Below are 55,791 nucleotides of genomic sequence, written 5' to 3'. Positions count from 1 at the left end.
CATCTGGTCGTCGGCGGCGACAGCGCCGGCGGCAATCTGTCGGCCATCGTCGCCATCGATGCGCGTGAAAACGGCGGGCCGAAGCTTGCGGGCCAGTTGCTGATCTATCCCGCCACCGATTTCCGGATGGACCATCCCTCGCACAGCGAACCGGAAACCAGCTGCCTGCTGACCCACAACGTCATCCGCTGGTTCGCGGATCACTATCTGAACAGCCCCGCCGATATCGAGAACTGGCGCGCATCGCCGGCGCGCATGGACAACCTGAGGGGCCTGCCGCCGGCCTATGTGCTGACCGCCGGCGCCGATCCGCTGCGCGACGAAGGCGATGAATATGCGAAACGGCTAACCGATGCCGGCGTCGCCGTCAGCTACAAATCCTATCCCGGCCAATTCCACGGCTTCATCACTATGGGCAAGATTTTGCCCAAGGCGAACACGGCGCTGAACGAGATGGGTGGGTGGCTGAAGTCATTGTGACTTTGTAGGGTGGGCAAAGCGCAGTGTGCCCACCATCTCTGGCACAGCGCGAATTGGTGGGCACGGCGCAAACGCGCCTTTGCCCGCCCTACAAAGACGGAAGACTACCATGACCGCCCCTCTCCGTATCGGCTTCGTCCTCTTCCCCAATGTCACGCAACTGGATTTCACCGGCCCGCTGCAGGTGCTGTCGCGCGCGCCGGGCGCCGAAGTGCATCTGTTGTGGAAGCGCATCGAACCGCTCACCAGCGACACGGTGTTGACATTCCTGCCGACCACGACCTTCGCCGACAGCCCGCAACTCGACGTGATCTGCGTGCCCGGCGGTGCCGGTGCCGATGATGCGATGCTCGACGATGAGACGCTCGCCTTTCTGCGCCAGCAGGCCGAAGGCGCGCGCTACGTCACCTCGGTTTGCACGGGCGCATTGGTGCTGGGCGCAGCGGGTCTGTTGAAGGGCTATCGCGCAGCGACGCATTGGTCGGCGCGGCCGTTCCTGTCGCAGTTCGGAGCGATCCTCGACACCTCACGTGTCAGTGTCGATCGCAATCGCGTCACCGGTGGCGGCGTCACGGCCGGCATAGACTTCGCGCTGAAACTTGTCTCGATCATCTTTGATCGTCGGACGGCCGAGATGATCCAGCTCGGCATCGAATACAATCCGGCACCGCCGTTCGATGCGGGCTCGCCCGATACCGCACCGGCCGATGTCGTATCGGCATTGACCGAACGCGCTGGCGGCTGGAAACAGCGCGAGGGCAAGGCGAAGCGTGCCGCAGAGAAACTGCGTTTGTAGCACGCATGAGTGAAGCGATATGCGGGCTGTCGATTCAACTGAAGCGCCGGCCCCGGATGTCGCTTCGCTCATCCGGGCTACAGTCCCCAAAACGAAAAAGCCGCGCATGTCGCCATGCGCGGCTTTTTGAATTCGGAGTCCTCTTATCAGCCAGGCGTCCAGGCCTGGTAGTCGCCGGTCGCCTTGGGGCGGCGGCCCGAGGCCAGCGTCGAGCCCGAGGGGCGGTACGCGGACGGCGTGCCGGTCAGGTTCGGCTGATGCGGCTTCTGCCACTCGCGCGGCGTGTAGGCCTGATCGGTCGGTGCCACATCGGTGGTGTGATGGATCCAGCCGTGCCAGCCGGTCGGGATGCGGCTCGCTTCGGCATAACCATTATAGATCACCCAACGGCGCTCGAAGCCCAGCGTCGGGTCGATCTTGCCGCCCTTGGTGCGGTAATAGCGGTTACCCTGTTCGTCGGTGCCGACCAGTTCGCCGAATCGGCTGGTCCAGAGATCGGTCCCGAAGGTCGAGCCGCTCCACCAGGTAAAGAATTTCAGCAGAAACTGTTTCATATTTTGAGCCGTTCCAAGGAATTCGTCGCGCCGTTGATGCCATCCGGCCGGCCAAATGTCCAGTTACCGGCGTGACGGAATGCCGCCCGCAACTGATCGTGAAACCGGGTCGTTTCCACCGGGCATTCCCCTTATGTGGCCTCTTGTGATCTTTGCCGTTCACGCTGCGTACACGTTCGATCACACATCGTGGTGATGACGTAAATCGCGCAAGGCTGCAGGGAACACCCATCCCGCGAATGGGTTGGGAATGCATCCAGACAGGAGCAGACAATGAGCGTTTTGAAGATTTTGAGCGTCGCGGCAATCGCAGCCGTCGCTGTCCCGGCGATGCCCGTCACGCCGAGCCAAGCAGCCACCAAAGTTGTGACCGTTGGACCGGGCGGCGGTGCACGCACCGTTGGCACATTCTCCGGAGGCGGTCCCCGCTTCGGTGGCGGCTGGCATGGCGGCCCGCGATTTGGCGGCGGTGGCTGGCATCAAGGCGGTGGCTGGCGCGGCGGTGGCTGGCGTGGCGGCGGCTTCGGTCCGGGCTTCGCAGCCGGTGCGGTGATCGGCAGCGGCCTTGCCGCCAGCAGCTATTATGGCAATTCCTACGGGTATTACGGAAACGGCTACGGACCGTCCTATTATGGCAGCCGCTATGTCGAGGAGCCCGTGGTCGAGGAGGTCGAGTCGGACCGGGATGTCGATTATTGCATCCGCACTTACAAGTCGTACAATGTTCGGACTGGCACCTATCTCGGCTATGACGGCCAGCGTCACGCCTGTCCGTAACAGGTTAGCTATATGGATTGAGGGCGGCGCAATGCGCCGCCCTTTGTCGTTTGTGGTTGCGCCATTCGGTGCAGCATCTAAGACTGACTTTCAACAGTGCGTGGAAACTCTCGTGGAACTCGCGCGTCATCGTGGTGTGAGCTATTCAGTGGTCGCGTCAGACAAACCCAAGATCGCAGCATTGCACCCGAACGAGACCGAACGCCTCAAGGCGCTTCGCTCATACGGTATTCTCGACACAGCCACCGAGCCGTCCTTCGACGACATCACCAAGATCGCCAGCTATGTCTGCCAGACACCGATGTCGATCATCAGCCTGGTCGATGAAGGCCGGCAGTGGTTCAAATCCGAAATCGGCCTGGGCGTGCGCCAGACGCCGATGGAAGAATCGATCTGCGCGCATGCGATCCTCGAGCACAGTTTTCTCGAGGTTGAGGACGTCACTAAGGATGCACGTTTCAGCGCAAATCCGCTCGTGACCGGCGCGCCGCATCTGCGCTTCTATGCCGGCGCGCTGCTGCGTACCCCGGACGGACTGCCGCTCGGCACCGTCTGCGTCCTCGATGACAAGCCGCGCGTGCTCTCGCCCGAACAACGCGAGGTATTGGCCGCCCTCGCCCGCCAGGTCATGGCGCAAATGGAGTTCCGCCGCGCGCTGGTGCTCGCGGACAGGCTTCAGCGCAATATCAGCCGCCTGATGGCGGTCGCCGGCCATGATCTGAAGCAGCCCTTGCAGGTGATGGTGATGGCCATCGACCGCGTGCGCGCCAAGCTCACCGACGAAAAGGATCGCGAACGCCTGAGCTACGCGATCGACGCCGGCATGCGCATGGCGGAAGAGCTCGATCGTCTCGCCGAGACTTCGGTGTTCGGCGCCGGCTTCGGTGTGCCGAACCTGCGCGCGTTTGCCATCCAGGACGTGTTCGACTCCATCACCGCCAACTGGCGCCTGCATGCGGAGGCGAAAGGTCTGGAACTTATCGTGCTGCCCAGCGCGGCACAGGTCGTCAGCGATCCCGGCATGCTGCGCGCGATCCTCGGCAATCTCGTTGGCAACGCGATCAAATATACGGATCACGGCCGGGTGCTGGTCGGCTGCCGCAAACGGCACAATGCTGTCAGCATCGAGGTGCTGGACACCGGTGCGGGCATTCCGAACGAACAGCTCTCATCGATCTTCGAAGCGTTTCACCAGATCAATCCGGCCAGCGAAGGCCTCGGCCTTGGCCTCTCCATCGTGCGCCGGACGGCAGAAGCGCTCGGTCACGAGATCGTATTGAAATCCGACCTCGCCCGCGGCTCGCATTTCACGGTGACGGTGCCGCTGGCGGCGAATACCTAATTTCTGCAAGACGTGCCACTATCACATCTTTAGGTTGATGAAACTGTCTTTCACGTGATAGTTTGATTGGGCGTGCGGCGCTCTACCTTCGGCAACTCGCCCCCAAGGAGCAAACAGGCAACGTCAATGTCGTCAGTCCAGATGCGCCTCTCTGAAATCGAACAAATCAAACACCAGGCATCCGGTCTCAACTCTTTTGCGGTGGCGATTGCTACCGCCGGCTCACTCGGTCCGCTATTCGCGTTCATGACCGACAGATTATCCGAGCGTATCCCGTTCTGGTCCTTAATCGGCCTAGCTATCGCGTGCCTGCTCGTTGCCTATATAATCCACGAAACTGGCCGCTCACTATTGGAAGAAATCAGATGATGGCTTTCGATAAAGAACTCTATCTGCTGCTGAGCCCGCTCATTCTCGGCCTGCTTATTCTCGTCTATGGACGGATCCAACTGCGTCGGCTTCGCGCGCGAAATGCGGCTTACCAAGTTCGTCAGGTCGATCGCTGGGAAGCTGGCGAATAGCGGCAGTCACCCCTTCGTCGCCAGCGCCACGCCGGCGAGCGTGAAGCTCAGCGCTGCGATCTGCACGAGGCCCAGCGGTTCATGCAGCATGACGGCGGCGCCGACCACACCGATCACCGGCACCGCCATGGTGCCGATGGCTGCGACCGATGCCGGCAGTTGGGTGAGGGCCGCGAACCAGCACACATAAGCGAGGCAGAAACCGATCAGGCCGACATAGGCAAACGTGCCCCAGCCCACATAGGTCAGCGCCTGCAGATGCGCGGTCTCGAACACGAGGCCGATCAGCAGCACCGGCAGGCTGCCGAGCACGATCTGCCAACCGGCGGATGCCAGCAGCGTCAGCCTGAGCGGATATTTCTTCCCCAGCACCGTGCCGCCGGCAAAGCCGAAGGCGCCGGTAATCGCCATCGCCAGGCCGAGCAGCTTTTGCGGTGTGATGTGGACGCCGTCACCCAGCATCAGCGCGGCGATGCCCGAGAACGCCATCAGCATCGCGATGATGCGCCGGAGCGACAGCGTCTCGCCGAGGATTCGCCAAGCCAGCACGGCCGCCCAGATCGGCATCGTATAGGCGATGACAGCCGCCTCGCCCGCTGGCAGCCACAGCAGCGCCAGGCTCATCAGCGCCATCCAGCCGAACACATTGAGCATGGAGAGCCCGATCAAGCGCCCCCACTGCCCCTCCGGCACCCTCAGGCTCTCGCCGCGCAACAGAGCGAGCCCGAGCAGCACGGCGCCACCGATCACGCCAGCGCCGCCGCGGCCGGTCAGCGGCGGCCATTCGGTCAGCAGGAGTTTGGTCATCGGCCAATTGAAGCCCCAGCCGATCGAGGTGACGACGAGAAACAGCAGACCAAGCGATGCGATTCGCGGGCGCGAATCTGTGGAGTTCGGAATCGACATGAAATGGGCATTTCCGGCAGGAGATTCGGCGTCACCATGCGCGCATTTGCATGTTCCGACCACCGTCAGTCGTGGGAACCGCCCATCCCGTGACCGCACGCCTCAACGTCATCCAAATGCAATGCCGAAATGCAACACCTTGCCTGCCTGTGAACAGCGGGCATGGCGCGGTTTGCGGACACTTTGCAAAAAATTTTCGACTTGGGATTCCGTGAGGACTCACCGATAGTTGGCGTCATTCAGGGCGCGGCTTGTCCCCCTGGTTATCCACCCTTTCCACCATATTTAGTATTTGATTCAGGAACCGTCACTAATCCTTGACGTGAGAGATCGGTTTGGCCTAATTTTCGGATTGTCCGGTGCGAGCAGTTCTTCGTCCCCACCGGGCGCTCCCAAACGGGTCCTGGCCGGTCACTTCGTCCCTCCAAAGGAGGTTACGGGGATCGGGGATCTGCGCCCTGAAAACCAGAGCTTCGGAGCATAAGAATGGGCCGGCAAACCGGCCCAAACCACGCGTTGAGGCGTTAGGATCAGGCGAACTTCGTCGGATCCGGGATGCATGACCCCGGCAGTTCCGGGCGGCCGCAAATGGCCCCGCCATGCTCCAGAACAGAGACAAAAGGACCGGTTTCACCGGCACATCTTGCGGCGAATTCGAGGCAGCCTCGCGGCTTCCCTGAGACCGCTAACAGAAATCACCGACCCACCAGATGTGGTGTCGGACACACGACGGGGCACGACGACGATGCAGATCACACGCCGCTACACCACTGAAGGACAGTCGCCCTATGCGGGGATCGACTTCCGCCTGACCACGTCCGAGATCCGCAACCCGGATGGCTCGATCGTGTTCAAGCTCGACGGCGTCGAAGTGCCGGAGGCGTGGTCGCAGGTCGCGTCCGACGTGCTCGCCCAGAAGTATTTCCGCAAGGCCGGCGTCGCTGCGCGCCTGAAGAAGGTCGAGGAAGAGACCGTGCCGTCGTGGCTGTGGCGCTCGGTGCCGGACACCGATGCCCTCGCCGCTTTGCCCGAGAATGAGCGCTTCGTCAGCGAACTCTCGTCCAAGCAGGTGTTCGATCGCCTCGCCGGCTGCTGGACCTATTGGGCCTGGAAGGGCAGCTACTTCACGAGCGAAGCCGACGCCCACGCCTTCCATGACGAGCTGCGCTACATGCTCGCCAAGCAGATGGTCGCGCCGAATTCGCCGCAGTGGTTCAACACCGGCCTGCATTGGGCCTACGGCGTCGATGGTCCCGGCCAGGGCCACTATTACGTCGACTGGAAGACCGGCAAGCTCACCAAGTCGAAGTCGTCCTACGAACATCCGCAGCCGCATGCCTGCTTCATCCAGGGCGTCGAGGACGACCTGGTCAATGAAGGCGGCATCATGGACCTGTGGGTGCGTGAAGCTCGCCTGTTCAAATACGGCTCGGGCACCGGCTCCAACTTCTCGCGCCTGCGCGGCGAAGGCGAGAAGCTGTCGGGTGGCGGACGTTCGTCCGGCCTCATGAGCTTCCTGAAGATCGGCGATCGCGCGGCTGGCGCCATCAAGTCGGGCGGCACCACGCGCCGCGCGGCCAAGATGGTCGTGGTCGATGCCGACCATCCGGATATCGAGACCTATATCGACTGGAAGGTGAAGGAAGAGCAGAAGGTCGCTGCCCTCGTCACCGGTTCGAAGATGAACCAGAAGCACCTCAAGGCCATCATGAAGGCCGCGGTGAATTGCGAAGGTTCGGGCGACGACTGCTTCGATCCCGAGAAGAACCCGGCTCTGCGCCGCGAGATCAAGCTCGCGCGCCGCGCGCTGGTCACCGACAACATGATCAAGCGGGTGATCCAGTTCGCCAAGCAGGGCTACAAGGACATCAATTTCGACATCTACGACACCGACTGGGATTCGGAAGCCTATCTCACCGTTGCCGGCCAGAACTCCAACAACTCGGTTTCGCTGAAAGATGACTTCCTGCGCGCCGTGGAGACCGATGGCAATTGGGACCTGATCGCCCGCAAGGACGGCAAGGTTATGAAGACCATCAAGGCCCGCGACCTCTGGGAGAAGATCGGCTACGCCGCCTGGGCGTCGGCCGATCCCGGCCTGCACTTCAACACCACCATGAACGACTGGCACACCTGCAAGTCCTCGGGCGATATCCGCGCGTCCAATCCGTGCTCGGAATACATGTTCCTGGACGACACCGCGTGCAACCTCGCGTCCGCCAACCTGCTGACCTTCTATGATGTGGAAGCCAAGCGCTTCGACATCGAAGCCTATGAGCATCTGTGCCGCCTCTGGACCATGGTGCTCGAAGTCTCGGTGATGATGGCCCAGTTCCCGTCGAAGCCGATCGCGGAACTGTCCTACGAATTCCGCACGCTGGGCCTCGGCTACGCCAATATCGGTGGCCTGCTGATGACCATGGGCCTGTCCTACGACTCGAAGGAAGGTCGCGCGCTGTGCGGCGCCCTCACCGCGGTCATGACCGGCGTGGCTTATGCGACCTCGGCCGAAATGGCCGGCGAGCTCGGCCCGTTCCCGGGCTACAAGAAGAACGCCGCGCATATGCTGCGCGTCATCCGCAACCATCGCCGCGCCGCCCATGGCGACACCCACGGCTATGAGAAGCTTGCTGTCGATCCGGTGCCGCTCGACCATGCCTCCTGCCCGCAGGCTGACATCGTCACCCGCGCCAAGCTGGCCTGGGACCGCGCCCTCGAACTCGGCGAAACCCATGGCTATCGCAACGCCCAGACCACCGTGGTTGCCCCCACCGGCACCATCGGCCTGGTCATGGATTGCGACACCACCGGCATCGAGCCCGATTTCGCATTGGTGAAGTTCAAGAAGCTCGCCGGTGGCGGCTATTGGAAGATCATCAACCGCGCCGTCCCGGCAGCACTGCGCGTGCTCGGCTATCGCGAAAGCGAGATCGCCGAGATCGAGGCCTATGCCGTCGGTCACGGTTCGCTGTCCAATGCGCCGGGCATCAATGCCTCGACGCTGAAGGCCAAGGGCTTTACCGACGAAGCGCTGGCCAAGGTCGAAAAGGCCCTGCCGACCGCCTTCGACATCAAGTTCGCTTTCAACAAGTGGACCTTTGGCGAGGACTTCCTCCGCGACACGCTGAAGATCGAAGCCGAAGCCATCGCGGCCCCCGGCTTCGACCTGCTCGCCGCCCTCGGCTTCACCAAGCGCGAGATCGAAGCGGCCAACGTGCACATCTGCGGCGCGATGACCGTGGAAGGCGCGCCGCATCTGAAGGCCGAGCACTACAGCGTGTTCGATTGCGCCAATCCCTGCGGCAAGATCGGCAAGCGTTATCTCTCGGTGGAAAGCCACATCCGCATGATGGCGGCGTCGCAGCCCTTCATCTCGGGTGCGATCTCCAAGACCATCAACATGCCGAACGACGCCTCGGTGGAGGACTGCAAGTCCGCTTACCTCCTGTCGTGGAAGCTGGCGCTGAAGGCCAACGCGCTCTATCGCGATGGCTCGAAGCTGTCGCAGCCGCTCAACTCGCAGCTCATCAGTGATGAGGACGAGGATGAGGATGCCATCGAGAACCTGATGGAGAAGCCGATGGCGGCCCGCACCGCCGCGATCTCCGAGAAGGTGGTCGAGCGTCTGGTCGAGCGCATCGTCGTCATGCGCGAGCGTGAAAAGATGCCGGATCGCCGCAAGGGCTACACCCAGAAGGCCGTGGTCGGTGGCCATAAGGTCTATCTGCGCACCGGCGAATATGATGACGGCCGCCTCGGCGAGATCTTCATCGACATGCACAAGGAAGGCGCCGCACTCCGCTCCTTCATCAACAACTTCGCCATCGCCGTCTCGCTGGGTCTCCAGTATGGCGTGCCGCTGGAAGAATATGTCGACGCCTTCACCTTCACCCGCTTCGAGCCCGCGGGCCCCGTGCAGGGCAACGACTCTATCAAGTTCGCGACCTCGATCCTCGACTACGTGTTCCGCGAACTCGCCGTCTCCTACATGTCGCGTTTCGACCTCGGCCATGTCGACCTCTCCGAGACCGGCTTCGATGCGCTGGGCAAGGGCGAGGAAGAAGGCAAGGCGCCGGATGAAGCGAGCAAATATGTCTCGCGCGGCCTCACCCGTTCGCGCACCGACAATCTCGTCGTCATGCGCGGCGGCGCCACCGCCGTCGCCTCGCCGTCCGACTCAGCCCCTGCCGGCGGCAGCCGTGTCACCGCTTTTGCCGGTGGCCATGCCGAAGGCGCCGTGGCGCTGAAGACCGCGGAGCCGACGGTTGCTTTGTCACCGACCGAGAAGCTCGAGGCCCAGGCCTGGAGCAAGCCCGGCACGGCGGCAGCGGCTGCCGCTCCGACCAAGGCAGAGCGTCGCGCAGAAGCCAAGGCCAAGGGCTATGAAGGCGACATGTGCGGAGAGTGCTCGAACTTCACGCTGGTGCGGAATGGCACCTGTATGAAGTGCGATACGTGTGGCTCTACAACTGGGTGCTCGTAAACTCAAGATCAGAAGAATAGAAAGGCCGCTCGAGAGAGCGGCCTTTCACTTTCAGACACTGCGTTTACTCCCAAAAAACCGCGAATAGTTCGATGGACAAGGTCTTTCAAGTCTTCGTCAGCTCGACGTTCACCGATTTAGAGGAAGAACGGCGCCGAGTAACCGACACTCTGGCTAAAGCAGGACATTTTGTGGCTGGAATGGAGTTGTTCCCAGCAACTGACCAGCAACAACTAGACTTCATCAAGCGAGTAATTGACCGAAGTGACTACTATGTCGTCGTCGTAGCTGGCCGCTACGGATCTTTATCCGACGACGGACTAAGCTTCACCGAAAAAGAGTTTCAGTATGCGCGATCCAAGGGAATTCCGGTTCTTGCTTTCATTCACGCCTCTCCTTCAACCATTCCCGTCGGCAAAACAGACCAAGAAGCGGACAAAGCTGAAAAACTCGAAGCATTCAAATCGAAGCTGAAAGCCGGGCGAATGGTCGAGTTTTGGACCGATCCGAGCGATTTATGCACGAAAATTGTTATTGCTGTCTCTAACGCAATCAACTTGTCTCCAGGAGTTGGCTGGGTACGGGGAGATCAAGCAATTGACCCTAAAGTGCTGCAAGAATCTGAGCGGCTTCGGATTGAAAATCAGGATTTGCGCGCTCGACTAGCTACCGCGGAAAGCACCGAGATTGTCTTTGACGATTCACTTTTAGGTCCGGACGATAATATCACTTTCTTGGTAACCCGCGAAATCAGTGACAGTAACGTCAATGATCGGCCGAAGCTATCGCATCACGACGTCGAGACAACGGCAGGATTTATCTTTCTATCAATCTACGATCGGCTACTCACAGAGCCCAGTGAGTCTCAGCTTGAAGGCATCATTGGCCGAGCATTATCTTCGGAGATCGCAGAAAGTAAAAAAGGATCAGTCTTCCGCATCGAGGAAGAGGCTGTTGTTGCACTTCGCCATCAACTTGAGGCACTGGATCTTATTGAAGCGTTTGGCGAAAGCTCTACGAATAGTACCGGACCATTTTCCTTCACTTCGAACTATGTGTGCTGGCGCCCATCACTTAAAGGAAGAAGATATTTTGTAAATAAGAAGGCAAAACTTCGCTCCCATTTGAGCAACCGCAGTTCAAATGAAGAATAGCGAGACTTCTCGCATTTCGCTATGCTCATACGCCCGCAAGTGTCACAACTCAAAAACGCGCCTTTGATCCTGAAGGCTTGGCATGACCATTTCGGCAACCAGCGTCCGTTTCGATGATGTCACCATGTGGATCGAACTGACCGACGGGCGAACGCTCGGCGTGCCACTCGCCTGGTTTCCGCGCCTACTCCGCGCAACGCCAGAGCAGCGCGATCAGGTCGAGATCAGCCGCCTCGGTCTAAATTGGGAAGCACTCGACGAGGATATTTCCGTTGCCGGCCTGATTGCCGGACGAGGCGATGTCACACAACATTCCGAGAGCGCGGCGTAGCTCCGATCGTAGGATGGGTAGAGCGGAGGCGCATCGCGCCGGAGCGAAACCCATCGGCAGAGATTGCAGCAATGACGGAATGATGGGTTTCGCTGCGCTCTACCCATCCTACGGCTCCGCTCTTTGAAGGGAGCTGACTGTAAATCAGCAGCCGTCCCCTCAGTCGATCGCTACCGGACCCGCCGCGGGTTCGGATATTGCTCGTCCTGCCAGGAGCCATAAGCCATCCACGGATTGCGCACGCAATCGCCGCCGACGCCGCTGATCGAGGCCTGGCATTGGTTCAACGATGTGAACGAACAATCGGGCGAACCGCCGGTCATCTTGGTGCGCTGGCACCAGGGATAGTCAGGCGCCGCGTAAGCCGACGCCGAGCTCAGCAGGACGATCGCTGACGCAATGATGAATTTTCGCATGTCTCAAATCCTTCTCTCTACAGAAGGAGAAGGTCGAATGCGGCGAACAGTTCCCAAATCCCCTTCGCACTGGCGTCGATCAGGCCGAAACGCGCGTCACGTCAGCGTGTCTCGGCCCGTTGATCACCCGCAAAAGAAAAGCCCGCACTAGGCGGGCCCCGCAATCGCGTCGGATCGGATGGTCATCGCCGGGATCATGGCGTCCAGCCGCTCATAGATAAACGATCCCTCGTCATCGATCGCCACCTTCTCGGTGACATTGCATTCCCGGCAGATGAAGAGCCGCGCTTCCTCGCTTGGATTTCCACCGTCCGTCAGATAGCCAGCGAAGGCGCGCGCCTCGCCGCAATCCGGGCATTGTACAGGTCCTCGCATTCCATCCTCCTCAGTCCCAACGGAACGAAAATGGCCCAGATGGCCCATTGGTTCCGCGCCTGAGGCGAATTCGTGTCGGATGCGAGGCAACCTGTAATGAGCGGACTAGTGGGCCGCTTTCGGCGCGCCGGCAGCCACGGGCGCCTTGCCTGCGTCGGCCGGGGGCGCGAGCGTGGCGGCATGAACGACGAAGCCGAGGAAGAGCAGCGCAATCACGCCTGCGACGATCGCGCCAGCGTTGCTGTCGTTGCCGGCGTCTTTCAGGGCATGATCGGGGCGGAAGCCATGGTGATACCTTTGCTTTGGGACTAGGATGCGGGGCAAATCGTGCGACGTTCATACCTGTTCAGCGACGACATTTCCACCACACGCCGGATCGCCGTCAGCCCACATTTGGAAAGCGCCCCATGAAAATTCACGACCCCGCCGACAATGTCTGGACCGCGCAGCAGGACGAAGACCTCAAGCTGCAACTAGCCAATGGCCGCAGCCTCAACGAGATCGCGTTGCGCATGAAGCGAACGCCCCTCGCCGTCCGCACGCGCCTTACCAAGCTCGGCATCCGCCCCGCAGAGGGATGAGGCCCGCCATCACCCCGGCTTGAATTTGCTATAGGCCTCATTGGTCGCGATGATCAGGTGGTCTGCGCAGCCATTGCGGCGGTGCGGATCGCAGCGGGTCTCGTAATCCGCAGATGTCATCATCTCCAGAAACGCAGCCACGCTGGGATAATACACCAGCGCCAGATAGTCCCAGCGGTGGGCATCGGGCACGCCGAGCGCGACGGCTTTGGCGTCGCCGGTCCAGAGCAACGTGCCGCCGCGCGCCTTGATCATCGGCACGGTGAGCGCGCTGTAGCGCAGATAGGCGTCCCAGCCGCTGCCGTCGCCATCCAGCGCGCGCGGATGAAACCGCATCAGATTGACCATCACCACGGGGCTCTGCGGATCCAGCGCTTCAAGCCCCGTGATGTTCAGATATTCGACGCTCATCGGCTCAGCCCGGCACCTTGCGGAACGCATTCTTGAGGATGACCTCGCTGCCGCGGAAGCGCAGCAGGTCGCAGCCGGCGGTGCGGACCTCCTTGCCATCAGCGTCCGTCGTCACGAAATCCCATTCGAACGACCCCATGTCGCCAGCGACTTCCACTTTCAGGTTTTCGAACTTCCCGTTCGGAAAACGCGCGAAAAAGACGGCGGCGCCTGTGCGGATCTCGTCCTTGCCGCGAAACGTGCGGCCGAGATGATCGGGGCCGACGGAGGCGTGATAGACGCCGTCCTCGGCGAAGAAGCTGGCGATCAGGTCGGGATCGCCGCTGTTCCAGGCTGCTCCGAATTCGGTGGCGCGCTCGAGGCTCATGGTGTCCGGCATCTGGTCCTCCCGTTGGCGATGGCCTGATTGGCCTTGCGGCGATTGCCGCAAATCCTGACGTGGGCGTCAAGCTACGACGCCCGCCCCAACGCCGCCGTCACCTCATGCGGTCGCGGCTTCGCTCTGCGCCAGCAGCGTGCGGGTGGCGCGCTGGGCGTCGGCATATTCGCCGGCGAGTTGCTCCACCACCTCCGCCACGCTTTGCACGGCAGTGACGCCCGAGACGGTGTGCCCGGCGCTCCACAGGTCGACCCAGCGCTTGGGGCCACGCATGTCGCCGGCATAGCTGCTGAACATTTCGCGCGCCCGTTCGGGCGAGACCGGCGCGGCAAGCTCCTGCGGATCGAGACCGCAGGCGATGATGGAGGGCCGCAGGAAATTGGCGTCGATACCGCTGATGCCACGCGTCAGCGCCACATCGTCGATGCCGCTATTGACCAGCATCGCCTTGTAGCCGTCGGATGACGCGCACTCTTCTGCGCCGATAAAGCGCGTGCCCATCAGGCCGAGATCGCAGCCAAGAGTTTGCGCGGCCCACAGCGCCTGCCCGTCGGAGACGCCGCCCGCCAGGAACAGCGGCCCGTCATAGAACGCACGAATGGCGCGGACGAAGGCCAGCCCGTTGGCCCAGCCGGTCTGCCCGCCCGCACCTGCCGTCAGCAAGGCCAGGCCATCCACGCCCTGCTTCAGCGCCTTCTCCGCATGGCGCACCGATGCGACATCGGCGATCACGAAACAGCCGATCTCCTGCAGCGGCCGTACATATTTTTCCGGCGCGCCGGTGCTGACCAGCACGATCTCGACCTTGTGCATGGTCAGGATTTTCAGATCCTCCTGCAGCTTGTCCGGGTCCGAGCGTGCGAGGATGTTGGCGCAGTATGGCGCGTCGTAGCGGCCGGCCGCGGCGATGCCGTCCTTGATCTCGTGGAGCCAGCGATCGAGTTGATCCGGTGTGCGCGCGTTGACGGTGGGAAACGAACCGATCACGCCGCTGCTGCAGCTCGCCGCCACCAGCGCCGGCACGGAGATGCGGAGCATCGGCGCCACCATCACGGGCAGCCGCAGGCGGGCACGAAGCTGGTTGAATTTCTCTGACATCAGCACTTCCGACTTTCTTGTTGATCTTGTCATTGCGATCGACGCGCGCGGCGCAGCCGTGACCGCATCCTAATACGCGCGGCGCATGAGCGAAGCGAAATTCGCCCCACAGCGAATGTCCACGTCGCGGAATGGCACCCGCGCTGCGATGTCAATCTTGCACGCGCCCGCGAAAGCCACGAATATCCCCGCCAATCAAAAACGCCTTTCGGGGAGCTTTCACGCCCATGCAGTTCGATGACGTCATTCTCGGCCGCCGGAGCATCCGCGGTTACAAGCCTGATCCGGTGCCGCAGAAGCTGATCGAGGAAATCATCAATCTGGCGATGCGCGCGCCGTCGTCGATGAATACGCAGCCATGGAATTTCTACGTCATCACCGGCGAGCCCCTGAACAAGATCCGCGCCGGCAATACCGAGCGCATGGTCGCCGGCATTCCGCAGTCGCGCGAATTCCGCACCGGGCAGCCATTTGCAGGCGCGCATCGCGACCGTCAGGTCGGTGTTGCCAAGCAGCTGTTCGCAGCGATGGGGATCGCGCGCGACGACAAGGAGATGCGGCAGGACTGGGTGCTGCGCGGCTTCCGCCAGTTCGATGCGCCGGTTTGCATCATCGTGACTTATGACCGCGTGCTGGACGGCAGCGACGATACGCCGTTCGATTGCGGCGCCGTGGCCACCGCCCTCGTCAATGCCGCCTGGTCGCGCGGGCTCGGCGCCGTCATCAACAGCCAGGGCATCATGCAGTCGCCGGTGGTGCGCGAGCATGCGGGGATCGCCGACGACCAGATCATCATGAAGAGCATCGCGCTCGGCTGGCCCGATGACACATTCCCTGCCAATGCCGTGGTGTCCGAGCGCAAATCGGTGGCGGAAGCGACGCGGTTCGTCGGCTTCACATAATGTGGCGAAAGCGGACAGCGCGTGTTGCGAGGCAAACACGATCAACAGGGATGCCGTCCGGCATCGCTCTGCTTCTCTTGACACCCCGCTACCATCATCCTTAACGTGCAGCCGACGGTCCCCCGCAAGGGATTAAAAGGGAATGTGGTGCGAGGCGCGTTGCGACGGGCCTCAATGCCATAGCTGCCCCCGCAACTGTAAGCGGAAAGCCTCTCATCAGATGCCACTGGGAAACTCGGTCCCGGGAAGGCGATGCGGAGGCGACGACCCGCGAGCCAGGAGACCTGCCGTCAATCGTGGTCACACGCGAAGATGTCGGTCGGGGAGTACAGACATATGTTCATCGGAGACTCCCAGAGTCTCACGTGAACCTCGTTCGCTGTGACGTGCCACTGACGTCACCACCGAGGTTTCACTCATGTCGTCCGCCTTCCGTCCATCGCCCACTCACGGGCGCTTCCTGCTCAGCTCCTGCATCCTTGCGCTGTCGCTCGGTGCTGGCGCCGCGCAGGCCCAGCAAATCGCCTCGCCGAACCTTCTGCCTCCCGTCGAGATCGTCACGCCCCGGCCGAATGCCGCAACGGCGCAGCCGGCGCAGACCCGCACCCGGCGCGCCGCCCGCCGGCCTGCGCCCCCTGCGGAGACCGTCACGGCCGCACCAAACCCCTTCCCGCCCGTGGTGATCAGCCCGACCGGCATCGCGACCTCCGTCGATCGCGTCGCAAGCTCGGTCAGCGTCGTCACGCAGAAGGACATCGAGACCCAGCAATATCGCGCGGTGCCCGATGTGCTCGCCACCATTCCGGGCCTCAATGTGGTGCAGACCGGCGGCCCCGGCGGCCAGACCTCGGTGTTCATGCGCGGCACCAATTCCAACCACACCAAGGTGCTGATCGACGGCATCGATGTCGGCGATCCCTCGACGCCGAACGGCGCGTTCGACTATGCGAACCTGCTGACAGCGAATGTTCAGCAAATCGAAGTGCTGCGCGGCCCGCAAAGTGGCCTCTATGGCTCCGATGCGATCGGCGGCGTGATCTCCGTCATCACCCGCAAGGGCGAAGGCCCGGCCCGCGTCTCCGGCACATTCGAGGCCGGCTCGTTCAACACCTTCAACCAGAATATCGGTCTCAGCGGCTCGAAGGACAATGTGAACTACGCCTTCAGTGTCGCTCATCTTCATGCCGGCGATGTCCCCGTCACGCCGCAGCAGTCGCTGCCACCTGGTCAGCGGGCGATCGGCAACAATTACGACAACAAGACCATTTCCAGCAAAGTCGGCGTCGATCTGAACGAGAACCTGACCATCAATTCGGTGCTGCGCTACACCGATGCGCTGCTCTATTTCACCGGCGACGACTTCAACTTCCCGAGCGCACCCAATCCCACCCAGAGCTCGCACGCCGTGCAGCAATTCGCCACCCGCGAGGAAGCCGTGTGGACGGCGCTGGATGGTCGCATCCGCAGCTATTTCGGCGTCAACTATTCGAACAACAACCGGTTTGACCGTTCGCCCACATCGGCAACGCCGAGCAGCAGCACCGGCGACCGGCTGAAATTCGACTGGCACACGGTGGCGGAGATCACACGCGGCAACAACATCGTCGTCGGCGCGGAACAGCAGACGGACCGGCTGAGCAGCGCGGAATTTGTTGCACAGACCGGCAACAAGGCCGGCTTCGTCGAACTGCAATCGCAGCTCGCCGATCGCATCTTCGTGGTCGCCAATGTGCGCGAAGACTCTCATGACCAGTTCGGCAATCACACCACCTGGCGCGTGGCCCCCGCCGTGATCGTGCCGGTGACCGAGACCAAGCTGAAAGCGAGCTATGGCACCGGCTTCAAGGCGCCGAGCTTGAGCCAGCTGTTAGAGAAGACGCTTTTCTCGACGGGCAATCCCAATCTCAAGCCCGAAGAAAGCACCGGTTATGATGTCGGCTTCGAACAGCCCTTCTTCAACGATCAGGTCCGCTTCGGCGCGACCTATTTCCGCAATGACATCACCAACCTGATCAATTCCAACACCAGCTTCACTTCCTATGTGAATGTCGATCTCGCGACGACCGAAGGCACCGAGAGTTTTGTGACAGCGCGTATCACCGAGCGCTTCGGCATTCGCGCCGATTACACCTATACGCGAGCGGTGAACGCGCTCACTGGTGCGACATTGCTGCGGCGGCCGAAGGAGAAGTGGAGTGCCACGGCGACCTGGCTGCCGATCGACGCATTGACGTTGTCGGCGACGGTGCTGCATCTCGGCACCTGGCGGGACATCGACCGCAGCACCTTCGTCAATCTGGATGCGCCCGGCTTCACGCTGGTCAATCTGCGCGGGGACTATGCGTTGAACGATCAGGTCAAGCTGTTCGCCCGCGTCGATAACCTGTTCGACGTCCGCTACCAGAACCCGACGGGCTTCCTTGCCCCCGGTCTCGGCGTGTTCGGCGGCGTCCGCCTCGCCAGCTACGGCGTGCAATAACATGAGCGGCGCAGCGGGACATGCGGTCGTGGCGGAGGATATGCCGGCCCGCCTGCTCGCTGCGCATCTCGCCGATGGCGAGACAGGCTGGAGCATGGGGAGCTTCGGCGCGATCGGCGAATTCACGCGCGACACGGATGAGCCGGCAATTTCGGCCATCGACGACACAACCGCGAGCATCGTGACGCCACGCGGCGGGGTGCGGTTGATCGCGCACGATGATCAGAGACTGATCGCATCGGAATCGCTCACGCGGGACAGCTGGAGCCAGCGCGTCGCGCTCTGCCTGCCGCAGGACCGTTGCGCGATGAACGAGCGCCGCGTCCTCACCGAAATAGGCCCCGATGGCGATGCCTTGCGCAAGACCGATCGCGACGGCGTGCTGTTCGATCTCGGGCTCGGCTGTCTGCAGGTGGATGTCTGCGTACGCATCACGGGCGCCGATACCGTGGCAGCGCTCCGGCGTGCTGTCGGCACAGCGGTGTTTGTGCCGGACAGCGCTGCCCTTCCCATCCTGATGGCCGCCAATCCTCATCGGGTGTTTCTCACCCGACTGGGGCGGCTCGAAGTGTTCCAGTCGATTCCGCCGCCCACCGGACGCAGCCCGGACGGACCGCATACGCATATCCTCCCGAAGCTGCTCGCAGCCGGGCGCACACACGCCGCCACCGAACCACTGCCGGGCGGCTGGGTGCCCTGCGCGCATTTCTACCCCGCTCATCCGCAACGCGATCAACTCGGCCGACCGCATGCCTTCGAGCCAACCAGTCATGACGCGTTTCAAGCTCTCCTCACGCAATTCGGCGTGCCTGACCTGGTCGCTTTGAAGCACAAGGTGCTTGGCAAGATTGCAGCCAATGCGCCGGCATCGTCGGAAGCCGACCTTGGCGGCCGTCACGGTCGCGCAACCTTGCGTATTGCGCTCAGGCAGCTCCTGGCTGCCGGTGAGACAGCACCAGCGTTACAGGAATGGCTGGACGCCTTCGATCACCGCGGGACCGACGATTCCGTCGATCCCATGGAGCAACTGCACCGGGACTCAGAACAGCCCTAGCAAAGGAGAATTGACCATGACGCAGCAGCCGAGACTGACGCCGACTGCCCCGCAATATGCACCACTATTCACCTTTGGCTTGCTCACCGCGGCGTCGGCGCTTGCCAGCTTTGCCTTTGCTTGTGCAACGCCGTTTTCGGCATTCGCGGTGATCGCCGCCGCGATCCTGCCGCTGCGTTCTGCATTTCTGGTCGTCACCGGCGCCTGGCTGGTGAACCAGATCATCGGCTACAGCGCATTGCATTACCCGATCAATGCCAATTCGCTGTCGTGGGGCATCGTCCTGGGCCTCGCGTCCCTCGCAGCAACCGCCGCCGCCAAAAACGTGCTGAATGCTTCCGCGCGGTTGACGACGCCCGTCGCATTGGCCATCGCGCTTGCCGTGGCTTACACAGTCTATGAAATCACGCTCTTCGCGTTCACCCCGGCGCTCGGCGGAACCGAAGGTTTTGCGATGGACATCGTCGCCCGCATCGGTGCGCTCAGCGCGCTGTGGCTCGCGGGGATGGTCGCCGCTTGCGAGATCTTCCGGCTGCTGGCCTCCGCGGGGCAGCAGCGCACGCCCTGACGATCCCGCGGCTGCGTCAGCGCTGCGCCAGCAGGCGCTGCACGACGTCCGCGAGGATATGGATGCCGCGTTCGATCCGAACTCTATCGAGCGCGGCATAGCCCATGATCAGCGTCACACGATCGGGCCGTGCCGATGTCGCATAGAGCTCCGACACCGCGTGAATGCCGATGCCGGCATGCCGGGCCGCATCGATCAGGTCGGAGGTCATTCTGCGCGGCAGGTCGGTAAAGCGCACGACCACATGCAGGCCGGCATCGGCGCCCGCAATGACGACGCGATCGCCGAATTTGAGGCGCAACGCCGCGAGCAAGGTCTCGCGCCGCTCGCGATGCAGGCGGCGCATCTTGCGGATATGGCTTTCATAGAGCCCGCTCTCGATCACCGACGCCAGCGCCGCCTGCTCCAGCACCGCGGAATGCCGATCCGACAATTGCTTGGCCATCGCAAACGACGCCTGCAATTCATGCGGAACGACGAGATAGCCGATGCGCAATGTCGGCGACAGCGTCTTTGACACCGTGCCGAGATAGATCACATTGCCATGGGCATCGAGCGTATGCAGCGGCGGCACCGGCGCGATGTCGTAGCGGAATTCGCTGTCGTAGTCGTCCTCGACGATGTAGGCGCGCGTCCTGCCGGCCCATGCCAGCAACTGGCGCCGCCGCGCCACGGCCATCACGCTGCCGAGCGGAAACTGATGCGACGGCGTGACATAAACGAGGCGCGCCGCGACGTCCGCCAGCGCATCCACCATCAGCCCGTCATCATCGACCTTGATCGGCACCGGCGAAGCGCCCGTACTCGCAAAGATATGGCGCGCCATGGCATAGCCGGGCTCCTCGACGACGAACCGGTCCGCGGGATCGAGCAACAGCCGCGCGCACAGGTCGAGCCCCTGTTGCGAGCCGTTGACGATAACGATCTGGTCGAGGTCGCAGCGCAGTCCGCGGGCACGCCACAGATAGCCTTGCAAGGCCGTGCGCAGCCGCGTCGCACCGCGCGGATCGTCATAGCCGAGCCGGTCCGCACGCTGCGCCATCGCCGCATTGATCGCGCGGCGCCAGGCGGCCGCGGGAAAATCCGATGGCGCCAGATCGCCGTAGCGGAAATCCGCGATCAGCGGACGGGGATCGGCGACCATGACGGGCGGGACGCCGCGCAGCCGTTTGCCGTAATCGGAGAGCAGCGCCGTCCTGCGCGGCCGTGGCGCGCGCTCGGATGCGGGACGCCGCAGCGAGCCCCGCGCCACATGGGGGCGGGCGCCCTGCCTGACCTCGATGAACCCCTCGGCCAGCAACTGGTCATAAGCGACGGTGACCGTGGTCCGCGACACGCCCAGTTCGAGCGCGAGACTGCGCGACGACGGCAGCGGTCCATCGACGCCGAACACGCCGTCTGCGATCTGGTCACGCAGCGTCTCGTAGATCTGCCGCGCACCGAGACCGGGCGCTCTGATACCGGTTTTCACACCCGCCAACTGGACCACCTCGATTGCCACCAACTGGTTATTCTAATGGTCCAGCCAAAACTGTAAACCGCATCGTCCCATCCGGGGATCGACGGATCGCGTCGGCCCGTGATGGTGGAGGACAGATGCCATGACGACAATCGACCGGGCTCCGGAATGGCGGACCACGGAATGGTTCAACACCCCCTCGCCGCTTTCTCTCGCGGACCTGCGCGGCAAGATCGTGATGCTGACTGCGTTTCAGATGCTATGCCCCGGCTGCGTCGCCGAAGGCCTGCCGCAGGCGCAGCGCGTGGCCGCCACCTTTAAATCCTCCGACGTCGCCGTGATCGGCCTGCACAGCGTATTCGAGCATCACGATGCGATGGGACCGGCTGCGCTGCGCGCGTTCCTGCACGAATACAAGATCCGCTTCCCGGTCGGCGTGGATGCGCCGGATGGCCCCGGCCTGCCGCACACCATGCGCGACTATGGTTTTCAGGGCACGCCGACCACACTGCTGTTCGACCGCGAAGGCCAACTGCGCCGGCATGTGTTCGGCCATATCGCCGATCTGCAGCTCGGCGCCGAGCTGATGGCGCTGATCTGCGAGCAGCCGGTGGCTCCGGCCGGGATCAGCGCGGAGACATCGGGCGTGTGCACGATCGACGGATGCAGGTGACCGCATGGACATGACGACCGGCGCACAAGGCCTCACGGCGGACGACATCGTCCGCTTCGGGCCCGATCCGGAATCCGTCTTCCGCACCAATCTGGCGGCCGTCGAAAGCCGCATCGCCCATGCCTGCGCCCGCGCAGGACGCGAACGTGCGTCGGTGCGGCTGCTGCCGATCACCAAGACCGTCCCCGCCCATGTTCTCCGGCTCGCTTATCATGCGGGCATCCATGATTTCGGCGAGAACAAGATTCAGGAAGCCATCGGCAAGAGGGAGATCCTGCATGATCTGCCGATCGCCTGGAGCATCGTCGGGCACTTGCAGACCAACAAGGTGAAATACCTGACCCGGTTCGCGCGGGAATTCCATGCCCTCGACAGCATGCGCCTCGCCGAACTCTTGAATTCAAGGCTTGAACGCGAGGACCGTACGCTCGATGTCTATGTTCAGGTGAACACCTCCGGCGAGGAGAGCAAATTCGGCCTGCATCCCGACGCCTTGCCGTCCTTCGTCGATTGCCTCGATCAGTTTCCCCGCCTGCGGCCGCGCGGTCTAATGACACTGGCGCTGTTCAGCGACGACATGACCCGCGTGCGCCCCTGCTTCGCGCTGCTGCGCCGCCTGCGCGATCAGGTGGCCAAGCGCAATCCGGCGCTGGTGGAACTGTCGATGGGCATGACCGGCGATTTCGAAGCGGCCATTGAAGAAGGCGCCGATGTGGTCCGCGTCGGCCAGGCGATCTTCGGCAAGCGGCCGACGCCGGATGGCCATTACTGGCCTGATTTTCCCAAAGCCTGATACCGAACGAGATTCACTGATGACTGCCATCAAAGGTCAACGCACCACCGTCGCGATCCGGCATGTCGCATTCGAAACGCTCGGCACATTCGAAGCGGAGCTCGCGCACGCGGGCTACACGCTGACCTATGCCGATGTCACCCATGGCGATCTCGATCGCCTGAATGCGCTGGATCCGGACTTGCTGATCGTGCTCGGTGGCCCCATCGGCGTCTATGAGACCGATACCTATCCATTCCTGATCACCGAACGCGCGCTGATCGAGACGCGGCTGCGCGCCGGGTTGCCGATCCTCGGCATCTGTCTCGGCGCGCAACTGATCGCAGCGGCGCTCGACGCCAAAGTGGCCCCCACCGGCATGAAGGAAATCGGCTTTGCGCCGATCCTCCTCACCGAGGCCGGCAGCGACAGTCCCTTGCGCCATCTCGCCGATGTCGCGGTCCTGCACTGGCACGGCGATGCCTTCGAGCTTCCGGTCGGCGCGGCACTACTCGCGACGACAAGCGTCAGCCATCAGGCTTTCGCCATCGGTCCCAACGTGCTCGGACTGCAATTCCATCCGGAAGCGGACACGACACAAGGTCTCGAATCCTGGCTGATCGGCCATGCCTGCGAACTCGCCGCGGCCGGCATCGATCCACGCGACATTCGCGCCGATGCCCGCCGCCACGGCGAGCCCCTCGCGCAAGCCGGCCGTGCCATGTTCGCGGAGTGGTTGACAGCACTCGCCTTTCCCGCGCATCCAGCCACCTAACAAAGATCCGGGGGGCTGCAGGTTGCTATACCTTGTTTGGGCATTGCCCGCGCTGGCCGTCATCGGCGCCATCGCGAGCGGGCTGGCCGGCACACTCCCCGCCTCGCTGATCGGCCTCGCCACCGCGCTGGTCGTCGCATTGGCCACCGCGCCCCAGCTGTTCTCCATCGGTGACGCCGGCACGGCCTTGTTGCGCGGCGCGTGGATCGGCTGGATCGTCGTTCCCTATATTCTGGGCGGCCTCCTGTTCTGGCAGATGGCGATCCGCACCGGCGGCGCGGCGATGCCCGTGGAAACGCTGCTGCCCGATGCGCGGGCGCGGCGTCGCCTGCTATTCACCGCCTGCTATCTGATCGGGCCGTTCGCGGAATCCGCCACGGGTTTTGGCATCGGCATCATGGGCACGATGGTGCTGATCCGCCGCCTTGGCCTGAAGCCGATCGAGCTGCTTGCGTTCTCGCTCATCAGCCAGACCATGATCCTGTGGGGCGCCATGGGTAGCGGCGCGGTGGTCGGCGCCGCCTTTGCACGAACCGATCCGACATCGCTCGCGCTACGCGCCAGCCTGATCTATCTCACCTTCAATATCCTGTGGCTGCCGATCTATTGGCACATGGCGGAGCGGGCCGGAATCGGCGCGGACTGGCGCGAGCGCATTAGCGAAGCCGTCTGGGTGATCGGCAGCCTCGGCCTCGCCATCGTCGCCACCGCCTTTCTCGGACCGGAGCCGGCCATGCTGGCGGCGCTCGGCCCCGCGATCGTGCTGCGCTACCTGATCGACGAGCGGCCCGACCGTACGGCCCTCGCCGCCGCCGCTTGGCGCATGTTGCCCTTTACATTGCTGATCGGCTGGCTGGCCATGACGCGCCTCGTTCCGCCCCTCAACCAGATCCTGCAATCGTCCTGGAGCATCAGCCCGTTCGCGGGTGCGCCGACATGGGCGCCCCTCTTCCATGCCGGCACATGGCTCGTGATCGCAGCCGTGCTGACGGCGCTGCTACGCGGTCACCAACGCAGCTTTCCCGGCGAGATGGCCGCCGCCTGGAAGACCGGCAAGCTCGCGGTTCTCACCGTGGTCGTATTCTCGATGATGGCGGAACTGCTGTCGCGCTCGGGCATCGCCAGCGGCCTCGCCCGCGGCATGTACGACACGTTCGGCGTCTGGTCGGTCACCGTGACGCCGATGATCTCGGCGGTGTTCGGCGCCCTCGCCAATAGCGGCAATGCGGCCAATGGCCTGTTCATGCCGTCGCAGCTCAGCCTCGCCACCGAAGCCGGCCTCGACGTGGCCGCGGTCGTCGCGCTGCAGCATGCAGCCGCGCTATCGCTCAACATGGTCTCGCCGGTGCGGATGTCGATCGTTTGCAACATGGCGGGAACGCCCGGCCACGAACGCGAGGCCTATCGCGCCATGCTGCCTTTCGTGGTGGTTATCGTGCTGGTGTTGCTCACGATATCCGTCCTGATCGCCACGCGGCTGATCTGACCTTCGAGAACGGCTGCAAATATTTTCATTCCGTCATGGAACGAACGCGCCCCGGTAAGCTTGAGAGCGATCGCAGGAGGCTCCAATGCAGCGCCCCGACCATTCCAGCATCGTCGCCTTTGTCGCTTTCGCCGCCGCCGCCACCATGTGGATCGGCGTCATGGCGGCGCAGCCCAAACCTGAAGGGCTGCTGGCCTCCACCATCATCATGACCAAGGACATCGCGCTGGCACAGCAGCCAGCCCTGATCCTGGCTGACCTGTCTCGCTGACATCGCGATCCCCGTCACTTCACGACGACGGTTCCGACCATGCCGGCTTCGCGATGGCCGGGGATGAGGCAGGCATATTCGAACTCGCCGGCCTTGCTGAACTTCCAGACGATCTCGCCGGTCTTTTTCGGATCGAGCATTTTTGCGTTCGGATCGTTGTGCTGCATGGCGCCGGACTTCATTTCTTCCGCATGCGCCAGGTTTTCCTTGGTCGTCGCCAGCACGAATTCATGCTCGATGGCGCCGACATTGCGCAGCACGAATTTCACCTGCTCGCCCTTCCGCACCTCGACCTTGCTCGGCACGAACAGCATCCGCCCATCGACTTCGTTCATTGCCACATTCACCGTTCGCGACGGACGCTTGGGATCGCCGGGCTCACCGGCGCCGAAGGCTACGGTGCTGTCGTGATGTCCGTGATGGCCATGCCTGGCATCCGCGAAAGCGGGCAGCGTCGTCGAGACGGCCATGACGGCAGCGATAGCTGCGCTTAGAACTACTTTCGTCATCGGTTACTATCCGCAGGTCCAGATCGGCCCGATGGGCGTGCGCGTGTAGCAGGGTCCGAAACTGCCGCCGTTATACTGGCCGCGATAGAAGCCGGGATGACCGGGATAGCGCCATTCGTCGCTCCACCAGTTGTAATATTGCGGCGTCTTGTCGATGTACCAATGGCGGCGATCGCGCTTGGCCATGCGCAGGTCCGCACGCTTCTGCATGAAGAGCGGCACGGCATTGTTCAGCGGCTGCCGATATCCCGGCAGGAAGCCATAGCCCTGCCAGCCTTTCTTCGGCTTCTGCTTCTTGCCCGACGCCGCCATGGCATCGGCAGAGAACAAAGACATGGCGACGACGAGTGACAGGCAAATCAGGCGTGACATGCCGGAATCATAGCCTCCCTCCCGCCGGATGGCCATTCACATCCATGCGCGAGACGGCCGCCATCACCACCTCTGGGTAGCAAGCCGTCGGCATCTGGATCGTACCCTCGCATAAAGTCGGTTCCAATCAGCTCTCGATGCGTCGCGGCTTGGCGCAGGACATCGTCGTGTGATCGCTCACCGGCGTCACCACGGGCACGCCGACAACGGTGTCATCGGGCTGGTGGACGGTGCGGGTCAGGGTTGCCAGCGACGCCATCAGCGCCGGGCCCGCCACACGTGCCGCGGTGGCGACATGCGTCACGTCGAACCGCGGATGGCTGACGATCATTTCGACGACCAGCGCGAACCCGGCGATTCCAAGCGTACGCTTGCGGGATTTGATCGACATTTTGCGAAACTTGAACGCCATGAGGGCTCGCGAGGCTGGAGACGGATGCACGCGCCGGATGGCGTGTGCCGACGAGTCGTCGTCACGCACCAAGATACGCGCGACTGTGGCGAAACGGTTCGCACCGCGGACAACAATGCTCGCAACCGATCACGTTGTGCGGAGTCCGTCGTGATGCCTGCGCGATGGCGTTAACCAACCAAATTCCACGCGACGGCAACGCAATCGGGCGACCTTTCGTCTAGTTTTATTGTCCGCGACAGATGCGGTAGCCTGTTCCCGGGAATCCACTTTCGCAGCATCTGCTGCGACGTGGATTGGGCAAAAAAACAAGAAGGCGTTGCGATCCGGCGACAGGCGCTACGGCGCTCCCCGCCCGCTCCGGGATCGCGACAGGCAATGAGGAAATGCAATGACCAAGAGCTTCGTCCGCGCGCTCGGCGCAATCGCGATCACGCTGGCGGCCGGCACTAGCGCACAGGCGCAGAACTGGCCGAACAAGCCGATCCGCATGATCGTTCCCTACACTGCCGGCGGCTATACCGACCTGATGGCGCGCCTCGTTTCCGAGAAGATGGCAACCGCGCTGGGCCAGACCATCGTGATCGAGAACAAGCCGGGCGCCAATGCCGCCATCGGCACCGATGCCGTCGCCAAGGCGGCGCCCGATGGCTACACCTTCGGAACCGTGATCGCAGCACACTCGGTCAACCCGACGCTGAATCCGAAGCTGCCCTATGACGCGATGAAGGATTTTACCTATGTGTCGCTCACGTCGGTTGCGCCGCTGATCCTGATCGCGACGCCGTCGCTGCCGGCCAAGGACATGAAGGAATTCATCGCGCTCGCAAAATCGAAGCCTGGCCAGCTCAACTTCGCATCCAGTGGCATCGGCTCGGCTGCGCATCTGACCATGGAAATGCTGAAGAGCCGCGAAGGCATCAATCTGCAGCACATCCCGTATAAGGGCACGGCCGGCGCATTGCAGGACACGGTCGGCGGCCAGATCAATGTGATGTTCGACGTCATCGGTCCGCTGATGTCGCAGGTGAAGTCCGGTAATGCCCGTGCGCTCGCCGTGGCGGCGAAGGAGCGTGTGGCGGCTGCGGGTGACGTCCCGACCATGACCGAAGCCGGCGTGCCCGACTTCGTCTCCGGCACCTGGTCCGGCATCATCGCGCCTGCGGGAACGCCGAAGGAAATCGTCGATCGCGTTGCCGCCGAAGCCAAGAAGGCGCTCGCGGATCCCGAACTGAAGAAGAAGCTCGACGATCAGGGCATCGTGCCGATGGGCACCAGCCCGGACGAGTTCAAGACCTTCGTCACCGGCGAAATCGCGCGCTGGAAGAAGGTTGCGACCGACGCCAACATCAAGCTCGAGCAATAAGCACCGCGAGATCATTCCGGGGCACGCGCCCCGGAATGATCGTTACCTAATCGTCGCCCGCCACGGGGACTTCGCCATGACGAAAGCAGCCGCAGCCGTCTCTCCGTCTGCCCTGATCGATGCCCGCATTCGCGAACTCGGTGACTGGCGCGGCGCCATGCTGGCGCATGTGCGTGCGCTCATCAAACAAAGCGTTCCAGATGTCGTCGAGGAATGGAAATGGCGGGGCGTTCCCGTGTGGGAATGTGACGGCATCATCTGCACCGGCGAGACCTACAAGAGCGCGGTGAAGCTCACTTTCGCCAAGGGTGCAGCACTCGACGATCCCACCGGCCTGTTCAACGCCAGTCTCGACGGCAATGTCCGGCGTGCCATCGATCTGCATGACGGCGACAGCATCGACGAGAACGCCTTCAAGGCGCTGATCCGCGCAGCGGTCGCGCTCAACGCCAGCAAGCCGCCGAAGCGCAAGCCTAAGTAACGGCCCGTCATCGCGTCTCCGTGATCGCGACGCCTCAGTTCCTCCTTGAGCCCTCCGTCCAAATCGCGCTTCAATCGGGACGTTCAAAGGCCAACAAGAAAATCAGGACGGGAACCCCCATGAAGAAGCTGACCACGGCGCTGTCGGCGTCGGTGCTTGCACTTACCCTGTCGGTATCGGGTGCACATGCCCAGACCGTGAAGGACTTCCTCGCCCAGGTGATGGCGAAATGGACGGCGCCCTATGAGCCGTTCCAGCTAATCGACAACATCTATTATGTCGGCACCGATGGCCTCGCCATCTACGTCATCAAGACCTCCGGCGGCCTGATCCTGATGGACACCGGCGTTCCGCAGTCCACCGGCATGATCAAGGATCACATCAAGAAGCTCGGCTTCAAGGAGGGCGACATCAAGCTGATCCTGAACACGCACGCGCATTTCGACCACACCGGTGGCTTCGCCGAAATCAAAAAGGATACCAGCGCACAACTTATCGCAGGCGAGCGCGACAAGCCGTTGCTCGAGCAAGGCACCTATCCCGGCGACGAGCAGAACAGGGATATCGGCTTTCCTCCGGTGAAGGTCGATCGCACCGTGAAGGACGGCGACAAGGTCACGCTCGGCGACACCACCCTCACCGCTTACGCGACGCCGGGCCATTCCCCGGGCTGCACGAGCTGGAGCATGACGGTGAAGGACGGCGGCCAGGATCGCAACGTGCTGTTCTTCTGCAGCGGCACGGTGGCGCTGAACAAATTGGTCGGACAGCCGACTCATGCCGGCATCGTCGATGACTATCGCGCGACCTATGCCAAGGTGAAGGCGATGAAAATCGACGTGTTCCTCGGCCCGCATCCGGAAGTCTACGGCATGCAGGCCAAGCGCGCGGCGATGAAGGACGGCGCGCCAAATCCGTTCGTGAAACCCGGCGAGAACGTGACCTATGTGTCGGCGCTCGAGCAGGATTTTGACAAGCAACTCGCAAAACAAACGGCCGCCCTGCAGAAGCAGTGACGCACATTCATCATCGAACGACGTCGCGACGTCGTGCCCCGCTACCGCTCGCAGCATATGCGTCGCCGGTTCCATGTGGACGGCATGCTGTGCAGGCGGGTTCCATGTAGCACGCACCAACTGATCACCGAACAATGCCTGCATTTCGAAAGTGATTTGCAGGTTGATATGAGTTCATCGGTGCGGGCCTCGTCGCCCTGTTCGTTCTCTATGTGGTCGATCACTACAGCGCCAACGGTCGCTACACGGCGGCAATTACCTCGCTGGTCAAACGCGTGATGTAGTCGGGCTTCGGCTGCGAGCCAAATGCCGCATCACCATGCGGTTGTTTGCGGCGTCGATCGGCAGATACTCATGGGACACCGATGGAGATGTCCCATGATCCTCAGCTGCCCATGCAATGCCGTTCAGATTCGCCTCTCCGCTGACCCGATCTCGCATTTCTGGTGTCACTGCGCCGACTGCCAGACCGTGCATGGTGCAGCCTATGTGGCGGAGGCGATCTATCCCGCAGATGGCGTCGAGCTCGTTAGCGGAGACACGACGACCTTCACTCTGAAGCGGACACCCCGGGTCAATTGCGCCAAATGCAGCACGCGCGTCCTCATCGAATTGCCGGAGATCGGCATGCGCTCCGTCAGCGGCTATCTGCTCAAGGAAGCCTTCGCGCCGACCCTGCATATCCATTGCAGCAGCGCGGTTGCGCCGGTGAAGGATGGGCTGCCGCATTACGCCAATATGCCGGCTGCCTTCGGTGGCGACGACAAACTGGTCGATTGGTAGAAATTGGCCCCTTCCCAGACTTGAATGCAATTGCATCGATCCCCACCTGTGCCGGATAACCCGATCGTGCCCGGAGCCGACAATGACCGATGCCCCCTATACGCCGCCGAAAGTCTGGACCTGGGACAAGGAGAATGGCGGCGCCTTCGCCTCCACCAATCGGCCGATCGCCGGGCCGACCCACGACAAGGAGCTGCCGGTCGGCAAGCATCCCTTCCAGCTCTATTCGCTGGCGACCCCGAACGGCCAGAAGGTCACGATCATGTTCGAGGAGCTGCTCGCAGCCGGCCACACCGGCGCCGAATATGATGCCTGGCTGATCAAGATCGATGGCAACCAATTCGGTTCCGGTTTTGTCGATGTCAATCCGAATTCCAAGATTCCGGCCTTGATGGACCGCAGCGGCGACAAGCCGTTCCGCGTGTTCGAATCCGGCGCCATCCTCATGCATCTCGCCGAGAAGTTCGGCGCCTTCCTGCCGAAGGATGGTCCTGCGCGCGCCGAGACCCTGTCCTGGCTGTTCTGGCAGATGGGCAGCGCCCCGTTCCTCGGCGGCGGCTTCGGTCACTTCTATGCCTATGCCCCGTTCAAGATCGAATATGCCATCAACCGCTATGCGATGGAGACCAAGCGCCAGCTCGACGTGCTGGATCGCCAACTCGCCAACAATGAATTCATCGCGGGCAAGGACTACAGCATCGCCGACATGGCGATCTTCCCCTGGTACGGCGCCCTTGCCGAAGGCGTGATCTATGGCGATGCCGGCACCTTTCTCGACGTGCAGAGCTACAAGAACTTTCAGCGCTGGGCCAAGGCCATCGGTGCCCGCCCTGCCGTGAAGCGCGGCCGCATGGTCAACAAGGCGTCGGGCGATCCGGCGGGCCAGCTCCGCGAGCGTCACGATGCCGGTGACTTCGCCACCAAAACGCAGGACAAGATCGAGGCGCAGGGCGCCAAAGGTTGATCTGACGAGGCTTGGTCCTCACGCCGAACCAACGAAAAAGCCCCGCTCACGCGGGGCTTTTTGCATATTGCGAGCTGTCGCGCGCGGGCTCAGCCCTTCATGCACTTATCGACGGAGCTCTTCTTGGCAGCGCCGGAGAGCGCCTTGCCTTCGGCACTCTTGGCGTTGTCTTCGCAGCACTTCTTCATGTGGCTGGTCTTGGCCGCGCCGGCCAGCGGCTTGCCGTCGGCGCTCACGGCCTTGCAGGCCTGGGCGAAAGCGGGGCTGGCGGAAAACAGGCTGAGCACGACGAGGACAGACAGGCGTTTCATGGAGCGACTCCCGGTTTGTTGGAGTTGCAGCCTAGCCGAACCGGTAGTTCCCGCAATGCCGGCGATCCATCACCGGCTTACCATTCTGAGAGCATGATCCCGAAAAGTGGATACCGGTTTTCGGATAAGATCATGCTCTGACAAATAAAAAACCAGAGTTGGCTTCATCGCAGATGAATCCAACTCTAGACGGCATGACGGGGCCGCGCGATCTCGCCCCGCGTGGTGGCGATGCCCATTTCGAAACTGTCGGCGATGCGGCGGGCGCGGATGATGAACATCTCGGCCACCTCGGCCGGAAAGATCTCATGCACGGTGGGCTCGAACAGCTGCAGCCAGCGGTCGAAATGCTCGCCCTTGAGCGGCAGCATCAGATGCGGCCGCATCGGGCGGCCATTGTAGCGGCCCGTCTTCAGCATCATCGATGACCAGAAATCGGCGATCTGCGCGATATGGTGATCCCAGTCGGCCACGGCGGCATTGAAGATCGGCCCGATCAGATCGTCCTCGCGCGCGCGGCCATAGAAGGTCCGCACCAGCAGCGTGATATTCTCTTCATTGATCGCCGGATGGAAAATGCCGAAGGGATTGGTCTGGGGCTCGCTCATGCCCGCTGATGTAGGTCACGGCGCCCCCGCCGGCAACCATGGACCGCCCCGGAATTGATCTGGCGCAACCCGCGGACGGAATTGCGGCCCCCTCAATGCACCGTGGCGCTGGAGAACACATTGATGACGATCACGCCCGCGACGATCAGGCCGAGGCCGCACAGGGCCGCCGGATCGAGTTTCTGGCCCTGGAAGGCCCAGGCGATGCCCGTCACCAGCACGATGCCGACGCCCGACCAGATCGCATAGGCGACGCCGGTCGGGATGTCGCGCAATGCGATCGAGAGGAAATAGAACGACACGGCATAGCCGACGACGGTGACCAGGGATGGCCACGGCTTGCTGAAGCCGTCCGACAGTTTGAGGAAACTGGTCGCCAGCACTTCGCAAAGGATCGCGACCGTCAGATAGAGATAGGTCATCACCCGCGTCCCATCTTTCGCGGTGCGCGCTGCGCGACCGGCGCCCGCTCCAGATAGTCGCGATGGATGGCCTGCACGGTGACGCGCTCATCGAATTTCACACGCACGCTGCTCGGCGTCCCCATCCCCACGATCACGCCCTCGCGCGCGCCATAGGTTGGATGCCGCGCGAGACCAAGCGGGCTCATGCGCACGCGGTCGCCATAAGTGAGCCAGTCCGGATCGAGATCGGGTGCTTCGAAAATCATGCGACGCATGGCCAACTCCTTACAATGATGTCGATCCCGGCGCGGCCGCCGCGTGCTCATCGACCGGCGCTTCGGGCCGCTTGCGCCCCGGCATGCGTTTCAGCACGAAGACGTAGAACACCGGCACGAACAGCACCGCGAGCACGGTGGCCGAGATCATGCCGCCGAGCACACCGGTGCCGATGGCGTTCTGGCTGCCGGCGCTGGCGCCGGTGGCGATCGCCAGCGGCGTCACGCCGAGGATGAAAGCCAGCGACGTCATCAGGATCGGCCGGAAACGGATATAGGCCGCCTCGATCGCCGCCTCGCGCAGCGACTTGCCTTCGGCATGCAGCTCCTTGGCGAATTCCACGATCAGGATCGCGTTCTTTGCCGACAGGCCGATGATCGCGATCAGGCCGACCTTGAAATAAATGTCGTTCGGCATGTCGCGCAGCATCACCGCGAGCAGCGATCCGATGATGCCGAGCGGCACCACCAGCATCACCGAGAGCGGGATCGACCAGCTCTCATACAGCGCCGCCAGCAACAGGAAGACGAAGAGCACGCTGAGACCGAGCAGGAACGGCGCCTGGTTGCCGGATTCGATCTCCTGCTGCGACTGCCCGGCCCACTGGAAGCCGAAACCATCCGGCAACTGACCGACCAGCCGTTCCATCTCCTTGATCGCGTCACCCGACGAGAAGCCCGGCGCGGCATCACCGGCGATGCGAATCGACGGATAGCCGTTGAAGCCGACCACCTGCACCGGCCCCTTCGCCCATTCCGTGCGCGCGAAAGCCGACAGCGGGACCATGCCGCCGCTGGCGTTACGGACATTCAGCTTGAGCAGGTCGTCCGCCTGCATGCGGCGTTCGTCCTGGGCCTGAATGGTGACGCGCTGCATGCGGCCGGCATTCGGGAAGTCATTGATGTAGGACGAGCCGAGGCTTGCCGACACCGTCGCATTGATGTCGGCAAAGGACACGCCGAACGTATTCGCCTTTTCGCGGTCGATCACGAGATTGAGCTGCGCCGAATTCGACAGCCCCTCGATACGCATGCCCACCAGCACCGGGCTCTTGCCGGCTGCGGCCATCAATTGCTCCGCCGCAGCGGATAGCGATGCCGATCCGCGGCTGCTGCGATCCTGCAGGCGGAAGGTGAAGCCGGTGGAGTTGCCGAGACCTTCGATCGGCGGCGGCGACAACGCGAAGGCCATGGCATCGCCGATCTTGGCGAATTCGGCATTGGCGCGTTTCACGATCTCCGGCGCGGCATCCTTAGCCTTGCGCTCGCTCCAGTCCTTCAGCGTCGGGAATGCAAGGCCCGAACTCAGGCCGTTGCCGGAGAAGCTGAAGCCGAGCACGGTGAACATGCTGGCGACGCCCTCCTCCTTCAGGAACACGCTCTCGACCTGCTTCACGGATTCCAGCGTGCGCGACTGGCTCGCTTCGGGCGGCGCCTGGATGTCGGTGATCACATAACCCTGATCTTCCGTCGGCAGGAAGCCCGATGGCAGCCGCACATAGGCCCAGCCGAGACCGACCAGCAGCGCGAGATAGACGACCATCATGCGGCCGGTGCGATTGGTGACCCAGCCGACCGTTCCCCGATAGCTGCCTGCGAGGCGATCGAAGCCGCGATTGAACCAGCCGAAGAAGCCGCCCTTCTCGTGATGCCCCTTCGGGATCGGCTTCAGGAACGTCGCGCATAATGCCGGTGTGAGCGTCAGCGCGAGGAATCCCGAGAACAGGATCGACACCACCATGGTGAGGCTGAACTGCCGGTAGATGATGCCGACCGCGCCGGGGAAAAACGCCATCGGCACGAACACCGCCGTCAGCACCACCGTGATGCCGACGATGGCGCCGCTGATCTGCTTCATGGCCTTGATGGTCGCCGCGCGTGGCGACAATCCCTCCTGCGCCATCAGTCGCTCGACATTCTCCACCACGACGATGGCGTCGTCGACGAGGATGCCGATCGCCAGCACCATGGCGAACATGGTCAGCACATTGATCGAGAACCCGGTCGCGAACATCACCGCACAGGTGCCAAGCAACGCGATGGGCACCACGATGGTCGGGATCAGCGTGTAGCGGAAGTTCTGCAGGAACAGGAACATCACGATGAAGACGAGACCGATCGCCTCCGCCAGCGTGTGCAGCACCTTCTCGATCGACGCCTTGACGAAAGGCGTCGTGTCATAGGGAATTTCGTAGGTAAGCCCCTTCGGAAAGAACTTCGACAGCTCCTTCATCTTGGCGTTGACGGCTTCCGACGTCGCCAAGGCATTCCCCGTCGCCGACATCTGCACGCCGATGGCGGCCGCCGGCTTTCCGTTCAGGCGGCTGGCGAAATTGTAGTCCTCGCCGCCAATCTCGACACGCGCGACATCGCGCAGCCGCACCGACGAGCCGTCGCGATTGGCGCGCAGCACGATGGCACCGAACTCGTCGGGCGACCCGAGCTGTCCCTTGACCAGTACCGGCGCCGAAACTTCCTGCGACACCGGATTGGGCGTCGCACCGATACGACCGGCCGAGACCTGCGCATTCTGCGCGGTGATCGCGGCCGTGATGTCCGACGATGTCAGGCCGAGGCCCAGCATCTTATCGGGATCGATCCAGACGCGCATCGAGCGCTGGGTGCCGAACAGTTGCGCCTTGCCGACACCGGGCACGCGACGGACTTCGCTGAGTACGTTGCGTGTGATGTAGTCGCCGAGCGCGATACTATCCATGCTGCCATCGGTGGTCTGCATGGAGATGAACATCAGGAACGCGATCGAGCCTTCCTCGACGATGATGCCCTGCTGGGTCACCGCGCGCGGCAGCCGCGACTCCACGCGGCGGATGCGGTTCTGCACATCCACCGTCGCCTGCGCGATGGTGGTGCCCGGCTGGAAGGTGACATCGATCTGGATGGCGCCGGTCGCGTCTGCCGTCGACTCGAAATACATCAGGCCGGGAATGCCGTTGAGCTGATCCTCGATCAGCCGCGTCACGCCCTGATAGATCTCCTCGGCCGAAGCACCGGGATAGCTGGTCGTGACGGCGATGCGCGGCGGCGCGATGTTCGGATATTGCGCCACCGGCAAATTCGGAATCGCCAGCACGCCGGCGATCATGATGAAGATGGCGACCACCCAGGCAAAGATCGGCCGTGCGATGAAAAAATTCGACATAAGATCGCGCCTTACTTCGCTGCCGTCTGGCTACGCCACGGCTTCGCATCGACGGTGGCGCCGGGCGCGAGTGTCTGGAAACCTTCCACGACGACGCTGTCGCCAGCCTTCAACCCATCTCTGATGATCCAGCGACCGTTCACGAGACGCGACGGCGTCACGTTGCGCAGCTCGGCCTTACGCTCGGCATTGACGACATAAAGCTGCGCCTGCCCGCCGGGGTCGCGCTGCAGCGCGCGCTCCGGCACCGCTAGCGCATCCTTCTGCTCGCCCTGCACGATTTGCACGCGCACATACAAGCCCGGCAACAGGTCGCCGTCCGGATTGGGGAATTCGCCACGCAGCGTGACCTGCCCCGTCGTCGCATCGACCGCGGCTTCGGAAAACAGCAGGCGTCCCTGCTGCGCATATTCCGAACCGTCGTCGAACCGGAGGCGGACATCGGCGGCATCGCCCCCCTGCGCCTTGACGCTTGCTTGCGCGGCGCGCTTGAGCGTCAGCAATTCATTCGCGGATTGCGTGAAGTCGGCATAGACGGGTTCGAGCTGCTGGATGGTGGCGAGGCTCTCGCTGCCGCCGACGCTGACCAGCGCGCCTTCGGTGATCAGCGCGCGGCCGATGCGGCCGGTGATGGGCGCACGGACCTCGGTATATTGCAGATCGAGCTGCGCGGTTTCGAGGCCCGCGCGCGCCGACATCTCGTCGGCCTCGGCCTGCGCGAGTTCGGCGACCGCGCGGTCGTAGAGCTGGCCCGTGGTGACGTCGCGTTCTTTCAGCTGCGTCTGCCGATCCGCCTGCTGCTTTGCCAGCACGCGCGTCGCCTCGGCACGCTGCAAGGCCGCCTTGGCACTGGTGACGCGGACGCGGAACGGTGCGGGATCGATGCGATAGAGCACATCGCCTTCGCGGACGATGGTGCCCTGCTTGAAGACCCGCTCCACTACTATGCCGGCAACCCGCGGCCGCACCTCGGCGATCCGAGTCGGCGCGATACGGCCCGGCAGGTCGTTGACGATCCGCAGCGTTTCCGGCGCCACCGTCACCACCCCCACCGACGTTACCGGCGCGGCCTGCTCGGCGCCGGCCTGCTTGCCGTCGCCGCAGCCGCCCAGCATCAAGGTAACTGCCAGCGCACCGCCCATGCGGATGTAAAACGCTTTATCTTTAATCACTTATGCCACCATCAAAGAAAACGCCGGAGCTGGCCCGAAGGCGCTCACGGCGGGAAACTGCATCAGGTCATTGACTCGGATTCGAAACATACCATCTGGTTGGTTTGCATTTCAAGCTGATTTTTCGCAACGCAGCAAAGCACGATCCCGTGAGCGATACCGCTTGCAACCAGGAGCCCCGCCCGGCCAGATGCCCCGATGACCGAAGGCCACGAACGCAAGAAGCAACCCGAACTGGTCCGCCGCGCGCTGATCGACTGCGCGGCGCGGCTTGCAACCGAATGCGGCCTGCAGGCCGTCACGGTGCAGGCGGTGGCCGATGCAGCCGGCGTCACCAAAGGCGGCCTGTTTCATCACTTCCCCAACAAGCAGGCGCTGATCGAGGCGGTGCTGAAGGATCAGCTCGACCGTTTCGATGCCGTTATTGAAGCAACACTGGCACAGGACGGTGACAGCTATGGCTGCTTCACCCGCGCCTATGTGATCGCCAATCTTGCAATGGCCGACTACGCCCCGGCGCTCGAATCCACCTGCATCGCGCTGATCACGGACCCGGTCGCACGCATCCACTGGTCGGACTGGCTGCGCGCTCGCCTCGAGCGCCATCGCACCACGGATGCGGCGCCCGAACTGGAAATCGTCCGCTATGCCGCGGATGGCATCTGGCTCGCGGACCTGCAGCAGGTGCCGGCCGACCTGCGCATTCCCCGCGATCAGTTGCGCACGCGGTTGCTCGCCATGACGGTCAGATGATCAGCGACCGCCCCCAAAACTGCTCTTGATCTGGTGCAGCAGGGTCAGCACCCAGCAGAGTGCAAACGATCCGGCGAGACCGTAACCGGTGCGGCGATCGATCAGCGACAGGCCGGTCCACAGATAGACGCGATAGAGCCAGAGCCCGGCAAGGCCGACGCCGAGCAGGCACACCAGCAGTTTCACAAAACGCGCATTGGCGACGCCGACTGCGGCGAACAGAATGGTCAGCGGGATCAGGAAGAGCTGACAGACGGCAATCAGGCTTTCGTTCACGGACGGCTCCAGAGCAGCGATCGAGGAATCGCGACCGCGACTCATCACGCGCACCCTAATCAGCGAATTTGAAACAAATGGTTGCCTGTCGTCAGGCGGCTTCGGCCGCGGCGACACCGGCCCGGCGGATCAGCTTCAGGCTCGCATGCAGCCGCAGGCTGCGCTTGCCGGCGAGCGCCGTGGCGTCGAGTTCGGCGCCCTCGGCGTCGCAGGTGCCGGAAAAACCGATGCCGATCTCATAGCCGCCGAACACGGGCACTTCGCCCAGCGACGGCGTATGTTCCTGATTGAGAATCTCGCCCTTCCAGCGGCCGTCGGCCGAGGAATAGGCGCCGAGATAGTAGAACGAGGCATCGCCGCCGAGGATGCGGCCGTCCTGCAGCAGCATCACGCCGGTCAGCCCGCCATCGATGCCATCGAGGGTGCGCAGCTGCATGGAATACAGACCGTTGGCGATGCCGCCCTCGCCGATCTCACCGGCCGGCGGCAGCTCGCTGTCGTCGAGATTGGTCATCAACGACCGGAAGCGCGCGCCAGGCATCTGCGGTGATCCACCTTCGAACCGATAGGTGTCACCGCAGGCACGGCCGGTCACGCTGATCGTCGCCACGTCCTGGCCGAGCAGCGACTGGTAGTCGGGCTCGAAACAGTGCCGGCGGCTTTCGATCTCGGCGACCAGCTGATCACCCTCGAAGCGGTAGGTTCCGATATGCGCAAAGCCGGAATTGCCGCCGAGCATCTTGCCGTCGCCGACATACATCACGCTGCGCCCGAGCGCCTCGTTGACGTGATACTCGCACTTGTAAAATCCGGTCCGCACCGACCATTCCCCACTGCGCTTTTCGCAATATAGGCGATATCGTGCAGTGAAGGAAAGCGCAGGTTGTCAGCTTGGGACGATTCCGGCGGCTTTGATCACCGGAAGCAGGCGTGTTTCTTCCTTGTCACGGTATGTCGTGATCTCGGCGGTTGAAGTCGGGAACGGCTGCGCGCCAAGTTCGGCATATTTCGCCACCAGCGCTGGATCCTTCAGCGCCTTGAGCGCCAGCTCATTGATCCGCGCCACCATATCCGCCGGCATGCCGGCCGGGCCGCACAGGGCCACCCAGGAGGTCAGCTCGTAGCCCGGCAGGATTTCGCCGACTGCCGGAACGTCGGGGATCGCCGGGCTGCGGTTGGTGGTCGTCACCGCCAGCGCGCGCACCGCGCCATCCTTGATCTGTTGCAGCGAGCCCGGAAGATTGTCGAACAGCGTATCGACGCGCCCGGCCAGGAGATCGACCATGGCGGGATTACCGCCTTTATAGGTGATGTGCTGCAGATCGATGCCGGCTGCGCTCTTCATCATCTCGCCGGACAGATGCAGCGTCGTGCCAATGCCGGGCGAGGCGTAGCTGTATTTGCCGGGGCTCGCCTTCGCCAGCGCGATGAATTCCTTCAGATCTTTCACCGGCAGGTCCTTCTTCACCACCAGCACATTCGGCAACTGCCAGAGCCCGCTGATGAAGGTGAAATCCTTGCCCGCCTGATAGGGCAGCTTGGCATAGGTGCCGACAGCGATGGCATTGGTGGCGATCGAGCCCATGCCGAGACCGTAGCCGTCCGGCTGCGATTTCGCGACCGCATCGGCGCCCAGAACGCCGCCGGCCCCGCCGCGGTTCTCGACCACGAATTGCTGGCCGGTCATCTCGCTCATCTTCTGGCAGAAGATACGCGACAGCGTGTCAGTCGCGCCACCGGCGGCAAAGCCGACGACATAGCGCACGCTGCGGTTGGGCCACGGGGCCTGTGCCATGGCGACATGCGGAGCGGCGACGGTGGCTCCAAGCACAGCGAGTGCATGGCGGCGAGACATGGTGAGGCGATCGGTCGTCATGTTTCTCTCCCAAAATCCGCGCGCCGTGATGCCGCAAGAATTGCGGCATCCGGAATTTTTGTGCGCGTGATGTTTTACGTGAGAGACAGTCTGAGCCTCACTTGTGCGTTGTCAACGCGGCGTGCGCGCGCGGCTCGCCGTCATGCGATGCCGGAGCCAGCGGCGCGTTCTGGTCCACCGTCGCTTCGCCATGCTGGGTCAGCGGACGGTTGCCAGACATGGCGCGCAGCAGCACGTAGAACATCGGCGTGAAGAAGATGCCGAAGGCGGTCACGCCGATCATGCCGGCAAACACCGCAACACCCATCGCATGGCGCATTTCCGAGCCTGCGCCCGTCGATGTCACCAGCGGCACCACGCCCATGATGAAGGCCATCGACGTCATCAGGATCGGCCGCAGACGCAGGCGGCTGGCCTCGATGGCGGCCTCGATCGGCTTGCGTCCGGCGAATTCCAGCTCGCGGGCAAATTCCACAATCAGGATCGCGTTCTTCGCCGACAACCCTACAAGGACGATCAAACCAATCTGGGTGAAGACGTTGTTGTCGCCCTTGGTGATCCACACGCCGAACATGGCGGCGAGCAGTCCCATCGGCACGATCATGATGATCGAGAGCGGCAGCGTCAGGCTTTCGTATTGCGCCGCGAGCACCAGGAACACGAGCAGCAGCGCCACGGGAAACACGATCAGCGACGAGTTGCCGGCGATGATTTCCTGATAAGTCAGTTCGGTCCATTCGAAGTCGATGCCCTTCGGCAGCGTCTCCTTGGCCACGCGTGCGACGGCATCCTGCGCCTGCCCCGTCGAATAGCCGGGTGCAGCACCACCATTCACGTCGGCGGACAGGAAGCCGTTATAGCGCATGGCGCGTTCCGGCCCTGCACTTTCCTTGACGCGCAGCAGCGTCGACAGCGGGATCATCTCGTTGCTGTCCGAACGCACTTTCAACTGGCCGATATCATCGGCCCGCGCACGATACTTCGCGTCGGCCTGTACGCGCACCGAATAGGTGCGGCCGAATTTGTTGAAGTCGTTCACATAGAGCGAACCGAGATAGATCTGCATCGTGTCGAAGATCGAGGTCACCGGCACATTGAGCTGGCGCGCCTTGGTGCGATCCACATCCGCATAGAGCTGCGGCACGTTGATCTGGTAGCTCGAGAACAGGCCGGCCAGCTCCTTCTGCTGCATGGCCTTGCCGATAAACGCCTTGGTGGCGTCGTTCAGGGCCTCATAGCCGAGACCGGCGCGATCCTCGATCTGCAGCTTGAAGCCACCGATGGTGCCGAGGCCGGCGACCGGCGGCGGCGGGAACATGGCGATGAACGCATCCTGCATGCCCGCATATTTCTTGTTCAGCGACAGCGCGATGGCATTCCCCGACAGCGCCTTGTCCTTGCGCTCGTCGAACGACTTCAGGCCGATGAACACGATGCCGGAATTCGACGAGTTGGTGAAACCATTGATCGACAGGCCCGGGAACTGGATCGCATTCTCGACACCCGGCTCTTTCAGCGCGATGTCGCCCATCTTGCGGATCACCTCTTCGGTGCGATCCAGCGTGGCGCCATCAGGCAGCTGCGCGAAGCCGACCAGATACTGCTTGTCCTGGCCGGGCACGAAGCCGCCCGGCACGGCGTGGAACAGATAGCCGGTGACGCCCACCAGCGCGAGATAGAGGCCCATCACGACGGCACGGCGCGAGATCACGCGTTTCACGCCGCCACCATAGGCATCCGAACTTTTCGCGAAGAAGCGATTGAAGCGGGCGAAGAACCAGCCCAGCGTCTTGTCCATGAACCGCGTCAGCGCATCCTTCGGCGCGTCATGGCCCTTCAGCAGCAAGGCCGCCAGCGCCGGCGACAGCGTCAGCGAGTTGAAGGCGGAGATCACCGTCGAGATCGCCACCGTCAGCGCGAACTGCTTGTAGAACTGCCCGGTGAGACCGGTGATGAACGCCAGCGGCACGAACACGGCGACCAGCACAAGCGCAATCGCGATGATCGGCCCGGTCACCTCGCGCATGGCCTGATAGGCCGCGTCCTTGGGATTCAGCCCGCGTTCGATATTGCGCTCGACATTCTCGACCACGACGATGGCGTCGTCGACCACGATGCCGATGGCCAGCACCAGGCCGAACAGCGTCAGCGCATTCACCGAGAAGCCGAACACATGCATGATGGCGAAGGTGCCGACCACCGAAACCGGCACCGCGATCAGCGGAATGATCGAGGCGCGCCAGGTCTGCAGGAACAGGATGACCACCAGCACCACCAGCGCGATGGCTTCCAGCAACGTGTGGATCACCGCCTCGATGGAAGCGCGGACGAATTGCGTGGGGTCGTAGACGATATCATAGGCGACACCGTCCGGCATGTTCTCCTTCAGCTCCTTCATCGTCTTGCGGACATTGTCGGAGATCTGGATGGCGTTGGAGCCCGGCGACTGGAAGATCGGGATCGCAACCGCGGACTTGTTGTTCAGCAGGGAGCGCAGCGCGTAATCGGCAGCACCAAGTTCGATGCGGGCAACGTCGCGCAGCCGCACCACTTCGCCATTGTCGCCATTCTTGACGATGATTTCGCCAAACTCTTCTTCGGTCTGCAAACGTCCCTGCGCATTGACGGAGAGCTGGAGGTCGAGGCCGGGCTCATTGGGCGAACCGCCCACCTGCCCGGCTGCCGCCTGCACGTTCTGCGCACGGATCTCGCGCACCACATCGCCCGGCGACAATCCGCGTTCGGCGACCTTCTGCGGATCGAGCCAGACGCGCATGGAATAGTCGCCCGAGCCGAACAGCTGCACCTGGCCGACGCCCTCGATGCGCGCAAGGCGATCCTTGACGTTGAGCACGGCGTAATTGCGCAGATAGGTCATGTCGTAGCGGTCGTTCGGCGACAGCAGATGCACGACCATGGTGAGATCAGGCGCACTCTTGATGGTGGTCACGCCGAGCGCGCGCACTTCCGCCGGCAGCCGCGGCTCGGCCTGCGAGACGCGGTTCTGCACCAGCTGTTGCGCCTTGTCGGGATCGGTGCCGAGACGGAACGTGACGTTCAGCGTCATGCGGCCATCGGTAGTCGCCTGGCTGCTCATATAGAGCATGTTCTCGACGCCGTTGATCTGCTCCTCGATCGGCGTCGAGACGGTTTCCGCGATCACCTTCGGATTGGCGCCGGGATAATTCGCCGTCACCACCACGGTCGGCGGCGCCACTTCGGGATATTCCGAAATCGGCAGCACCGGCATCGCCAGCAGGCCCGCGAGGAAGATCACGGCCGACAACACGCCGGCAAAGATCGGGCGATCAATGAAGAAACGGGAGAAATTCATGGCTGATATCCGATGCGATCTGCCCCGTCAGGGCGCAGGAGACTGTCGCGGTCCCGAATGGCGACCGCGCTAAAGTCCGAAAATGTACGAACGAGCCTCCCGCGCGAATGGCGGAAGGCGAAAGATCAGTTCTGGGCGACGGCCTTGTTCTGCGGCAACGATGCGGAATTCATCGCGACCATCTCGGGCTTGATGGTGACGCCCGGACGCACGCGCTGCAGACCGTTGACGACGATGCGCTCGCCCGCCTTCAGCCCGCCGACAATGATGCGCATGCCATCGACGGACGCGCCGAGTTGCACTTCGCGATATTCGGCCTTGTCCTTGCCATCGACGACCATCACGAACTTCTTGTTCTGGTCGGTGCCGACCGCGCGCTCGCTGATCAGCAGCGTCTGCTCCGGCTTCGGCTGGCCCATCGAGAGCCGCGCGAACTGGCCCGGCATCAGTCGGCCATCGTGATTGTCGAACACGGCGCGCACGCGCACGGTGCCCGAGCGCGGATCGACCTGATTGTCGATGAACTGCATGCGGCCTTTCAGTGGCGCGCCGTCAGTGATGGTCGTCATCTGGACGGGAATGCGGTCGATATCGCCCGGCGTCTTTTCATCCGCGAGCGTCTTCAGCGCCCGCGACACCACCTGCTCGTCGGCATTGAAGCTCGCATAGACCGGATTGACCGACACCAGCGTCGTCAGCAGCGGCGAAGACGGCCCCGCAGCGATCAGGTTGCCCACGGTGATCTCGACCTTGCCGACGCGGCCCGACACCGGCGCGCGGACTTCCGTGTAGCTGAGATTGAGCTCGGCGGTCTTCAGCGCGGCTTCCATCGCAGCCAGGTTGGCTTCAGCCTCATGGAAAGCGTTCGACCGGTTATCGAGATCGCGCTGCGTGATGCTGGAGCTGGTCAATTGCTGGCCGCGGCCGAAATCGGCCTTGGTGAGGATCAGGCGCGCCCGCGCGGCAGACACCTGCCCCTGGGCGCGATCGACTTCGGCGGCGTAGAGCGCGGGATCGATCTGCACCAGCAGATCGTCCTTCTTCACCAGCGCGCCCTCGCGAAAATGGATCGACTGCACGGCGCCGGCAACGCGAGAACGGATTTCCACCCGCTCGATCGCCTCGAGGCGGCCGGAGAATTCGTCGGACGGCGTGGTCGCCTTGGCTTCCACCAGCGCCACAGATGCGGACACGGCGGGCGGTGCCGGCGGCGCCGTCTCGGCCTGCGCGGCGTAATTCGACAGGTCCATCAAGGCTGCGCCACCACCAATTACCACCGAAACCGCCATAATTCCGGCGCCGAGCGCGATATGTCGAGCAAGAGAATAGGCCATTGTGAACCCCGTGTGACGTTTCGGGCCTTGAAAAGCCCTTGAATTCCAATACTTAAGGAGAGCATCACGGCGATGGCGACCCGATTCCGGGATTCCACGCTGCGACGCACACATCCGTAACGTCCGGTATAGATGGACTATCGACTTCCACTGTCAAGGGACATATCTACTGAACGGTAGAAATCTTTGGAGGGCCCGTCATGGCAATGGGACGTCCCCGCGAATTTGATGTCGACAGCGCGCTCGACCTCGCGCTGCATGTGTTCTGGCGCAAAGGCTACGAAGGCGCGTCGATGGCCGACCTCACCGAGGCGATGGGCATCACGAAGCCCAGCCTCTATGCGGCATTCGGCAACAAGGAAGAGCTGTTTCGCAAAGCGCTCGATCGCTATGTCGATGGCCCCGGCGCCTATTTTCGCACGGGTCTGGAGAAGACGACTGCGCGCGGCGTGGTCGAACACATCCTCTATGAGTCCGTGAATGCCGTTACCGATCCTAACAATCCGGGCTGCCTCGCTGTGCAAGGCGCCCTGTGCTGCGGTGAAGCCGCCGAGACCATCAAGCAGGAGCTGACGAGCCGCCGTAACAAGGGCGAGCTGGACCTGCGTGCGCGCTTCGATCGCGCCGTCGCCGAAGGCGATCTGCCCGCCGATGCCGATGCGGGCGATCTCGCGCGCTACATTTCCGCGATCCTGCAAGGCATGGCCGTGCAGGCCGCTGGCGGCGCACCGCGTGAACAACTGCGCAAACTCGCCGATATGGCGATGCGAAGCTGGCCACCGGTGTAATAGTAGCACTGCGCCCGTTCGCCGACAGCGTCTTAATGCTTCGGTAACGCGGGCTGCCAATTGTCGGTCACACTGTGCCCGGTATGATCTCCGCCGGACACTGGGACTTGGTGACGGACGGTGCGATGCAGGTAAGCGATATCAGGGAGAGCGAACGTCTGACGTCGCTCGACAGCTACGACATTCTCGACACGCCGCCCGAGGAAGCCTTCGACCGCATCACCCGTCTCGCGCGCCACATCTTCGATGTGCCGATGTCGACCATCAGCCTGATCGACGGCCATCGCCAGTGGTTCAAGTCGCGTCAGGGTTTCGATGCCTGCGAAACGTCTCGCGATTCAGCTCTGTGCAATTTCACCATTCGCGAAACGGCACCGCTGATCATTCCGGACGCTTTGGCCGATCCACGCTTTCGCGATCATCCGGCCGTCGTCGGCGATCCCCATGTCCGCTTCTATGCGGGGGCGCAGCTGCGCGCACCGGGCGGTCATGCGATCGGCACGCTGTGCGCCTTCGATGCGCAGCCGCGCGACGTCAGCGCGGCGGAAGTCGCGATGCTGCAGGATCTCGCCGGCATCGTGCTCAGCGAGCTCGAACTCCGCGCATTGGTGATGCAGGACAGCCTTACCGGCGCGCTGTCGCGGCGCGCGCTGCGCGACGAGGCCACGCGCGGCATCACGCTCGCGGTGCGCCATGGGCACAGTTTCAGCGTGATCATGTTCGACCTCGATCACTTCAAGGCCATCAACGACAATAACGGCCACGACATCGGCGACCGCGTGCTCGCTGCCTGCGTCAAAGCCTGCCAGAACCTGTTGCGCAAGGCCGACGCCATCGGCCGCGTCGGCGGCGAGGAATTCGCCATCGTGCTGCCGCACACCAACCGCGCCGATGCGCAACTCGTGGCCGAGAAGGTGCGCGAGGCCATTGCCGGCGTCACCGTGATGGGCGCCGATGGTCCGCTCAGGGTTTCGGCCAGCCTCGGCATCGCCACGCTGGAGCGCACCGCCTCCGACATCGACGAATTGCTGCGCCGGGCCGATGCGGCGATGTATGAGGCCAAGCAGACCGGCCGCAACCGCTGCATCGCCTGGCGCACGCCGGAAGTCGCGGCCGACCTGATGCGCCGCGTCTTCAAGGCCGGCCACATCACCTTCAATGCCGGCCACTCCACCATCGACTGCACCGTACGCGGCCTGTCGGAGATGGGCGCCAGCATCGACGTGTTCAGCACCACCGACATCCCCGAACGCTTCAAGCTCAGCATCCCCGTCGATCACCTCTCCCGCGCCTGCCACGTGCTCGGCAAACGCGAGAAGCATCTTGATGTGGTGTTCGACTAGCCGTCTATGCATTCCGAGCTATACTAGTAAAACACTCCGTCGCCGCAGCGAAGCGTCACCCTCCCCTGCAGGGGGAGGGTCGCTCGCGCAGCGAGCGGGGTGGGGTGACAGCGCCACAGCGAGGCTCCATGGTCTCAGCATCGCTCCGCCGCGCAGCGGCAAAGAACTTGCGAGCCAACACGACGCCGCACGAACGCGCTTTGTGGCGCGCTCTGAAAGACATGCCGGTCGCCGGAAGTCATTTCCGACGTCAGGCGCCGATCGGTCCCTATGTCGTCGACTTCGTCTGCCCGGCCGCACATCTCATCATTGAACTCGATGGCGGCCATCACAATGAAGATGAACAGGCACGCCGTGACCTCATCCGGCAGCGCTGGCTCGAAGCCGAGGGATATCGTGTCCTGCGCTTCTGGAATTCGGAGATCGCGACAGAGATGCCAGCCGTGCTCGATCGGATCTACATCGAACTGCATGGCGGACGTGACGCCGAGCCGGCGCCATTGAAGCATCGACGGCGCGTGTGGCGGAGGACGGTCACCCCACCCCGCTGAACGCTGTCGGCGATGCTTCGCATCGCCTGCGTTCAGCGACCCTCCCCCTGCAGGGGAGGGCTAAAAGCGTCACGATCACATGATTGAGATCGCCGCCGGGCGCATTGCAGCCTCCCCGCACAGGATTTGCGTTCGCGCACCGAACCATGGCACTCCTCGACATATTGCATCGCAATATTTCCTCGGGAGAGATTCCATCCGTCCGTCATTGCCCATCCTCGCCCTCGCCGCCGCATCCTTTGGCATTGGAACCACCGAATTCGTCATCATGGGCCTCCTCCCCGATGTGGCGCGCAGCCTCGGGGTGACCATCCCGCAGGCCGGCTATCTCGTGTCGGGCTATGCGCTCGGCGTCGTGGTCGGCGCGCCACTGGTGGCGATGGCGACGGCCGGCATGCCGCGCAAGTCCGCATTGCTCGGGCTGATGGCACTGTTCACCATCGGCAATATCGGCTGCGCCATCGCGCCGGACTACTGGCTGCTGATGCTGGCGCGCGTCGTCACCTCATTCGCCCATGGCGCCTTCTTCGGCATCGGCGCGATCGTCGCCAGCAATCTGGTGCCGCGCGAACAGCGCACCCAGGCGGTGTCGCTGATGTTCGCCGGCCTCACCCTCGCCAATGTGCTCGGCGTGCCGTTCGGCACCGCGCTCGGCCAGGCCGCCGGCTGGCGTTCGGCCTTCTGGGCCGTGGTCGTGATCGGCGTCATCGCCTTCATCGCCATCTGGCGTTACGTGCCGTCGGGCATGCCCGGCACACGCGGCGGACTCGGCCGCGAATTCCGCGCGCTCGGACGCTGGCCGGTGCTGCTGCCGATGCTGATTTCGACCACCGCCTCGGTCAGCATGTTCAGCCTATTCACCTACATCACGCCGTTGCTCGAAGAGGTCACGGGCCTGACGCCGCATGGCGTCACTGGCGCGCTGCTGGCGATCGGCGTCGGCCTCACCATCGGCAACCTGATCGGCGGCCGCCTCGCCGACAAGAATCTGCTGTCCACCGTGATCGGCGCCTTCATCTGCCTTGCGGTCGTGCTCGGCCTTCTATCCCTCGCAGCGCAATTCGTGATCCCGACCATCACCCTGCTGGTGCTATGGGGCGGCATCGCCTTCGCGCTGGTCTCGCCATTGCAGATCTGGGTGGTGGACGCCGCCACCGATGCGCCGAATCTCGCCTCGACACTCAATCAGGGTGCGTTCAATCTCGGCAACGCCACCGGCGCCTGGATCGGCGGCATCGCATTGAATGCCGGCGTGCATTATGGCCAACTGCCGCTGCTTGCTGCCGGTGTCGCGCTGGCCGGACTCGCGATGACGCTGACGCGCTTGATCAATCGCAGCGATTGTCCGGCGCAGGTCAGTCCGGCCGAGTAGATTGCCGGCTTCCGGCACGGCCGGCATGGCCGTGCCTGCTCTTTTCAAGGAATTCACTGTGGCGCTCGGGCGCGATACGTTTGCTTTCACCGCATTTCTGGGCACCCTCACCGCGCTGCCGCCACTGTCCATCGACATGGGCCTGCCCGGCCTTCCCGCCATCGAGGCGACATTCGCTGACGCCGGCGGCCGCGGCCCGCTGACGCTCAGCCTGTTCATGGCGGGATTCGCGATCTCGCCTCTGATCTGCGGCCCGCTGGCCGATCGCTTCGGCCGCCGCGCTATGTTGCTCGACGGCCTGTTGCTGTTCTCGCTTGCCGCCGGCGCCTGCGCGCTCGCGCCGAATTTCTCCGTGCTGCTCGCCTGCCGCCTGCTGCAGGGCTTTGCCGCCGGCGCCTGCGCCATCCTGCCCATCGCCATCGTGCGTGATCTGTTCGTCCACGGCGCCGCGCGGCAAAAGCTGTCGCAGATCGCAGCCGTGCTCGGCATCGCCCCGATGCTCGCGCCGGTGCTGGGCGGCTGGGTGATGACCGTCAGCGACTGGCGCGCAATCTATGCAGCACAGGCCGCGGTCGGCCTCATCCTGCTCGTCGTCGGCGCCATGGGTCTCGCGGAATCCCAGCCGGTGGAAAGCCGCCGCTCGCTCAATCCGCGCCAACTCGCCGAAAGCTATCGCTTCGTGCTCACCGATCGCAGCTTTGTCGGCTATGCGCTGCTCTATGCCTGCGCCTTCGCCTGCATGTTCGCTTTCATCTCCGGCGCGCCGTCGGTCCTGATCGGCAGTCTCGGCCTCTCCACGACCAGTTTTTCGCTGCTGTTCGGCCTGACATCCTGCGGCGTGCTGGTGGCGTCGCTGATCTCGGGTCGCCTGAGCAAGCACAATGTCTCGTCGCGAAAGATCATCGCCTTCGGCCTGTTGCTGATGGTGGCGAGCGCGCTCCTGGCGCTCGTGCTGGTCCCGCTCGGCGCGGTGACGGTGGCGACGCTGACACCGATGATGGCGCTCACCATCTTTGCCTTCGGCATGCTCGCGCCCTCGACCAACCATGAAGCGCTGGCGAACCTGCCGCATGTGGCGGGATCGGCCGCCGGCGTCATGCGCTGCACCCAGATGGTGATGGGCGCCTTCGCCAGTGCCATGGTCGCCGTGCTGGAGCCGTTCGGCCATCCCGCATTGGTGATGACCGGCCTGATGGCCGCCATGGCCATTGTCGCGGGCGCGATCTATCTTTGGGTGCTTCCCGCAACCAAAGCGGGAACCCATCATCGATAGACGGAGCCACGACCGATGCAGCGCAAAATCGTCGTCATCACCGGAGCGGCCGGTGCGCTTGGCCGGGTGGTCGCCGATCGTGCATTGGAGGACGGCGCCACCGTCGCGGTGATCGATCACGGCCACAACGACATTCCCTCGACGCCGCAGCGCCTGCAGATCGGCGGCGTCGATCTCGCCGACGCCGCACGGGCTGCCAAAGCCATTGGAGAGGTGATCGCGCAGTTCGGACGCATCGATGTGCTGATCAACATTGCCGGCGCGTTCAGGTTCGAAGCCATTGCCGATGGCGACAATGCGAGCTGGGAGACGATGCATCGCCTCAACCTGCTCACGGCGCTCAACACATCGCGCGCGGCGATCCCGCATCTGGTGACATCGAGCGCCGGGCGGATCGTGAATATCGGCGCCATCGGCGCGCTGGAGGCAGGCAGCGGCATGGGCCCCTATGCTGCGTCGAAAGCCGGCGTGCACAGGCTGACGGAGTCGCTGGCGGCGGAGTTGAAGGGCAAGGTCACGGTCAATGCCGTGCTGCCCTCGACCATCGACACATCGGCCAATCGCCGCGACATGCCCGATGCGGATTTTGCGAAATGGGTGACGCCGGACGAGTTGGCCAGCGTGATTTTGTTTTTGGCCAGCGATGCGGCGAGTGCGGTGACCGGCGCATTGGTGCCGGTGCGCGGGCGGGTTTAGCGCTTCAGCTCCGTCATGCCCGGCCTTGTGCCGGGCATCCACGTTTTGAGCCCAGGCGAAGACGTGGATGGCCGGGACAAGCCCGGCCATGACGAGTTTTATTGATAGCGTAAGTAGCGAAAAGGAGAGCCTTCAGCCCTTGTTCTTCTTCTTCCCGAAAGCCGGCTTCTCGAACTTCGCAGCGCCTTCGCGCTTGGCCTTGGCCACGTAGGTCTTCTTTTCCTTGCGCGGCTTGTCGTGGAAGTCCGGCTTCTTGCCTTCGTACTTCTTGCCTTCGCCACGTGCCTCGAAGGGCTTCTTGCCCTCATAGCCGCCGTCACGCTTCGGCTTGCGATCGTCCCAGCTCGCGGACGGCTCGCGGGCGCGGTCGGCCTTCATCGGATCGTATTTCGGCTTGCGATCCGTGCGCGGCCGGTCGTCGAAGCTCTTCGCGGCATAGGGCTTGTCGCCACGCGGACGCTCGCGCGGTCCGTCTTCCTTCCACGACTTGCCCTTATAGGAATCCTTCGCCTTGAAATCCGGACGATCGCCATCGGACCGGAAATCGTCGCCGCCCTTGCGATGGCGCTTCGGCGGGAAGTCGCGATCGCCGCCGCCGCGCGGCATCGGGGTGATGGTGCCGCCTTCGGGGCCGTTCGGCAGCGCGTCGATGCGGATATTGTCTTCCTTGTCCGGGCGCTTGATCATGGTCACGAAGCGCTCGGCGGCAGCCGCTGAAATCTCGAACTCGGTAGCGCCATCATAGATCTTGATGGCGCCGACATCGTTCTTCTCGATGCCGCCGCGACGGCAGATCATCGGCAGCAGCCAACGCGCCTCGGCGTTTTTCTGGCGGCCGATGGCGGCGCGGAACCATTTTGCGCCCTCGCCCATCGGCTCGTTCTTCTTCGGCGTCTTGCGGACGGGGCCACCGTCCTCCGCCTTGCGACGGCTGCCGGCGCGGTCTTCGCGGTCGCGCGCACGGAACGTGCCGGGATCCTCGACCTCTTCGGGCGACGGCAGGCGCGAGCGATAGAGACGCGCCAACGCGGTCGCGATGGTCTCGGCCGGATGCCGCTCCAGCAGCTTCTTGGCGAACACCGCATCGTCTTCATTGGCCGCGTCGTCGAAAATCTTGTCCGACATCATGCGCTCTTCGTCGAGCACGCGGATCTCATCCACGGTCGGCGCAGCACCCCAGACAGCTTCGGTCTCGGCGAGCTGAAGCAGGAATTCAGCACGGCGGCGGCGCGACGGCGGCACCAGCAACACGCTGATGCCCTTGCGGCCGGCGCGGCCGGTGCGGCCCGAGCGATGCTGCATCACTTCGGGATCGTTCGGCAGTTCGGCATGGATGACGAGGCCGAGATTGGGCAGATCGATGCCGCGCGCGGCAACGTCGGTGGCGACGCAGATGCGGGCATGGCCGTCGCGCAGCGCCTGCAGCGCATGGGTGCGCTCGTTCTGCGACAGTTCGCCCGAAAGTGCCACGACGGAGAAGCCGCGCTCCAGCAACACGCCCTGCAGATGCTTCACGGCATTGCGGGTGTTGCAGAACACGATCGAGGTCGGCGATTCGAAATAGCGCAGCACGTTGACGACGGCATGGTCGACATCGTTCGGCGAGATGCGGATGGCGCGGTATTCGATGTCCGAATGGCCGCCTTCGCTGCCGGCGACTTCGATGCGGAAGGCGTTGTCCTGATACTGCTGCGCCAACTTGGCGATGCCGCGCGGCATGGTGGCTGAGAACAGCAGCGTACGGCGGCTTTCCGGCGTGGTTTCGAGGATGAACTCCATGTCCTCGCGAAAGCCCATGTCGAGCATCTCGTCGGCCTCGTCGAGGACGACGGCCTTGATCTGCGAAATGTCGAGACGGTTGCGGCGGAGATGGTCGCACAGTCGGCCGGGCGTGCCGACAACGATATGCGCACCAGCGGCAAGCGCGCGCTGTTCGGTGCGCGGGTCCATGCCGCCGACGCAGGAGACGACGCGGGCGCCGGCCTGGGCATAAAGCCAGGTCAGTTCGCCATGCACCTGCAGCGCCAGTTCGCGCGTCGGCGCCACGATCAGCGCCAGCGGCGCGCCGGCCTGCGGCAGCCGTTCGGCGCCTTCGAGCAGGTCGGCTGCAATCGCTAGGCCATAAGCGACAGTCTTGCCGGAGCCGGTCTGGGCGGAGACGAGAAGATCGCGGCCAACTGCTTCGTCGGCCAGCACGGCGGTCTGAACGGGGGTGGATTCGCGGTAGTTGCGCTCAGCCAATGCACGGGCGAGCGCCGGGGGCGTCGATTCAAAAGACACGGGATATGTAACCTTGGTTGCAGCAGGCCGCAGATTGCGGCCAGAACTCACAGGACTCATCGCCGTGACCGGCGATGCTCGACATCGAGATACATGGACCAAACGGAAACGAATCGGCCGTCCTTCATTTGACGGTCACGTCGGGTCCAGGGAGTCCGGAGCGTATCGGGATGGTGCGCTTCTACGCTGCTTTGCAGCAAAAGACCAGCCCCATCCCGCAGGCCTACCCCTCGCTGTGCGATTTCACGCCTTTCTCGTCTTCCTTGCCACCTTCCTCCTTAAATGGAACCAGCAGCCAGAGCGTGAGGAAGGTGAACAGGGAGATCACCACCGCGACGTCATAGGACCCGAGCCCGACCGCCGCCCCGGTGGCGCCGGTGGCCCACAGGCTGGAGGCCGTGGCGGTGCCGCGCACCGAGCCGCCTTCCTTCAGGATCGCGCCTCCCCCGATGAAACCCATCCCGGTCATGAGGCCCTCGATGATGCGCGCGGTGCCTTCGGGGTGTCCGTTGAGGATGCCTTCCGTCGCTTGGACGATGCCGCAGGTCGCCAGCGCCACGAGCGGGAAGGTCCGCAAACCCGCGCTGCGCTCGGCGCGTTCCCGGTTCCAGCCAATCGGCAATGCCAGAATATAGGCGATAGACAACGCTACAAGATGCGGCAATACACCAAAACTATCAGTCGTTTCCAGCAATGTCTTCACGTGAGCTCCGATCGCGTTGAACCATCGCCTGAGATCACGATCTCAGCCCCATCCGGAGCCAATCCGGTGCCAAGTCGCGGCGACGCGGATAAACTCAGCCGGCGAGTCGCGGTTCCATTTGGGGATCCGTTCGCCACCGCCCTCGCCGCCGATCGGATCTCGTTTTGGAAACCGCGCTCTATCTCCCCGTGAAACGCTTTCTCGAAGGGCTCGGCTTTTCGGTGAAGGGCGAGATCCAGGGCTGCGATCTGGTGGCGCTGAAAGGCGACGATCCGCCGATCGTGGTGGTTGGGGAGCTCAAGCTCAGCTTCAATCTTGAACTGATCCTGCAAGCCGTTGATCGCGCGGGCGCCTGCGACGAGATTTGGGTTGCCGCCAAAATGTCGATCCGTGGCAAGGGCCGCGAGAGCGATGCGCGCTATCGCAATCTGTGCCGCCGCCTCGGCTTCGGCATGCTGGGCGTCACCGATGCCGGCACCGTGGAAATCCTGGTGGAGCCGCCAACCACCGCGCCCCGCCGCAATCCGAAGCAGCGCGCCCGCCTTATCACCGAACACCGGAAACGGATCGGCGATCCCGCGCTGGGCGGTTCGACCAAAACGCCGATCATGACCGCCTATCGCCAGCAGGCGCTCGGCTGCGCCGCCGCCCTCGCTTTGGGCCCGCGGCCGTTGAAGGAGCTCAAGCCTGCCTTTCCCGACGCACAGAAGATCCTGCACCGCAATGTCTATGGCTGGTTCGCGCCGGTGTCGCGCGGCGTCTACGCCCTCACCGCATCCGGCCAGCAGGCGCTCGTCACCTGGCCGCAGGCGAACAGCACCGGCTAATCCGACCTACCCGCAATTTACTTTACTTCAAAGCTAACCCCGGGCGTCCGACGCATTGTCGCGCGTCACATTGCATAGCTGACTTGCCACGGGTTTTTCATATTGCAATGCAACAATGGCTTCGTTAGGAAGCCAATATCAACTTTGAGGCGGACGATGAGCGGCGAGTGGAATACCAAATATGGCACGAGGCGCGTGCGGCATGATCCGCCGACGCTGGAAGAGGCCATTTTCGCAGCCATCGGCATCACCGAGGACCTCGACCAGCAGGCCGAGATCGCAGCGTCGCTGATGGGCTTGCCCGTCGAAGAGGTGCAGGCGCAGGTCAAGAAGGCCAACCGCTCCACAGGCACGCTGCGCGTCAGTCGCGTCATCGCCGGCGAACAGGGCGCCCAGCGCACCGTGGTCGTCGAGCGCCGCGTCACCCGCAAGATCGCGATCGCCAAGCGGGCGTGAGTTTTTCCGGATCAGTTCTGGAATGAAAAAAGCAGGGCCTCGGCCCTGCTTTTTTGTTTCTGTGACGCCTGCGATCCCGCGCTCAATGCTTGCCGAAACCGGCGGCGTTGAACCAGGCACGCCAGGCAGCCCGGTTATAGTCGCCGACAGCCTTGGCGACGTCAGCTGCGCCTGCCTTCGGCTTAGGCGCGACCTTCACGGGCTCCGCGGTGAGATCGATCAGGCCCGTCGATTCGCCGTGGCGGAACGACAGTTTGGCGCCGAACTTGCCGGCCAGCGCGCGCATCGCATCGTTCTGCGCACCGGTGGTGACGCGCAGCTTCTTGTAACCCATCGAGCGCGCCTTCGCGATCAGCTGGGTGAACAGGATGCTGCCGACGCCCTTGCGGCGCATGCAGGATTCGACGCTGAAGGCGACTTCCGGCTCGACATTGACGAGGTCGGCCTGGTGCAGCTCGGCGGCGCCGCGAATGGTGCCGTCTTCGAAATAGGCCAGGATGACGGTGCCGTCATGCACGGAGCGCTCGGCATATTTCGCGACCCAGTCGTCGCACAGCGAGCCGTTGAAACGGTCGCGGCGGCTGTCACGGTCGAGACGCAGAAGATGGTCCCGGAACAGCGGAAGCTCGTGGGTGGCGAGGATACGAACGGGGCCGCTCTTGGTCGAAACCTTGGGCGTCCGGTGGGCAAGTGCGATGATCGTTGCGGGGCTAAACATGGGTCCACTCCTCCGGATATCCGCGAGGAAAGCCTTGATTCTTGTATGACCCCAATATTGTGCATCGCACAAAGAACTTCAAGGCCAATGGCGTGCGACAAGACGGCGCCGGACGCAATTGAGCTATGCAAATGCTTGAAGGTTAAAGAGGAATTACCCGCAGCCCCGTTCCTAGAGTACCAGCTGGGTCTGGGTCACCACCCCTACGAGCTTGCCCTCCGCGGTCTCGATCCGGGTCTGCCAGACCTGGGTCCGGCGTCCGCGATGGATTGGCGTGGCCGTGGCGCGCACCGTGGTTCCCGCCGCTGCGCCGCTGACGAAATTGGTCTTGCTCT

Annotated in this window: 60 protein-coding genes and 1 riboswitch (2 of these 61 only partly in view); of the genes, 34 read left to right on the top strand and 26 right to left on the bottom strand. The window is 63.2% G+C overall.

Annotated elements, in window-relative coordinates; translation table 11 throughout:
- Both RPMA_RS14010 and RPMA_RS14005 read left to right on the top strand, forming a co-directional pair.
- Positions 1-480: the 3' portion of an alpha/beta hydrolase gene (locus RPMA_RS14010; protein ID WP_211907762.1), read on the top strand. 465 nt of this gene lie to the left of the window's left edge; only the last 480 of its 945 coding nucleotides appear in the window; its start codon lies off the left edge, out of view; it ends in the stop codon at positions 478-480.
- A gap of 109 nt (positions 481-589) precedes the next feature.
- On the top strand, positions 590-1,276 hold the full coding sequence (locus tag RPMA_RS14005) for a DJ-1/PfpI family protein (protein ID WP_211907760.1): 687 nt from the start codon (positions 590-592) through the stop codon (positions 1,274-1,276).
- A gap of 146 nt (positions 1,277-1,422) precedes the next feature.
- On the opposite strand, the gene RPMA_RS14000 is transcribed toward RPMA_RS14005, so the two are convergent.
- Entirely contained in the window at positions 1,423-1,830 is a 408-nt protein-coding gene (locus tag RPMA_RS14000; RefSeq protein WP_211907758.1) for an NADH:ubiquinone oxidoreductase subunit NDUFA12, read from the bottom strand.
- Positions 1,831-2,103: 273 nt separating this feature from the next.
- Between RPMA_RS14000 and RPMA_RS13995 the strand changes: the two genes are divergently transcribed.
- From RPMA_RS13995 to RPMA_RS13980, 4 genes are all read left to right on the top strand, one after another.
- Positions 2,104-2,607, top strand: coding sequence for a BA14K family protein (locus RPMA_RS13995; protein ID WP_211907756.1), 504 nt, complete (start codon positions 2,104-2,106; stop codon positions 2,605-2,607).
- A complete protein-coding gene (locus RPMA_RS13990) occupies positions 2,552-3,949 on the top strand; it encodes a sensor histidine kinase (RefSeq protein ID WP_211907754.1) in 1,398 nt (465 codons plus the stop codon). The genes RPMA_RS13995 and RPMA_RS13990 overlap by 56 nt, the downstream gene beginning before the upstream one ends.
- 126 nt (positions 3,950-4,075) lie before the next feature.
- Entirely contained in the window at positions 4,076-4,318 is a 243-nt protein-coding gene (locus RPMA_RS13985; RefSeq protein WP_211907753.1) for a hypothetical protein, read from the top strand.
- On the top strand, positions 4,315-4,470 hold the full coding sequence (locus tag RPMA_RS13980; RefSeq protein WP_211907749.1) for a hypothetical protein: 156 nt from the start codon (positions 4,315-4,317) through the stop codon (positions 4,468-4,470). Before RPMA_RS13985 ends, RPMA_RS13980 begins: the two co-directional genes overlap by 4 nt.
- A gap of 6 nt (positions 4,471-4,476) precedes the next feature.
- Here RPMA_RS13980 and RPMA_RS13975 read toward each other — a convergent pair whose 3' ends face one another.
- Complete coding sequence (locus tag RPMA_RS13975) at positions 4,477-5,376, bottom strand: DMT family transporter (protein ID WP_211907747.1); 900 nt, start codon at positions 5,374-5,376, stop codon at positions 4,477-4,479.
- Between the two features lie 745 nt (positions 5,377-6,121).
- Between RPMA_RS13975 and RPMA_RS13970 the strand changes: the two genes are divergently transcribed.
- The 3 genes from RPMA_RS13970 to RPMA_RS13960 all read left to right on the top strand — a co-directional run bounded on the left by RPMA_RS13970 (position 6,122) and on the right by RPMA_RS13960 (position 11,344).
- On the top strand, positions 6,122-9,859 hold the full coding sequence (locus tag RPMA_RS13970) for a vitamin B12-dependent ribonucleotide reductase (protein ID WP_211913355.1): 3,738 nt from the start codon (positions 6,122-6,124) through the stop codon (positions 9,857-9,859).
- Between the two features lie 92 nt (positions 9,860-9,951).
- Positions 9,952-11,013 carry a DUF4062 domain-containing protein gene (locus tag RPMA_RS13965; protein WP_211913354.1) on the top strand — a complete coding sequence of 354 codons (1,062 nt, stop codon included), beginning with the start codon at positions 9,952-9,954 and terminating at the stop codon, positions 11,011-11,013.
- Between the two features lie 82 nt (positions 11,014-11,095).
- Positions 11,096-11,344 carry a DUF2442 domain-containing protein gene (locus tag RPMA_RS13960; protein WP_211913353.1) on the top strand — a complete coding sequence of 83 codons (249 nt, stop codon included), beginning with the start codon at positions 11,096-11,098 and terminating at the stop codon, positions 11,342-11,344.
- Between the two features lie 170 nt (positions 11,345-11,514).
- On the opposite strand, the gene RPMA_RS13955 is transcribed toward RPMA_RS13960, so the two are convergent.
- Complete coding sequence (locus RPMA_RS13955; protein ID WP_211913352.1) at positions 11,515-11,760, bottom strand: DUF3551 domain-containing protein; 246 nt, start codon at positions 11,758-11,760, stop codon at positions 11,515-11,517.
- A gap of 147 nt (positions 11,761-11,907) precedes the next feature.
- Positions 11,908-12,135, bottom strand: a complete 228-nt coding sequence (locus tag RPMA_RS13950; RefSeq protein ID WP_211913351.1) for a hypothetical protein — start codon at positions 12,133-12,135, stop codon at positions 11,908-11,910.
- Positions 12,136-12,231: 96 nt separating this feature from the next.
- On the opposite strand from RPMA_RS13950, the gene RPMA_RS13945 reads away from it, so the two are divergent.
- A complete protein-coding gene (locus RPMA_RS13945; protein WP_211913350.1) occupies positions 12,232-12,447 on the top strand; it encodes a hypothetical protein in 216 nt (71 codons plus the stop codon).
- A gap of 95 nt (positions 12,448-12,542) precedes the next feature.
- Complete coding sequence (locus RPMA_RS13940; protein WP_211913349.1) at positions 12,543-12,716, top strand: hypothetical protein; 174 nt, start codon at positions 12,543-12,545, stop codon at positions 12,714-12,716.
- A 9-nt stretch (positions 12,717-12,725) separates the two neighbouring features.
- Here RPMA_RS13940 and RPMA_RS13935 read toward each other — a convergent pair whose 3' ends face one another.
- From RPMA_RS13935 to RPMA_RS13925, 3 genes are all read right to left on the bottom strand, one after another.
- Positions 12,726-13,127, bottom strand: coding sequence for a DUF1330 domain-containing protein (locus RPMA_RS13935; protein ID WP_211913348.1), 402 nt, complete (start codon positions 13,125-13,127; stop codon positions 12,726-12,728).
- A 4-nt stretch (positions 13,128-13,131) separates the two neighbouring features.
- A complete protein-coding gene (locus tag RPMA_RS13930) occupies positions 13,132-13,506 on the bottom strand; it encodes a nuclear transport factor 2 family protein (RefSeq protein ID WP_211913347.1) in 375 nt (124 codons plus the stop codon).
- 102 nt (positions 13,507-13,608) lie between these two features.
- Positions 13,609-14,604: an NAD(P)H-dependent flavin oxidoreductase gene (locus RPMA_RS13925; RefSeq protein ID WP_211913346.1), complete on the bottom strand. Its 996-nt coding sequence runs from the start codon at positions 14,602-14,604 to the stop codon at positions 13,609-13,611.
- Between the two features lie 227 nt (positions 14,605-14,831).
- On the opposite strand from RPMA_RS13925, the gene RPMA_RS13920 reads away from it, so the two are divergent.
- The 4 genes from RPMA_RS13920 (at position 14,832) to RPMA_RS13905 (ending at position 19,607) form a co-directional block, all read left to right on the top strand.
- Positions 14,832-15,506, top strand: a complete 675-nt coding sequence (locus RPMA_RS13920; protein ID WP_211913345.1) for a nitroreductase — start codon at positions 14,832-14,834, stop codon at positions 15,504-15,506.
- Between the two features lie 98 nt (positions 15,507-15,604).
- Positions 15,605-15,812: riboswitch (cobalamin riboswitch) on the top strand.
- Between the two features lie 112 nt (positions 15,813-15,924).
- Positions 15,925-17,985, top strand: a complete 2,061-nt coding sequence (locus RPMA_RS13915) for a TonB-dependent receptor plug domain-containing protein (RefSeq protein ID WP_211913344.1) — start codon at positions 15,925-15,927, stop codon at positions 17,983-17,985.
- 1 nt (position 17,986) lies between these two features.
- Positions 17,987-19,039 carry a DUF6925 family protein gene (locus RPMA_RS13910; protein ID WP_249225673.1) on the top strand — a complete coding sequence of 351 codons (1,053 nt, stop codon included), beginning with the start codon at positions 17,987-17,989 and terminating at the stop codon, positions 19,037-19,039.
- 16 nt (positions 19,040-19,055) lie between these two features.
- On the top strand, positions 19,056-19,607 hold the full coding sequence (locus RPMA_RS13905) for a hypothetical protein (protein WP_211913343.1): 552 nt from the start codon (positions 19,056-19,058) through the stop codon (positions 19,605-19,607).
- Between the two features lie 16 nt (positions 19,608-19,623).
- Here the strand turns inward: RPMA_RS13905 and pdxR are convergent, their stop codons facing one another.
- On the bottom strand, positions 19,624-21,108 hold the full coding sequence (pdxR, locus tag RPMA_RS13900; RefSeq protein ID WP_249225672.1) for a MocR-like pyridoxine biosynthesis transcription factor PdxR: 1,485 nt from the start codon (positions 21,106-21,108) through the stop codon (positions 19,624-19,626).
- 100 nt (positions 21,109-21,208) lie between these two features.
- Between pdxR and RPMA_RS13895 the strand changes: the two genes are divergently transcribed.
- From RPMA_RS13895 to RPMA_RS13875, 5 genes are all read left to right on the top strand, one after another.
- Positions 21,209-21,739 carry a TlpA disulfide reductase family protein gene (locus RPMA_RS13895; protein WP_211913342.1) on the top strand — a complete coding sequence of 177 codons (531 nt, stop codon included), beginning with the start codon at positions 21,209-21,211 and terminating at the stop codon, positions 21,737-21,739.
- 10 nt (positions 21,740-21,749) lie between these two features.
- Positions 21,750-22,532, top strand: coding sequence for a YggS family pyridoxal phosphate-dependent enzyme (locus tag RPMA_RS13890; protein WP_408056551.1), 783 nt, complete (start codon positions 21,750-21,752; stop codon positions 22,530-22,532).
- Between the two features lie 19 nt (positions 22,533-22,551).
- The gene (locus RPMA_RS13885) at positions 22,552-23,286 is read left to right on the top strand and encodes a glutamine amidotransferase (RefSeq protein WP_211913340.1); all 735 of its coding nucleotides are present in this window, start codon (positions 22,552-22,554) and stop codon (positions 23,284-23,286) included.
- A 22-nt stretch (positions 23,287-23,308) separates the two neighbouring features.
- On the top strand, positions 23,309-24,772 hold the full coding sequence (locus RPMA_RS13880) for an L-lactate permease (protein WP_211913339.1): 1,464 nt from the start codon (positions 23,309-23,311) through the stop codon (positions 24,770-24,772).
- 85 nt (positions 24,773-24,857) lie between these two features.
- Positions 24,858-25,043 (top strand): hypothetical protein, encoded by a 186-nt coding sequence (locus RPMA_RS13875; RefSeq protein ID WP_211913338.1) that lies wholly within the window; start codon positions 24,858-24,860, stop codon positions 25,041-25,043.
- Between the two features lie 14 nt (positions 25,044-25,057).
- On the opposite strand, the gene RPMA_RS13870 is transcribed toward RPMA_RS13875, so the two are convergent.
- From RPMA_RS13870 to RPMA_RS13860, 3 genes are all read right to left on the bottom strand, one after another.
- On the bottom strand, positions 25,058-25,552 hold the full coding sequence (locus RPMA_RS13870) for a cupredoxin domain-containing protein (RefSeq protein WP_211913337.1): 495 nt from the start codon (positions 25,550-25,552) through the stop codon (positions 25,058-25,060).
- Between the two features lie 6 nt (positions 25,553-25,558).
- On the bottom strand, positions 25,559-25,924 hold the full coding sequence (locus RPMA_RS13865; protein WP_211913336.1) for a hypothetical protein: 366 nt from the start codon (positions 25,922-25,924) through the stop codon (positions 25,559-25,561).
- A 127-nt stretch (positions 25,925-26,051) separates the two neighbouring features.
- Positions 26,052-26,336 carry a hypothetical protein gene (locus tag RPMA_RS13860; protein WP_211913335.1) on the bottom strand — a complete coding sequence of 95 codons (285 nt, stop codon included), beginning with the start codon at positions 26,334-26,336 and terminating at the stop codon, positions 26,052-26,054.
- A 391-nt stretch (positions 26,337-26,727) separates the two neighbouring features.
- On the opposite strand from RPMA_RS13860, the gene RPMA_RS13855 reads away from it, so the two are divergent.
- The 5 genes from RPMA_RS13855 (at position 26,728) to yghU (ending at position 30,946) form a co-directional block, all read left to right on the top strand.
- Positions 26,728-27,702 (top strand): Bug family tripartite tricarboxylate transporter substrate binding protein, encoded by a 975-nt coding sequence (locus tag RPMA_RS13855; RefSeq protein ID WP_211913334.1) that lies wholly within the window; start codon positions 26,728-26,730, stop codon positions 27,700-27,702.
- Positions 27,703-27,778: 76 nt separating this feature from the next.
- Complete coding sequence (locus RPMA_RS13850; RefSeq protein WP_211913333.1) at positions 27,779-28,183, top strand: DUF1801 domain-containing protein; 405 nt, start codon at positions 27,779-27,781, stop codon at positions 28,181-28,183.
- Positions 28,184-28,302: 119 nt separating this feature from the next.
- On the top strand, positions 28,303-29,199 hold the full coding sequence (gene bla, locus RPMA_RS13845; RefSeq protein ID WP_211913332.1) for a subclass B3 metallo-beta-lactamase: 897 nt from the start codon (positions 28,303-28,305) through the stop codon (positions 29,197-29,199).
- Positions 29,200-29,577: 378 nt separating this feature from the next.
- Complete coding sequence (locus RPMA_RS13840; protein ID WP_211913331.1) at positions 29,578-29,982, top strand: GFA family protein; 405 nt, start codon at positions 29,578-29,580, stop codon at positions 29,980-29,982.
- 82 nt (positions 29,983-30,064) lie between these two features.
- Positions 30,065-30,946 carry a glutathione-dependent disulfide-bond oxidoreductase gene (gene yghU, locus RPMA_RS13835; RefSeq protein ID WP_211913330.1) on the top strand — a complete coding sequence of 294 codons (882 nt, stop codon included), beginning with the start codon at positions 30,065-30,067 and terminating at the stop codon, positions 30,944-30,946.
- A gap of 89 nt (positions 30,947-31,035) precedes the next feature.
- Here the strand turns inward: yghU and RPMA_RS13830 are convergent, their stop codons facing one another.
- The 6 genes from RPMA_RS13830 to RPMA_RS13805 all read right to left on the bottom strand — a co-directional run bounded on the left by RPMA_RS13830 (position 31,036) and on the right by RPMA_RS13805 (position 36,846).
- On the bottom strand, positions 31,036-31,257 hold the full coding sequence (locus RPMA_RS13830; RefSeq protein ID WP_211913329.1) for a hypothetical protein: 222 nt from the start codon (positions 31,255-31,257) through the stop codon (positions 31,036-31,038).
- 185 nt (positions 31,258-31,442) lie between these two features.
- On the bottom strand, positions 31,443-31,865 hold the full coding sequence (locus RPMA_RS13825; RefSeq protein ID WP_211913328.1) for a group III truncated hemoglobin: 423 nt from the start codon (positions 31,863-31,865) through the stop codon (positions 31,443-31,445).
- Between the two features lie 92 nt (positions 31,866-31,957).
- Positions 31,958-32,287, bottom strand: a complete 330-nt coding sequence (locus RPMA_RS13820) for a DMT family transporter (protein ID WP_211913327.1) — start codon at positions 32,285-32,287, stop codon at positions 31,958-31,960.
- Positions 32,287-32,544, bottom strand: a complete 258-nt coding sequence (locus RPMA_RS13815; RefSeq protein WP_249225671.1) for a hypothetical protein — start codon at positions 32,542-32,544, stop codon at positions 32,287-32,289. Before RPMA_RS13815 ends, RPMA_RS13820 begins: the two co-directional genes overlap by 1 nt.
- A 10-nt stretch (positions 32,545-32,554) precedes the next feature.
- Positions 32,555-35,704 carry an efflux RND transporter permease subunit gene (locus RPMA_RS13810; protein ID WP_211913326.1) on the bottom strand — a complete coding sequence of 1,050 codons (3,150 nt, stop codon included), beginning with the start codon at positions 35,702-35,704 and terminating at the stop codon, positions 32,555-32,557.
- 11 nt (positions 35,705-35,715) lie between these two features.
- Complete coding sequence (locus RPMA_RS13805; protein WP_211913652.1) at positions 35,716-36,846, bottom strand: efflux RND transporter periplasmic adaptor subunit; 1,131 nt, start codon at positions 36,844-36,846, stop codon at positions 35,716-35,718.
- Between the two features lie 228 nt (positions 36,847-37,074).
- Here RPMA_RS13805 and RPMA_RS13800 point away from each other — a divergent pair, with 228 nt between their 5' ends.
- Entirely contained in the window at positions 37,075-37,629 is a 555-nt protein-coding gene (locus RPMA_RS13800) for a TetR/AcrR family transcriptional regulator (protein ID WP_211913325.1), read from the top strand.
- On the opposite strand, the gene RPMA_RS13795 is transcribed toward RPMA_RS13800, so the two are convergent.
- From RPMA_RS13795 to RPMA_RS13775, 5 genes are all read right to left on the bottom strand, one after another.
- Positions 37,630-37,950, bottom strand: coding sequence for a hypothetical protein (locus RPMA_RS13795; protein WP_249225670.1), 321 nt, complete (start codon positions 37,948-37,950; stop codon positions 37,630-37,632).
- A gap of 46 nt (positions 37,951-37,996) precedes the next feature.
- Positions 37,997-38,725, bottom strand: coding sequence for a GrlR family regulatory protein (locus tag RPMA_RS13790; RefSeq protein WP_211913324.1), 729 nt, complete (start codon positions 38,723-38,725; stop codon positions 37,997-37,999).
- A gap of 66 nt (positions 38,726-38,791) precedes the next feature.
- Positions 38,792-39,781, bottom strand: a complete 990-nt coding sequence (locus tag RPMA_RS13785) for a Bug family tripartite tricarboxylate transporter substrate binding protein (protein ID WP_211913323.1) — start codon at positions 39,779-39,781, stop codon at positions 38,792-38,794.
- Positions 39,782-39,878: 97 nt separating this feature from the next.
- Positions 39,879-43,115: an efflux RND transporter permease subunit gene (locus tag RPMA_RS13780; RefSeq protein WP_211913322.1), complete on the bottom strand. Its 3,237-nt coding sequence runs from the start codon at positions 43,113-43,115 to the stop codon at positions 39,879-39,881.
- A gap of 125 nt (positions 43,116-43,240) precedes the next feature.
- On the bottom strand, positions 43,241-44,449 hold the full coding sequence (locus RPMA_RS13775) for an efflux RND transporter periplasmic adaptor subunit (RefSeq protein WP_211913321.1): 1,209 nt from the start codon (positions 44,447-44,449) through the stop codon (positions 43,241-43,243).
- 200 nt (positions 44,450-44,649) lie between these two features.
- Here RPMA_RS13775 and RPMA_RS13770 point away from each other — a divergent pair, with 200 nt between their 5' ends.
- From RPMA_RS13770 to fabG, 6 genes are all read left to right on the top strand, one after another.
- Entirely contained in the window at positions 44,650-45,237 is a 588-nt protein-coding gene (locus RPMA_RS13770) for a TetR/AcrR family transcriptional regulator (protein WP_211913320.1), read from the top strand.
- Between the two features lie 125 nt (positions 45,238-45,362).
- Positions 45,363-46,580, top strand: a complete 1,218-nt coding sequence (locus RPMA_RS13765) for a GGDEF domain-containing protein (protein ID WP_211913319.1) — start codon at positions 45,363-45,365, stop codon at positions 46,578-46,580.
- 167 nt (positions 46,581-46,747) lie between these two features.
- Positions 46,748-47,131: an endonuclease domain-containing protein gene (locus RPMA_RS13760; RefSeq protein ID WP_328516577.1), complete on the top strand. Its 384-nt coding sequence runs from the start codon at positions 46,748-46,750 to the stop codon at positions 47,129-47,131.
- Between the two features lie 208 nt (positions 47,132-47,339).
- Positions 47,340-48,503: an MFS transporter gene (locus RPMA_RS13755; protein ID WP_408056530.1), complete on the top strand. Its 1,164-nt coding sequence runs from the start codon at positions 47,340-47,342 to the stop codon at positions 48,501-48,503.
- Positions 48,504-48,528: 25 nt separating this feature from the next.
- A complete protein-coding gene (locus tag RPMA_RS13750; protein WP_211913316.1) occupies positions 48,529-49,776 on the top strand; it encodes a multidrug effflux MFS transporter in 1,248 nt (415 codons plus the stop codon).
- Between the two features lie 15 nt (positions 49,777-49,791).
- Positions 49,792-50,472, top strand: coding sequence for a 3-oxoacyl-ACP reductase FabG (gene fabG / locus RPMA_RS13745; RefSeq protein ID WP_211913315.1), 681 nt, complete (start codon positions 49,792-49,794; stop codon positions 50,470-50,472).
- Positions 50,473-50,604: 132 nt separating this feature from the next.
- Here fabG and RPMA_RS13740 read toward each other — a convergent pair whose 3' ends face one another.
- Positions 50,605-52,752 carry a DEAD/DEAH box helicase gene (locus tag RPMA_RS13740; RefSeq protein ID WP_211913314.1) on the bottom strand — a complete coding sequence of 716 codons (2,148 nt, stop codon included), beginning with the start codon at positions 52,750-52,752 and terminating at the stop codon, positions 50,605-50,607.
- A gap of 223 nt (positions 52,753-52,975) precedes the next feature.
- Positions 52,976-53,455: an MgtC/SapB family protein gene (locus tag RPMA_RS13735; protein ID WP_211913313.1), complete on the bottom strand. Its 480-nt coding sequence runs from the start codon at positions 53,453-53,455 to the stop codon at positions 52,976-52,978.
- A gap of 164 nt (positions 53,456-53,619) precedes the next feature.
- Here RPMA_RS13735 and RPMA_RS13730 point away from each other — a divergent pair, with 164 nt between their 5' ends.
- Both RPMA_RS13730 and RPMA_RS13725 read left to right on the top strand, forming a co-directional pair.
- Positions 53,620-54,282: a DUF2161 domain-containing phosphodiesterase gene (locus tag RPMA_RS13730; protein WP_211913312.1), complete on the top strand. Its 663-nt coding sequence runs from the start codon at positions 53,620-53,622 to the stop codon at positions 54,280-54,282.
- 156 nt (positions 54,283-54,438) lie between these two features.
- Positions 54,439-54,738 (top strand): hypothetical protein, encoded by a 300-nt coding sequence (locus RPMA_RS13725; protein WP_211913311.1) that lies wholly within the window; start codon positions 54,439-54,441, stop codon positions 54,736-54,738.
- Between the two features lie 82 nt (positions 54,739-54,820).
- Here the strand turns inward: RPMA_RS13725 and RPMA_RS13720 are convergent, their stop codons facing one another.
- Positions 54,821-55,456, bottom strand: coding sequence for a GNAT family N-acetyltransferase (locus tag RPMA_RS13720; protein WP_211913310.1), 636 nt, complete (start codon positions 55,454-55,456; stop codon positions 54,821-54,823).
- Positions 55,457-55,627: 171 nt separating this feature from the next.
- Positions 55,628-55,791, bottom strand: partial view of a PaaI family thioesterase gene (locus RPMA_RS13715; RefSeq protein ID WP_211913309.1) — the end only. Its footprint extends 235 nt past the window's final position; 164 of the gene's 399 nt are visible here — the last part of the coding sequence; the start codon falls outside the window, past its right edge; the stop codon is at positions 55,628-55,630.

This window comes from Tardiphaga alba (assembly GCF_018279705.1).
Taxonomy (GTDB): Bacteria; Pseudomonadota; Alphaproteobacteria; order Rhizobiales; family Xanthobacteraceae; genus Tardiphaga; species Tardiphaga alba.
The sequence above is the reverse complement of the archived record's forward strand: the minus strand, read 5'-3'. Positions and strand labels throughout refer to the sequence as shown.

Coding starts and splice junctions, on each gene's coding strand:
- RPMA_RS14005 (WP_211907760.1), top strand. CDS start 590: ATGACCGCCCCTCTCCGTATCGGCTTCGTCCTCTTCCCCAATGTCACG.
- RPMA_RS14000 (WP_211907758.1), bottom strand. CDS start 1,830: ATGAAACAGTTTCTGCTGAAATTCTTTACCTGGTGGAGCGGCTCGACC.
- RPMA_RS13995 (WP_211907756.1), top strand. CDS start 2,104: ATGAGCGTTTTGAAGATTTTGAGCGTCGCGGCAATCGCAGCCGTCGCT.
- RPMA_RS13990 (WP_211907754.1), top strand. CDS start 2,552: ATGTTCGGACTGGCACCTATCTCGGCTATGACGGCCAGCGTCACGCCT.
- RPMA_RS13985 (WP_211907753.1), top strand. CDS start 4,076: ATGTCGTCAGTCCAGATGCGCCTCTCTGAAATCGAACAAATCAAACAC.
- RPMA_RS13980 (WP_211907749.1), top strand. CDS start 4,315: ATGATGGCTTTCGATAAAGAACTCTATCTGCTGCTGAGCCCGCTCATT.
- RPMA_RS13975 (WP_211907747.1), bottom strand. CDS start 5,376: ATGTCGATTCCGAACTCCACAGATTCGCGCCCGCGAATCGCATCGCTT.
- RPMA_RS13970 (WP_211913355.1), top strand. CDS start 6,122: ATGCAGATCACACGCCGCTACACCACTGAAGGACAGTCGCCCTATGCG.
- RPMA_RS13965 (WP_211913354.1), top strand. CDS start 9,952: ATGGACAAGGTCTTTCAAGTCTTCGTCAGCTCGACGTTCACCGATTTA.
- RPMA_RS13960 (WP_211913353.1), top strand. CDS start 11,096: ATGACCATTTCGGCAACCAGCGTCCGTTTCGATGATGTCACCATGTGG.
- RPMA_RS13955 (WP_211913352.1), bottom strand. CDS start 11,760: ATGCGAAAATTCATCATTGCGTCAGCGATCGTCCTGCTGAGCTCGGCG.
- RPMA_RS13950 (WP_211913351.1), bottom strand. CDS start 12,135: ATGCGAGGACCTGTACAATGCCCGGATTGCGGCGAGGCGCGCGCCTTC.
- RPMA_RS13945 (WP_211913350.1), top strand. CDS start 12,232: ATGAGCGGACTAGTGGGCCGCTTTCGGCGCGCCGGCAGCCACGGGCGC.
- RPMA_RS13940 (WP_211913349.1), top strand. CDS start 12,543: ATGAAAATTCACGACCCCGCCGACAATGTCTGGACCGCGCAGCAGGAC.
- RPMA_RS13935 (WP_211913348.1), bottom strand. CDS start 13,127: ATGAGCGTCGAATATCTGAACATCACGGGGCTTGAAGCGCTGGATCCG.
- RPMA_RS13930 (WP_211913347.1), bottom strand. CDS start 13,506: ATGCCGGACACCATGAGCCTCGAGCGCGCCACCGAATTCGGAGCAGCC.
- RPMA_RS13925 (WP_211913346.1), bottom strand. CDS start 14,604: ATGTCAGAGAAATTCAACCAGCTTCGTGCCCGCCTGCGGCTGCCCGTG.
- RPMA_RS13920 (WP_211913345.1), top strand. CDS start 14,832: ATGCAGTTCGATGACGTCATTCTCGGCCGCCGGAGCATCCGCGGTTAC.
- RPMA_RS13915 (WP_211913344.1), top strand. CDS start 15,925: ATGTCGTCCGCCTTCCGTCCATCGCCCACTCACGGGCGCTTCCTGCTC.
- RPMA_RS13910 (WP_249225673.1), top strand. CDS start 17,987: ATGAGCGGCGCAGCGGGACATGCGGTCGTGGCGGAGGATATGCCGGCC.
- RPMA_RS13905 (WP_211913343.1), top strand. CDS start 19,056: ATGACGCAGCAGCCGAGACTGACGCCGACTGCCCCGCAATATGCACCA.
- RPMA_RS13895 (WP_211913342.1), top strand. CDS start 21,209: ATGACGACAATCGACCGGGCTCCGGAATGGCGGACCACGGAATGGTTC.
- RPMA_RS13890 (WP_408056551.1), top strand. CDS start 21,750: ATGACGACCGGCGCACAAGGCCTCACGGCGGACGACATCGTCCGCTTC.
- RPMA_RS13885 (WP_211913340.1), top strand. CDS start 22,552: ATGACTGCCATCAAAGGTCAACGCACCACCGTCGCGATCCGGCATGTC.
- RPMA_RS13875 (WP_211913338.1), top strand. CDS start 24,858: ATGCAGCGCCCCGACCATTCCAGCATCGTCGCCTTTGTCGCTTTCGCC.
- RPMA_RS13870 (WP_211913337.1), bottom strand. CDS start 25,552: ATGACGAAAGTAGTTCTAAGCGCAGCTATCGCTGCCGTCATGGCCGTC.
- RPMA_RS13865 (WP_211913336.1), bottom strand. CDS start 25,924: ATGTCACGCCTGATTTGCCTGTCACTCGTCGTCGCCATGTCTTTGTTC.
- RPMA_RS13860 (WP_211913335.1), bottom strand. CDS start 26,336: ATGGCGTTCAAGTTTCGCAAAATGTCGATCAAATCCCGCAAGCGTACG.
- RPMA_RS13855 (WP_211913334.1), top strand. CDS start 26,728: ATGACCAAGAGCTTCGTCCGCGCGCTCGGCGCAATCGCGATCACGCTG.
- RPMA_RS13850 (WP_211913333.1), top strand. CDS start 27,779: ATGACGAAAGCAGCCGCAGCCGTCTCTCCGTCTGCCCTGATCGATGCC.
- bla (WP_211913332.1), top strand. CDS start 28,303: ATGAAGAAGCTGACCACGGCGCTGTCGGCGTCGGTGCTTGCACTTACC.
- RPMA_RS13840 (WP_211913331.1), top strand. CDS start 29,578: ATGATCCTCAGCTGCCCATGCAATGCCGTTCAGATTCGCCTCTCCGCT.
- yghU (WP_211913330.1), top strand. CDS start 30,065: ATGACCGATGCCCCCTATACGCCGCCGAAAGTCTGGACCTGGGACAAG.
- RPMA_RS13830 (WP_211913329.1), bottom strand. CDS start 31,257: ATGAAACGCCTGTCTGTCCTCGTCGTGCTCAGCCTGTTTTCCGCCAGC.
- RPMA_RS13825 (WP_211913328.1), bottom strand. CDS start 31,865: ATGAGCGAGCCCCAGACCAATCCCTTCGGCATTTTCCATCCGGCGATC.
- RPMA_RS13820 (WP_211913327.1), bottom strand. CDS start 32,287: ATGACCTATCTCTATCTGACGGTCGCGATCCTTTGCGAAGTGCTGGCG.
- RPMA_RS13815 (WP_249225671.1), bottom strand. CDS start 32,544: ATGCGTCGCATGATTTTCGAAGCACCCGATCTCGATCCGGACTGGCTC.
- RPMA_RS13810 (WP_211913326.1), bottom strand. CDS start 35,704: ATGTCGAATTTTTTCATCGCACGGCCGATCTTTGCCTGGGTGGTCGCC.
- RPMA_RS13805 (WP_211913652.1), bottom strand. CDS start 36,846: ATGGGCGGTGCGCTGGCAGTTACCTTGATGCTGGGCGGCTGCGGCGAC.
- RPMA_RS13800 (WP_211913325.1), top strand. CDS start 37,075: ATGACCGAAGGCCACGAACGCAAGAAGCAACCCGAACTGGTCCGCCGC.
- RPMA_RS13795 (WP_249225670.1), bottom strand. CDS start 37,950: ATGAGTCGCGGTCGCGATTCCTCGATCGCTGCTCTGGAGCCGTCCGTG.
- RPMA_RS13785 (WP_211913323.1), bottom strand. CDS start 39,781: ATGACGACCGATCGCCTCACCATGTCTCGCCGCCATGCACTCGCTGTG.
- RPMA_RS13780 (WP_211913322.1), bottom strand. CDS start 43,115: ATGAATTTCTCCCGTTTCTTCATTGATCGCCCGATCTTTGCCGGCGTG.
- RPMA_RS13775 (WP_211913321.1), bottom strand. CDS start 44,449: ATGGCCTATTCTCTTGCTCGACATATCGCGCTCGGCGCCGGAATTATG.
- RPMA_RS13770 (WP_211913320.1), top strand. CDS start 44,650: ATGGCAATGGGACGTCCCCGCGAATTTGATGTCGACAGCGCGCTCGAC.
- RPMA_RS13765 (WP_211913319.1), top strand. CDS start 45,363: ATGCAGGTAAGCGATATCAGGGAGAGCGAACGTCTGACGTCGCTCGAC.
- RPMA_RS13750 (WP_211913316.1), top strand. CDS start 48,529: ATGGCCGTGCCTGCTCTTTTCAAGGAATTCACTGTGGCGCTCGGGCGC.
- fabG (WP_211913315.1), top strand. CDS start 49,792: ATGCAGCGCAAAATCGTCGTCATCACCGGAGCGGCCGGTGCGCTTGGC.
- RPMA_RS13725 (WP_211913311.1), top strand. CDS start 54,439: ATGAGCGGCGAGTGGAATACCAAATATGGCACGAGGCGCGTGCGGCAT.
- RPMA_RS13720 (WP_211913310.1), bottom strand. CDS start 55,456: ATGTTTAGCCCCGCAACGATCATCGCACTTGCCCACCGGACGCCCAAG.